The sequence below is a fragment of the Rhodococcus sp. MEB032 genome (genome assembly GCF_030208925.1).
In the GTDB taxonomy this organism is placed as follows: Bacteria; Actinomycetota; Actinomycetes; order Mycobacteriales; family Mycobacteriaceae; genus Rhodococcus_F; species Rhodococcus_F qingshengii.
In genome coordinates, this window is the sequence record NZ_JARVSY010000017.1 from 1 (window position 1) to 57,671 (window position 57,671).

The window sequence follows — 57,671 nt, forward strand, 5'->3', positions numbered from 1 at the left end:
CCACAAAATGCGCCATAAATGGCCGCCAGTGGGGAGCTTACGATGGCCGTCGACACCCTGAACATTGAACCTCGTAAACCTCTGTTGAACAATGTTTTAACGATCTTTCTCGATCGAAATTGGCGACCCTGACCAGAATGTGATCGTCCCGGCCGCGCCGCGACTTCCGATTCCTGCTTGCCTTTGCCCCGAACCCTCGGCGATTCGACCGCGTATGCGGCGTTCTATTTCAGAATCGGTCGATGCAGGCGACTAGACCGACAGCTCGCAGCGCCGACTGGAAGACGGATCCTCGGTGCCACGATTGGCTCTGCCTGGGTGAGGGTTTGGATTCCTACGCAGCTGAGATGTGACTGCGACGGGTATCGGCGATGACCATGCTCGCGCGACAGGCTGCGAGTACGCGAGCGGTGGCGGCACTTACGCCATCACCACAAGACATGCAATACATCGTCATGGTGGTGGTCGCCTCGTCGAGGGTCACCGTTAGGGGCTGGGCGCAGACTCGACACCAGCGATGGCGAGTGACTGGATTGATATGGATCGGGGAGGCGACGCAACTGTGAATCCACCGGCGGTGCACATGACATGTAAGCCGGTCGTCCGGCGACAACTGACCCAACTCTTCGGCCGTGTCTTCGAACGCGAGCCATTCCGCGAGTCGTGTGTCAGTGAGTTCGCGACGCCGGCCCCTGTCAAATTGGGGGATGGCTGTGAGAACCGACGGCACGGCTGTTCCCATCATCGCACCTCCACTAGGTCGAACTCATCGTGCAACTGTTGCCAGTTGGAGTGATGGCGTCCATCCGCTGTTTGATAGCCCCCGTCGGTATCGGGGTACCAGACGCGCATCAGACCGTCACGCACCGTGGGCGAATCGACAGGAGTTGGAGTGGAGCGCAAGCCGTCAACCAGCCATACTCGGTAAGGTGGCGTGGCCGACGTCGATATCACGCTGTCTTGAGCGGTGGGGCGGGGAGATTCCCAAGTAAGAAGCGTCTCTTGGGCCGCCGGTACACCAGCTTGAATCCAGAGATTCGAGATTTTTGTGCTGCCTATTTGTGTGCTGGTCTTAGTCATTTTGTTGCCTCGCCGAAAGCTGGCTGATCTGTTGAAGACAACCTTACGAGTGGCAAACACCACTGTCAGTGGTCATATTAACCACTGACAGATTCTTTCGGTGGGCAAAATGGCACCCTGGATCGCCGCTCGATCGACGGTGAGGAACCGCCGGGCAAGGTGCAGAGCGTCGCGCGCATCTGTCTTGACCCGATCTCCCGCTGGTCTCTGTAATTTCGACGGTGCGACCACTCCACACTCCGCCCCCGATCGAATCATAGATCGGCACAGGCCGAATCCGGACGGTCCAGCCTCGTAGATGACCTTCACCGGACGCGGCAACGAACGCAATCTGGCGAGGATCTCACCGGAGTCCGACATAATCGTTGCTTGAACACTTCACAGGTTTGACCGTCGATCGCGCATGGCACTACCGAGAGGGCATGCACGTCCAAACCAACACTCTTAGGCTGCAATATCATCGGGGCCTCCTGCAAATGTAGGCACTCCCGATCCAGGCTTCGACTACTCGGCAACCCACGGCAAACTTGCAAGCGAGGCCCCGGCCCGAAATGGGTCGACCTACATACCGTCTAACCTCAAATGCCGTGAACTATGCGTTGATGGGTATCCAGGCCTCGTTGCCCGGCGACTCCGTTGTATTCCCTGACGAACCGGTAGGCCGGCCACACAGGGCGTGAAGTGTTCCGTTCACGCACAAGGGAATTGGCGGCCCTCTCACATCTTCTTCAATGCGTCGGCGGATCTCATCAAGGGTTTTCTTTTTCGAAAAGTCTTGCAGCGCATGCTTGCCGGGACGCAATCGCACCTTCTATCCTGTGGGTGTAAAACTACAGGCATTCACAAATCTATTGCATTGGAGCGCCGAACAACACTGCGACGCGGCGCGTTACCCGCTGGGCGGGGAAGGCGCAATTCGTGTCCACTGACGCATCTGCGATGGATACACACCCATAGCGCGAGCGGCCTCGTCGGCGCTCCCATAGCCGCGCGCGGTGATCTGACCTCGAACCCATACTGCGAATCGTGATGGCACAGGCCAAATTTTCCCACCGAGCGACTGTTTCTTCGCGCAGTAAACACATCGCGGGGCCTAAAATGGCCCGATAACCTGTAGACCCTGCGAATGAACTGCAGAAAGCTCGACACTCTGTTGTTGTCCCATCGCGGAAACCGCAGAAATATGCGCGCTTCCATCGTCATCCGCCTCCATGCGGAAGGCTTGCTGTCAACACGCTGGACGACTTTCCCTGAGGGGTGCACTTGGTCGTCAAGAATCGAATATTTCGACTTTGTAGGGCGAACGAATGCGAATGGAACGATCTCAGAGTCAAACGAGCACCCCAAAATACTTAACCCCGCAGTGTTAGGGTCAGGCGTTTCGGTCCCGCCGGCTAGCGGAGTACCGCACATGTCCATGGCCTCTGCCCCGCGCTGCTGGTCATTGAGGGGCGCCTGCTCTTCGGCAGTGGACACTTGGGTTGAATCCGAGTAATCAGCCCTCAAGTAGCTGTAACTTTGCGAAGACTGGTAAATCCAGGCGATGAGTTGTACCTTTCCACGCGGCGACATCACTGGCGCCTTATACGTGCGGCAACGCCCACCCTTCGAAAGGTCCCACAGTGTTTGATTTCTTCGGTGCAATCTCCGGTTTCTTCGGCCTACTGTTCGGCACAGGCTCCTCAAGTGGCAGCGGTGGCGGCAGCAGCGACGGCATCCCGGTCTCCGGGACGGACACCGTCCTCTAGCTCAGGCTGCAGCTCGACTTGAGTTCTTGGAACGACGCCAGCTTTCCAGGCGGCGAATCGTGAGATGACAAGGCCCCTTGCCTCCCAAGGCTCGGGGCCTTCGTCTATCTGAGAGGTGTCGAGCGGGACTGGATTCTCGAATCGGGTCGTCCACCGGTGAGAGGGGTTCGCACAGCACTCACTGACGGTAGAGCGAACGTCGGCTACGACCTCGACGGTCCACCAATCGCGACATCGACTTCCTCTCACGACCTGTTCTGAGACTGCTCGGTTCTGCTGGTCGATTTGTCAGGGCATACACCTGATTGCATGGGCGTGCTTGCGCGTACCGGCGGAGGGTAGGTATTCCTCGCGGGTTGTGCGGCAAGGCATTGCGAACAGGTCGAGCACATCCGACAGAAGCCCGCGTTTCCAGGTGCCTTCGTTGCCGCCGACTCTGACGTCGCATTCAAGACCCTGCACCGCTTGCACCTCACTCGGCATCAAGTCAGAGTGATTTCGACTCACGACCACAACGCCGCACTGCATCTGGGATGCTGATCGAGTCGCTCGGAGGACGTCTGCTGTCTGCGGTGTGGATCGCAGATCAGCGCGCAGAATCTCGTGGATTCGCAGTGTGGGCACCCGCCGACACCGTCGCAGCACGGGACCTCATTCTCAACGCCTGCATACACGCCAGAATTGATCGGATGTACGCTTCGTCGTCATCGACGTCGACATCGAGATGGCCGTTCGCGAACAAACATCGTTAATCGTCGCGCCCGGTACCCCGGAAACGATCTCCGCAAGAATGCGCTCTTGCGTACCGCCGCAACAGAGATGGGGACACACCCAGTCAAGGGATTTGTCGCCGAAGGGTTGATTCGGTGAACTCCACCATGGTTGGACATTCCGTTGCCGTGCCCCAACTCCTCGCACTCGGCGCCATGGGTGTGGCTGTTGTCGCTGGCACTGCAAATCACTGTGGTGATTTCCGTCGGGCGACAATCCCTCGATTGTCGCCCGAGTCGTGGGGGCGGGGGTACTGCCGTCCTTCCGCCGGCGGTTCTCGCGGCCATTTTTCTCCGCTGAGCAGCATGTGACAGAGACCAAGGGACGTGCCATCTCTGCAGCGCGGACGCAACTTTCAGCAACCTCACGCACGGAGTTCGTGGGCGGGCAGCGATCCAAGGCTTCCGGATGCCGGTGTAATGCCTCGCTACCCGTCCGAACAGGCTCGCGTAAAGACCCCGAGGGTCCGTACCCGACCTTGTGCCCTCGCTGACTCCCGATCTACCTCAAGCCGATTTCAGACCCTCCCGATTCGGCGCATCGTGCACCTACCGACACAGCTTGCAGTGAGGTTGTTTGCCGCCAGAATCGGGAAGGAACTTTCGAAGACCTTCGCTGCCACACTGCAATCGACACGATTTGACGGTGCAGGATTTCCCCTTCGACGACCGCTTTCCCACGGGCACAGTCAGCTACGAGCTGTGGTGTCCGATGTGCCATTGGACCGATCTGATGGCAGGCCAACCGCGCCGAGCAACCTCAAAGACCGACGAAGACCAATGAACCGATATTGCAGGCGGCACCATGATTGTTCGCCATGGACCGGGCGACCGCGGATCCGCCACAGGGCGGCTACCTTGGCTTGCCTTGTTCTCAGGTTTCCATTACGAGCGTCCTTACCCCAGGTGTGTACCCAAATTCCCACTGACCATTCGGCAGAAGAACTATTCCGGGCTGACCTCGGGCAGTTGGCGGACTCCAACCCTCATCCGGGAAAGGGGATTGGGGTTGTGTAGACGGTGCCTGAACCTCGTGATCGAGGCGGAGGTCACCGCGATGGCTACCGCGTCTTGCGAGCGTTGGGCGGAAACTGCGGACTTCCTCGCTGGATCCAGTCGTTCACATCGTCTTCGAGGAATCGAAACCACTGACCCATTCGTCTCGGCTGGGCCTTCAGGGCACCGCTGTTCGCGGCTCCGCGGACCCAGTTCTCGCCGCGGCGCGAAACCTTCTGCACTTCAGTGACGGTCATCATCTTTGGCATCTCCATGGCTGGCAATATTAGTGGTGTCTGTCGTCGTCAATCTCCTTGCCCAGCAATACCGTCTGACCGGTCTGGCATGCATTGCTGGTGGGCGAGAAAACTCATGGTTGCACTCGGTGCCGGCGCCCTACTCCTAGCAATATGTGGGAGCGAGAAGGAAGTGGACGACAACCGTCCAGCGGCTCACACCACCTTCGCGAATATGTAGCGGAACTCGTTGGCCAGGGGCGCGGGGTCGACGGCAAGAAAGACCGTGACCCAGCGAAAGCTCAGGTCCGGATGAGGAGATGGTAGCCGTCGAGTCGATGGAATCCGCCGGTCGATCAGCCGCGGACAGCGGACTCGCATCGTGATCGATTCGCTCGCGACGGGGATCCCGACGACCACCTGAATCCTCACCAGCAAGATGCAGGCAGGCTCGCCAAACACGAATGCTGACAACGCACATTTCCGTGGGTCAACGAACTGCTCGAGAAGCCTTAAGATTCTTCAACATCCGAGAGCGCATGCATGGTGAACGAGTGCACTTGCACTGGTGGAATCAGGCTCCGTGACGGTTCGGATATTGATGTCATGCGTGCACAGTTTCGTTGTAGGAGAGGGTGAGCGGCGGTTTCTGCGTCCGACGGGCTGGACGCGGCTCGATCGTGAGTGCTCATCCCTGGCGAACCGTGCCGCTGCGCACGCGGGGTCTGAGGCGGTTATGAAGGAGCCGAGCTTTGCCTATGCTGCACCAACTCGCCACGCTCAAGCCAGTTGCGGTAGAGATGTTGTAGACCGGGTTTGAGCTTCTCTCATGCCTGGAAACTGGTCGGCATAATCTTAGGTATGCGCCGATTTCGCACGGGGGCTTATTGCGGTAGCTGGGGTTGGTGTTCTCGCAGTCGGGGAGCGATCGCCTTCCATGTCCTAGACGATCGCCGCGACCCCGCAGCGTTGCCGCTGGGTCGATCACGCGACATGTTTGGCATCGGAGGTCCTCGCGTCGGCGATCCCTGCACGGGTGCTGTTGTCGGATCTTCTGCCTCCAGCGGGCACGGTGCCTGCCAACTTCGAGCAACTTCCGTGATGGTGCGCCAATTCCCTGAATAAAGAAAACGATTCGAGCGGGGTAGTCCTTTCGCAGGCAACCAGAGTACGGGGCGCTCCGTTACGTGCCAATCGATGTCCCCCGGGTGGTATGAGAGCAAGTGCTCTGCCGTGCTCGCTGGTGTGGTGTTCCAACAGGCTCATGTCTGCGGTGTGTGGCCCGGAATCAGTCCTGGCGCTTGGATTCCGGCGGCGATTGCGTTGGCGAACCCTCGATCGCTATGGGTGGTGCACACGATGACTATGCTGGTGTGCCTCATAGCGACTGCATCACCGGTGGGATCCGGTACGCGCCGTTCTCGTCACGGCGTAGCCAGAACTGTTGGCTTTAGGATGGTTTTGTCATCGGGTTAGTTGTCGCGGTGGCCTCTCCCTGATCCGCAGTGACCACAACAGGGTCACCCTGGCCTGCGCCGATCCGGTGCACCGATATTGCAGTTCCCCGACAGTCCGTGGTTGTCGGAATCGGGGCGTGTCCCGTCTTCGTGAGGTGAATACCGCTTGTCAAGGAACGCGAGGTTCATTGCACGGTTCAGGCGCGAGTGCGGGCATGTCGGCCGCGACACGTCATTGTTGCTGTAAATGGAGCGATCTCGGGGTGAAAACGAACCATCGAATATTCAAGGGGCGCAGGCGTTGAACAGGCGTACGGTCTTACCGGCTGGTGGGGCACAGTTTTTGTGGACACTCTGGTCTGCGACGGGCTCAAGGGCTTGCCGGAAGTTGCACCAGCCGGAAGTTGCACCAGCAATGTGGCGAGCCTGCACGGTCTAGATGTGTGCAATCAGTCTTTTTGGCAACACTTTTCGACTGTCGGGATGGCGCGCATTGGGATGCGCTCAATCGTGATCGCAACCAGATCCTTCGCCGCCCTGATCTTGCCCGTAGTGTGGGCAGCGTTTGACGATCTCGTAGATCGCTGAGGGAAGCAGCGTCCAGCGATCGTCCGATCGGGGACCTGACAGGCGGGGACGAATTCTCGCCGAAGCTGCGGCACTCAGATGCCTCGGCCGGGTGACTCGTTCACCTGACCGGACAGGCGCGTGTCAGAGCGATGGGTAACGAGGTGGAAGCCTGCTCTGAATGCGTCTTCGATCAAGCTCGCTGACCGTGGCCGGTAGTTCGGAAGTCTGCTGATGTAAAATCGCCGAAACCCCGCGAGCCGGGTAGGCCCAACGAACGACCATGCCGGGCCGAGCACCTGGATGCTGTTGATCCAGACCCTGACCACCGGGTGAGCCCCGGCGCGGTGAGTTGAGATTGTATGCATCTCAACGTCGTTGATTCATCGAAGAGTAGGGGTGTTACAGACTTCTGAGGGTGCAGGGCTTCCCCGGTTGTCAGATCGAACAGGCGCGCACAGTTGAACGAGGGAGGGGTGCTGTCGTTGGAGGTTGAGGGTGAGTCATTGCTGATTTTCACGCGTGAGGTAAGTGACGGTGCGCCCGTATGGAGGGTGTCGGATAGGTGACATCGAATTGTGTTGTATCTGCTGGGTATCAGCGTCTTACGTGTTTTTCTCTGCGAGATACTAGTTGCCTTTTCTGGAAAGTACTGTGGCGGAGTGGAACTGAATGTCGGTCCGTTGCCTGTATGGCGTGTGCCGATTATCGCTCAGGTGAGGCGGACGTAGGACGGTGAATCAGCGGGTATCGCGTGGCAGTGATCGGAAGTTCGGAGTTTGGCGGCCATGTCGGTGATTAGGTTCAGTGAGGAGGCGGAGAGCGGTCCAGATCATCTGCTGCCTCGTATGTCTCGATGAGGTAGGTAGCCGCCAGTATGCAGATGCCGATCTTCAAGGTTGCTCACTAAACGTCGTCAACTGTTGATTTGGTAGGTGCGAACCGCTGAATTACATTCACCGGTTCGCACCTGTCCCCGGACTCGGCGTGCGGTCGACGAGCAGTGAGCTGGATGCTGCGATGAACGTACTCGCACAGGCTCGAGTGTTTCCCGCGACAGTCTCCGCGTCGAGCGGTACGTGTTATTCAGGCGGGGTGGCGCGTCTCGATGCGGTTTGGTTTCGCACTGAAGTAGGGTTGCGACGCGTGCGCGCGTCGGTGAAGGGATGCCCAGTACGTCGCGAGAATCGTTGCACTGATTCCGAAGACGAGCCACGTGAGTGCCGCGGTGACGACTCCAGTGACGAAGAACCCGAGAAGCAGTCCGGCTACCACGTTCGCGATGATCAGCACGGCAGAGCCGACAGATCCGAGGAAGGCACGAATCGGAGCGAATGCGATAGTTCGTGCGACTGCCTTCAACGGTCCAACGGCGACTGCCGACAAGACAGGCAGGGAAATCACGGCGACGAGTAGAGGCAGAATCGGGTTCAGAACTCCCGCGACGATCCCGCAGAGCACAGCGACTGTCACCGCCAGCAACAACCGCGGAGAAAATCGGGTGTCCGTGTACGCAGCGAAACCCATCGTCAGCCAGAGCATGAGGATCAACACCAACACCGAAGCCAGTACTCGGACGGAAAACCACCACGATATCGTCGGGACCGGATTGCCGAGAACCAACAGGGCTTGAAACACCGCACCCACCACGATGATCGGCACATGCGTGAGGAGAGCGCGCGTCAGGCTCTTCACGGCGCACCGACCGTCCCGTTGCGATCGAGGACGGATTGCACGTCTCCCGAGTAGACGGTCGCGGTGCCGACAACCAACTCGAACGTGCTCTCGTCCTCGGATGTCGACGTAGCCGTGATGGTCTCGCTGTTGACGGTTTCGCCGGTGCAACGCAGCTCGAGACCTTCCCCGGAACAGACCGGTGCCACCAGGATGTCGATGTCCTTCTCGAGCAGCACTTCGTTGGCCGCGTAGCGCATGTCCGCGATTGCGGCCCCACCCACTGGCGCGAGGGCGTCCACCTGGGAGCATCCGCCGAGCGCCACCACCAGTGCGAGTCCCGCGACGAGCCGCTTCACCGTGGTGCCCGTTGGTGATACGCGAGCAGGCGGGCATGCTCGTCGAGGTGCTGCCGTTCGAGCGATCCGTCCGTGACGGCTTCCATGTCGAAAGGTGCGGGCAAAAGGAGTTCGGTGTTGCGGTCCAAGGCCGATCCTCTTCTCATCAAGGGGTTCTCAGCCCAGTCGTTGGCGGCCAGTTCGCGACTCTGTGACGCAAGATCGAGGTAGCCGCCGGAGGAGCCCGGAGTGATCGGAGACGCATGATCGAGAACCGTGGTGAACAGCGACAGCGTTCCGTCGCGGTTGTCGACGATCTCGACAGTTTGCTGTTGTTGTGGAAAATCGATGCACGACGCGGTGGTTATCTCCCAGAATCCGCGGTCACCGTCTCGGTGCGCCAGGATTTGGTTCTGATGTGTGTGCCCGTTCAACCAACCGATCACTACCGGATACGCGAGCAGCAGATCGACGAATTCCTCAGCCCCGTACAGCTTCTTGTTCACACCTGGACGCTGAGCGCGGTTCTCCGAGGTCAGACTGTTGTGGTGGGTGAGGATCAGAACGAGCTTCTTCAGCGCCTGTGCTAGTTCCAATTGTTCTCGGAGCCAGTCGAACTGATCCTCGGGTACGGCGCCGTCGGCGCCGGCGACCGCGTTGCAGGTGTCGAGTCCGAACGCTCGAACATGTGGCGTCATGTCGGTCGACCACCAGGTTTCGCCCGAATCCAGGTTGTGTTGGGTGAATCCGTGTCCGATGGGGCCGGGCGTATCGGCGGTATCGAAGTGTTCAGCCATGAATTCGCGCTGTTCGAACAGATAGCGCTGTGGATCTGCTGTGACTCGCCGAAAGCCGGGTCTGGTTCCGGTTTGTACGCCTAGCGCGTCGATCATCCATTGCAGTGGGCTTGCCGTCGAGGCATAGCCGGCGAGCGCGGACGTCGCGGTCGCCTGCAAGGTGTAGGACTTCTCGGATCCGACTGCAAGCGAATGCAGTTGCGAAGACAATCCGAACGTGCCGAGCAGAAGGGTGTCGTGGTTGCCGTATACCGCGTACCACGGCACCGGCAGTCCTACCGATTCGACGGGCTTGGCGATGGCGTCGCTGAGCAGTCGGGGCAGCGCCGGAAATCCGTAATCCCCGAACGATCCTCCCGACGGATCGTCCGGCCTGTATGCCCAGTGCGCGTCCGGCCAAGCCTGGACACCCTCGAAGGCCGTCGGTGATCCACTGTTCGATGTGACCGGAACACCGTCGAGAACATCTATGTACCAGCGTAATTCGAGGTGCGAGTGCATGTCGGCGCTGTCGCCGGTTACCGTCGCAGCGCCGAGCAGCGCACCGGTGACGGGGCTGATGGTGTTGTCGGCGAACGCTTTGACCATCGCAGCGGTCACGTGAACGGTCAACGGATCTTGTGGGTGAAATGCAGAACCCCATGCCGAATGATCTTGGATGATCATCGGTTCGATTCGCGCCGGTGACTGCGAATCGATGACGTGCATGTCCGAGAGATGGCCGAGGTAGAGAATCGATCTCCGGGATTGCGTTCTGGCCTCGGCCGGAGCTCTGCGCAAAATGTCCAGGCGCGGAAGATGCTCCTCGCCCGGACCTGCCCTCAATGTCCGATACGAATGCGGGTCTCCCGCAGCACGAAGAATCGTTTCGGTCAGCGTCGACGAGGCAGCTCCAATCGGAGTATGCGCAAATGCCACGCGGTTGCCCAGCATGGCAGGCGCTACACCGCAGAGCGCAGCTGACGCGGCCGTCAAGCTCATGAACTGACGACGAGACAAACCGGACATTTAACTCCTCGATTTGGCTAGCCGAAGAATATAACAAGGTGTCAACGGATGATGTGACTGCCGTATCGACGGAGTGGAGCAGGCGTCGATGCTGATCAGTCGCCCTCCGCGCGTTTGTCAGACCAATTCAGCCTGTTCATGTGTCGTCTTACATTGAAAAGTATATTTCGACCAGAAAGTCGACGACCTGGGGGCCGCATGCCTGGTGAACGGCAGACTCACGTCAACCTCCAGGGGACAAATTCATTCTCCACGAAACAATTTCGCTGCTGCGTTACCAGCCGTCGATCTAGCTCGCCGCGAGCGCGTCCCGTGTGAAGAGCACGGCCCCGGCTGCAGTGGCGGGATCGGGGCCATTCTCCGAGCAGCTGAAGACGATCCGGGGGTGGCCGGGATCAAGGGATTCCTTGTCTTCCCGGGTGGGCTGATCAAGTCCGGTGTCATCGGTGCTTTCGATGCGTCCGTTGAAAGTCGTCCTGCATACGTGGTCACGGTGACTCGTGATCGACGAGGGGCATTGGTCGTCGTATGTCGAGGCTGGGTTCGTCGCCTTATCGCACGTCATCGCCGCGTGCCAATATGTGCTGGCGAGTCGCCGTCTGAACGCTTCGTCGGTGCATGTGGCCAGGCGTTGATATGTGTGAGTGACGATATGTGTGAGTAGTGACGCGAGCAGCTCGCAGCAGACACGGCGGCGCACAAGACGGATCGTCGCGCCACCATCGATGGGGATGACGGGCCGACAGTCGAGCAGTTGAGATCGTACGCCGGGAACGGTACGCACCTGTGCTTTCGGAAACCCGAAAGTAGGTTCGGCTTCTTCGAGGCCAGTCGCCGATATCTCAATCGACCATGACGATGATGAGCTGCGGAAGTGAAATCCTGTCATCGATGATGGCGCGGCGCGCAGTCTGAGTGGCTCACCGACCGGGCCGGTGATCAGTCCGTGTGTACTCGGCCGGTGGGCCGGGCGTACCGAGATCCGAGGCGTAAGCGGTACGTCGAACATGCTGCCCCGCCGACGGTTTGGGGACACCGTCGGCGGGGCGCGGGTGCCATCTCCTTCATTGGCGGAAACGGAGACCTCATGATGTCAATTCGATCACTAGGGGACGCGGTGAAAGTGATACCAGTCCTCGTCAAGTTACAGCGAATTGAGGCTTGAAGTACTGCCGATCAACTCCAGTGGCGGCCATCGAGGCGCACACTGGCGGCAATGATTAATCCGGTGATGACACAGAGGCCCACCATGAGTGCCGTGCTCCACCAACGAGTGGGGCTGTAACGCCTGGCCCGACGCCTGCTGGGCATAAAGAGTTGAGAGTTCATTTTCACTCCCGCATCGTTCCATTCGCATCGTTTATCCTAAATAGGTCGAAAGTCTCTAGGTCCCATGACCTTTCGACCCGATTAGGCGTGGAGCAGCGGGGAGGTGTCACGATGCCGCGACTGGACTGTTGGCGGGCAGAGGGCCAGATACTTTCGCCATGTAGCTAAGTGGATACTGTGTCGTGACGAAAACGGACTCGTGCAATCAGGAATGGTTCGATCGCTGGATCGGGGTGGCCTGCCGAGTCTTCAGTGCAGAAAGCTTGGCAGGCCCCTGTGCACCGAACAGCCATCACGTCCGTCTGGCGCACAGCCTGGGTGGTCCACCGGCGAACATGCGAGCGTCGCCCCGGTGGACCATGCATGCCGCCGACCGCCACGGAAAGCGGCATGCAGTTCATTGGTAGCCCGCCAGGTCGAGGTTAGGTGTTCAACCCGGCGGGCCGTGCATGCCACCGACTGTCACGAACAGTGGCACGCAGTTCGAGTGGCCTTAACCTGTTTGCTCGGCGGAATGATCCAAGGTAGGCGGTGTGCGGTGAGCCGACGAACCGCTGACGCACGGTACGAATAGTACTTCGCATGCTCGGAGCCGCGGCCGGCGCCCGGAAAATGCCAGGCAGGTGACCCTCTCGATGTTGTCACAGCAGGGGGAGCTCGCCGGCCACAGTGTTCGGAGACCGCGACCGGCGAGCGATGCACGCCGAAGGGACATGGAGGAATCTTCGGCGCGCAGTCTGAGCGTGGCGTACCGAGAACCGAGGCGGAAGCGGTACGCCGATTGTGGTGCCCCGCCGACGGTTTGGGGACACCGCCGGCGGGGTGCAGGCGCCATCTCCCTCGTTAGCGGAAACAAGGAAACTACGACGCCAATCGGAACAATAGGTGACACAAAGAAGCTGATACCAGTCTTCGCGAAGTTACAACTATTTGAAGGCTGCACTACCTCTACGACTTTCGATAGGATCTGCAAGAAATACGTATTCGGGAGGAGGTGCCGTGCCGTTGTTCGTTTTCAGTCTTGCGTCGATGGCGCTTTGGGTCTTCTGCCTGGTGGATGTTGTCACGCGGGATGTGAGGTGCATTCAGCATTTGCCGAAGTCGCTGTGGATGGTGGTGATCCTGTTCGTCCCGGTGTTCGGGTCGGTTTTGTGGCTGGTCGCCGGTCGCGGGCAGGGTGAGCTACCGGACTTAGCTGGGGTCGCTGCGCACGTCGATGCCGAAGGGGCGCGAACGATCGCAGCGTATGGCCCCGCAGCCGAGCAGGCGTTCCGGCAGGCGTGCCGTGAACGAGCCGAGCAACAACGACGCGTCGGTCGGCGACAACGCACCGACGGCGATCCGGGCCAAATCTGAGATTCCGAGCGCCACAGTGTCAAATACCTTGAAGCGTCGGCTCGACGCATAAGACTTTATGGTAGGACCCCATTTGATGAGCCACTCGCTATCAGAGAATCAATGCGTGTGAATACAGCTGGCAGCGTACTCATTCGGAGTTCGGTACGCCAGCGATGAATGACGGTGCCGGTTGTTGTAGTCCTCCTTCCAGTTCTCGGTGACCACTCGGGCTTCGAGGAGGCTGTGGAATTCGTTCATGTTCAGGCATTCGTCACGGACACGGTTGTTGAAGGACTCGATGTAGCCGTTTTTCCACGGCTGACCGGGTGGAACGTAGCCGATACCGATGTGATCCTCGCAGAACGTCCTGAGTGCTTCGGAGATGAACTCAGGCCCGTTGTCGCACCGCAGTACTTGCGGCGGGCCATCCCAGAGTGCGAACGACTTCTCCAAAGCTGCGACGAGATCCTCTGCCGGGATGGATCTCTCGACGATGTTGAGCACCGACTGACGCGTATGTTCGTCGACCATCGACGTGATCTTGAATTTCCTCCCGTCCGTCGTCGAATCGAATTGGAAGTCGATCGCCCACACGACTTTCGGTGCGTCTGCCTCGGTGATCGGAATGGTCGAGGCGCCTGCACGTTTACGGATTTTGCGCACCTTCACCCGCAATCCTTCCTCGCGCCAGAGACGTTGAACCTTCTTCTTGTTGATCACCCAGCCGGCGGCACGCAAGTCCGCCCACGCCCGGCGGAACCCTTTTCTTTGGTTGGCTTTGGCCCAGTCTCGCAACCACTTCCGCAGATCCGCGTCCGGATCGTCCGGGATGTTCTTCCTAAGCTCTTTCCGCTGAGTCGATCGTGGTTGCCCGACGACCTTGCAGGCGAACCGCTGCGAGAGTCCCATCGTCTCCTGAAGCATCGTCACGGCGTTTCGTTTGGCGGTCGGGCTCAGAATTTTCCCCGAGCGATTTCCTTGAGTGCCGCCTTTTCGAGTTCGGCTTCAGCGAGGAGCTCCTTGAGCAGCGCGTTCTCGTTCTTGAGTTCCTTGACTCTTTGGCGTCGTCGGCTTTCATACCGCCGTACTGCTTGCGCCAGTTGTAGAGCGTCGGCACGGAGACATCGAGTTGTCGGGCGATTTCCTCGATGTCGGTGCCTTTGGCGGCGAGTTCGTCGCCTTGGCGCAGTTTTCGGATGATCTGTTCGGGCGTGTGCCGTTTACGTCCAGCCATGAGTTGTAGCCTTTCATGCCCTTGATCAGGGCGGAAGGATTCTCATAACTTGCGGGTCACTTCATGGGGTCATGCCATTTAGAATTGCGTGAAGTGCGTTCTGGGGGAGTACTTTCTGCTTTGCCGCCGCACCCGATCGCATCGGGCGACCGGAAGGCGTTTTGCTCTCACTGCATACTTACCAGCGTTTACGGGAGATGCACGTTCGTGGATTTTGTCGTTCGACCGGTGTCGACCCTGCCGAAAGTCACAGGGGCGGTGGTGGAGTCGAACAATTGGCAACTTCACGAGGGGTATCCCGCTGTCGATTGGTTGGCCATCGCATACTTGAGTGCTGCAGTGGTTCAGGAGCGGGCGACCGGATGGGACTTCGAGACGTGGGTGTTGTACGGCGACGAGTGCGGGCTGTTCGGGCCCGACCTGTTTGCGTGGAGCGAGTTCCACTCCCGCCCGCTCGATATCGGAAGTGGAGGCACGTGGGTGGACGGTCGTCACCGTGCCGCATTGATCGCCGCATCGGGAGTGCAGCATATCGCCGTGGCTGATCCTCGATGGCGACCAACCTGGGCAGTACGCGTCTGACGTCAGCCCTTGGCGGTCAGTTCCCGCGACTCCAGGTACGACCACTTTCCAAGGACGCACCGAATTGACTGTATGGTGCTGGCTGGCTGCCATCTTTTCCGAAACAAACAGGGGGTCCTCACTATGGCCGAAATCTTCATCCGCACCTTCACCGATGACCTCGACGGAAAGCCGATCGATTCGGGCTTCGAGCAGCGTGTGACGTTCTCGTACCAAGGCGCCGACTACCAGATCGATCTACGGCCAACGAACGCCGATAAACTTGAAGCAGCATTGGCACCGTTCATTCAGTCCGCCCAAAAAGTTGGCACGGCCAAGAAGAACGGCGGGGCACAAGCTGCTACGAAGACCGTTACCCCTCATCGATCACCAGAACAGCTACAGGCAATCCGGGACTGGGCCAACAGCAACGGGTACGAGGTGTCGAGTCGCGGAAGGGTTAAGAAAGAAATTATCGAGGGGTTCGACGCCAGTCACTAGAAACACTTGGCTATCACGGTCGGGCTGTAGTTCAGGGAGTACGCGTCAGGGCAACGAGGCAAACTGACGGTCGCGCGCAGCAACGGGAGACAGGCTATGGAGCCTCTCTGGGCCTACGCGGTCGTTTCGGTACCTTGCGGACCTCGTCCGCGACTCGTCGGAGTCTTCCTTGAGGAGCCAGCGCAGGCTTGCTGCCCGCGATACTCCCGGGCTGCTGAAGGAAGGCCGCAACCGCTTCGCGCTCCGTATCATTGAGCTCATTCGCCCTGCCTTCGATCATTCGTGTGAGGGATTGCTCCAGTTCCGGCGAAAGATCTTCATCTACAACCTCGGCGTGCGAAATGAGCCATTGTTGCTTGGCGGCGTAGTCCTGCGCGAGTTTCAACTGCAACTGGGCGAGCATGAGGGCGCTTCGGGTGATCGGGATCGAAGGCTCCGCAACTTCCAGATCGGCGACGGGAGCGAAGCTTTCCTCGTCCGCAACGTCGACCTGCGCAGCGTCAGCGTCGGATGATGTCGTTTTAGCTTCAGCTCGTTCCAGCGCCCGAATACGCTGATGCGCCGCGAACTCACCCAGTTTCGCCTTGGCCGCGGGAGCTGCGACGTCTCTGATCAGCGGGACCAGGAACTCGCGTATCACGACACTACCCGCGTCGGCTATGACGTCGGCGAGTGCTTGTTGACTCGGAGTCAGTTCGCGTGGATAAGGGGCTGCGTGCGTAACGAAGATCGGAGGGCTCTGGTACCTCTCACGAAGTTCCTGTTCGTTGACCGGTCGGGACTCGGTCGGACCTGCAACATTCTTGGAGGTCTTGCTGCGAAGGAGATCGCTCTCGAAATCCTTGGACTTCGATGATTTCGACCTGTAGGTGTTCTTCTTCCGTCGAACGACGCGGATTTCTTCTATGTACTCGTCATCGTTACTCACAATCGCACCAAGCTCGACCAGGGGCGCCTCTTAGTATCTACGAAAACGGAAACAGAAGTCATGCTCGGATCCTACTGGCGCTTCGACAGTATCGAGGGTTGTTTCCGAACACAGCACTCCTGTTCAAAGACAGCCATTTTTACGTAGGCACTCATCCGCTCCGGTCGCGTGGCGATCGCAAAGAGTCCGCAACGCGGAACCTCCGAGTTTGTTCTTTCAATGAGGATTCGGCGTCCGCCACAACTCGGGCGCGTCGTCGCTGTTGTCGTTCGCAATGGCACGGATCCCGTCAGCGTCAACGCTGAGGATCTCAGCGAACTGCGCGCGCCCTGATTCCGCAAGTCCTTCCGGCAAGTTCGCACCGTCCTCGACGGAAGTACCTGCCATGTCCAGAAACCGGGCGATTCGAAGTAGAAGCGGACGCGGGACGGGCACGAGAAACGCACTGGCCTCTGCGGTGATCATCCCCAGGGTCGAGAGATGACTCAACCCTTCGCTGATGGCGATGGCCTTGAGGTTGGCGTGCGCTACCTTAAGCGCTTCCGCCAAAGCTGCGGTTGTCAGCCCCACCGCCGGGATGGACATCGAGATCGTTCGCTCGAACTCGACAAGGTTTGCACCCGGAGCTTCGTCCGAAATGGAGAGTGCTAGCGACCGGGCAAACCGGGCCAGGTGTTCATCACCAAAACTGCGCTGAGCTGTTTGACGGCTGACGCGCATCAGCGTCGCATACTCATTGACTTTGTCATCGAGAATTGTTTGCGCTTCGGTATCGGTGAGCGTCAGGCCGAGGTCGAGGAGGATAGCGCGCAGTTCTGTGGACCGGGTCGACAACCAGGTATTTCGCGGACTCATTGTTGACTCTCTCTGCGCGCACATTCTTTGCAGCCATGCCTTCAGGCCGATGTGTCGGACGTTATTATCGCATCAGTGTTCAAATGGCGAGAGGTGGCGCTGGAGCTGAGGCTGACAACCGTCCTAGTGAGTCCGATCAAGTTTTCTACAAAATCGAATCGATATCGACCTTGTAACGAGCGTACTTAAGGACGGACAGAACGGTGAAGGTCTTCCTCCGGCCAGGCTTCATGCTGACCACCGCAGCGCCACCGGTGCCGGCTATCGAGCCGTCTTCTGTGTAGCGGCTGAAGCGTCGACAGATCCATCCGCGCCCCTGGACGATGTGACGTCAGTTCGTTTCGGGGGCTTTGTTACGGATGACGTTGTTGATCAATTCGACCCACCCGTCGTCGATATCGCGACCGACTGCTTGGGTGGCGCGAGCTCGGATCTCCTCGCGCATTTCCTCTTCTGTCATGCGGCTGTCGGTTCCTCTTGCTGGCATAGCACTTGAATCGGCGTGGGGTACCTGTTGACGAGGGCGGTGGCGATGAGGAGCCTCTGGTGCGGGTTTGCTGTGGCGATGCCGTGAGTGTTCACTGGCCATTATTACCAGATCTAAGTATTTCTCTAGATTCCAGGCTCGTCGCTTGCGGCGTCGGTTTGAGCGGTGGCGAAGAGTTGGTCGACGAGCAGGTCTCGGAGTTCGTCGCGTTCATTGAGGGCGGCGTCGAGGGCGTCGAGGACGTCGACCATCGCTTCGTCACCGAAGGTCTGCGCGTTCTTGCGCAGGTGGGCACGTCCTTGTGGGCTGAGGTCCGTCACGTGGCGTTCTCCTGGTGTCGATTGCTTTACCATCCTATTACTTAACCTGTCCGTGTGGGCACACATCGAGAGCAAAGCGCCGAAACACGCATGCGGGCGGTCGATCTCGACACTGCCCGCATAACGCGCTCAGCGCACCAAGTGCTGACACCAAGTTCCCGGCTCAGCTCTACCGGATCACGTACGACGGTCATTGTTATCTCTTGTTAGTTCCAGTCGATTGGTTGCCCCTTTTGGTCGTTTCGGACTTCGGTTTCTACGCCGCTCGAAGGTGCATCCCCCCAGGATTGTTGTGCCGAAACCGAGGAGCCCGATTCTCTCGGCGGTCGGCGGTCGGCGGTCGGCGGTCGGCGGTCGGCTGGCGGTCAGCTTCTGCGCCGACAGTCCCGTCGCCGGTCTCGCGCACAAGTCTGGTGACAGACGGTGGCGCAGCTGTGAGTTCTGCGGTGAGAACTCTCGGTGTCGTGACCCGCGAATTGGACATACTTGCGACGCTTCCCGATTGGGACATGACCACATCCGTGGTCGCCATCGGTGGCGCGGCGCACCATTTATCGCGATCGCAACGACCTGACCCTCGCGACCATGTCCGCCGGTCGCGTCGCGTCCAGCGGTGGGGTCGGGGGGGGGGCAGTTTTCGTTCGTGGAATGACTGACAAGTAAGAGTGCGAGCGCGCGATCGGTGAGCCGTGCGCACTGAACCGTCGCCTTGAAAAGGCGGAATTGTCGGAGGCTCGCCGAATTTCTATCGCCGGGAGGTTCGGCAAGACGGTTGTCCGTCGACATGTTCCACCGTGTCGACGGACGGTGCGCGCCCCAAGATCCGACCAAGGATGAGGCACGCAGTTCGGGTGACCCGCCGCGTCGGAATAGGGGTCCAACGCGGCGGGTCTGTGCGCGCCGAAGCCGCCACCTCGCGGTACCCAGCACGCATTCGGGGTGGCCCACCGAAGTGAAAGGTGAGTGTCAGCATCCGGTGGGCCGTGCGCGCAAACGAGCCCTTGATTTCCCGTCGACGCGCAGTATTCGGTGCCTCACCGGAAGGAACGCGTGACTTGCGTGTCCGAAGGGGCACTGCTCCGCCGCAGCTCGGCTAAGTCCGGCGTCGCCTCTGCAGATTATGTGCACTCAGTGCCAGATACCAGACTTCGTGGAGTCACAGATACTTGAGTATTGAACTATCCCCAATTCATGCACAGCACATGGGGATAACTGATCCGGTCGCGTAACTCTCGGACTGTTTCGCTGTGCGAACATTCAAATATCGCATGGGAAAATGGCGCCTATGCCTTCAGGATTTGCGCGTTGGGTTCGAGATCAGATTGCCGCTCGTGGTCACCAGAGTGCTGAGGAGGCGGCCCGCGCGATGGGTGTTTATCCATCACTGATGCGCCAGTGGACGACGATCGCACGGTCCCCAACTCCGCCGGTACTGCGGCGAGTCGCAGCGTTGTTCGATACGCCAGTACCGGAGGTGCTGGTAGCGGCGGGGTACATGACCGAAGAAGAGAATGTGCCTCTGCCTGCAACGAGGACGATGCTGCAGCAGATGTCGAACAAGCAGATTCTCGACGAGATCCGACGCCGGACGGCAGGAGATGGGGGCGGGACGCCGATCCCGGTCCGTGTCAATGGCGTGCTGCACACCCCGGACGGTCTGCCCAACACCCCGGACGGTCTGCCCACAGTGCTCGTCAGTAGCACCGTGGGCAGGCCGTGCGCGTCGAACGGCCATCAGGTCCACCCGCCGCGCAGCCCAGGAGGCTCACCCGGGAGCTCGTCAGTAACCGCCAGGTGAGCCGTGCGTGCCACCCAAGTCCAACCCGGTTGCACGCAGATCATGTTGACCTACCAGGCGGGGATGTGTGTCCAACCTGGTAGGTCGATACGTGCCACCGACTGTCACGGAACGGCGGAACGCAGTAAAGGTGGCCCACCCGCCGGGTGGGCCGTGCGTGTCGAATGCCCGTCGCGGCACCCGGTACGCAGTCCAGGTGGCCTACCGAACCTTGCGGAGTTAGGACGGTAGGCCTAACGTGCCGGAACGGACAAGGAAACGACACGAGCTTGAGAGCTCGCCGCGAAAGTGTGTGACGACAGTGCCGACGAGCCGAGCGCCCCGACCTGGCAAGGAAAGCGCGCCTGAACATATTACTATCCCATTACTCGATCGGGGGTGGAGGTCACGAAAGCGAACAATCCAGCGCTCCTAAAATCACCCCCTCTGACGACACGTGACGAAGCGCCGACGCCGACTGTCGACCAGACTCGTGAACTGGTTCGCCGCCCTCGACAGCCGGGCCCGCCGCGTTCTCCTCACCGGCCCTCGCGCAGAAGTTCCGATCGAATACGTCGACGAGATACTCACCAAGGGGGCCAAGCTCGCCGGGCCGTGGTTTGCCGATTTCGAGGATGTCGAGCACTTTCATCTTTCCGACGCCGTGGCTGACTACGTTGACGGGGTACTGATCGAATTGCAGAGATGGTGGGCCGGATTGTCGGACGAGCAACGCCTGCGGTGGGCTGATGTCGAATCGAATCTCGTGCCCGAAGATCTCCAGACGTCCTATCCAGGGCTCTTCGCGTTTGTGGTCGGTGACGAGGAGGCTTATGCCGACCCGCAGGTTGTCGACTTCATCGCCTTCGCCGCGCGGCGTGATGAGTGAACCGTTCGATCCAACATCTCTTCATTGACCGTGATGTGGGTACTTGTCTCGTCGGCGCGCACGGTCAGGAGAGTGCTGTCGACCTCAAAGCCGATGGTCGCCGGTACCTCGGTTCGCTGCCTTTCTCCAGTGGTTGGAGCGTAACTACCGACCAATGGGGTTGGAAACTGTCCGCGCTCAGGCTCCGCGCAGCTTATCGGTTGAATATTGTAAAAAAGATCTGCTGTAGCGCACCCGGGCACCGAGGTCCACAACTCATGTAAGTGTGCAGGTCTTCTCACAATCACATCTGTGAAAGACCCAAGTCCGTCGAAATTCAACTTGAAGAAGCCTCAAGTACGTATTCTTCCTCAGCATCGGCCCAGTCAGTTCATTCGGTCCAGGATCGCCCGCTTACATTGCAGGTCCCAATTTCGATAGCAGGACCTCTGCCCTGTATGCAGTAGCGAATGCTGCCGGGCTCTAGACGGAGAGAGGAGGTGAATTGAAATGGATAATGTCCTCTTTGCTATCGTCAACGTGATCGCAGCGATGGCGAACGGCTCCACGATCCCCTTCTCAGTAGAAGGCGCAGGGCCACTAACCGACCCCGACTTGTAGAGAAGATCGGCCGACTGCATGTGGATGACAGTTTCAGCTCCGTCTGAAACCTGCATATCAGCAGATGTGTGGATCGTGCGGTGGTCACAAACACAAGCTCCCCTTCCGTGCAAGGACGGGGAGCTTGAATGTCCACAACCCCTGTCAGTCAACCGTTCCGTAGCAGCTAGTGCGGTGTTCTTGAAGTTTTCGATGGTCGGCTTTAGCGTCGCACTCGTGTGTTGACGACGGTTGAAAACTAGCCCAGAAACGACGGTCCAAAATGTAAGGACCGGACACATAGCTGACACTGCGTGCGCGGGACATCCCTGACACTCTCTCGAGGGTGCGAGCGATGAGCGTGAACGAACGATGGCTGGAAATCCTGCTGACCCCACTGCGCGACGGCATCACAGTCGCCGATACCTGCCGCCGCTACGGCGTCTCGCGACAGTCGTTCTACGACTATCGCCGCCGGCTGAACACCGAAGGCGCCAGTGCCCTGCAACCGAGGTCTCGTCGTCCTCACACCTCACCGCGGCAGACGGACCCCGTGGTCGAAGCTAGGATCGTGGCGATGCGGACGGAGAACCCGCGGTGGGGTGCCCGGACGATTCATACCCGGCTGATCAGGTCCGGCTTGACGCGTCCACCAGCCACGTCGACCATTCATTGGGTCCTGCAGCGCAATGGATTGGTGTCCGCTTCGCCGCGACGTTCGCCGCGGACGTGGCGTCGATTCGAGCGATACGCCCCGAATGATCTGTTGCAAATCGATGGAACCCAGGTCGAGCTTGCCGACGGTTCCAAAGCGTGGATCGTCGATCTCCTCGACGATCATGCTCGCTACGCTATCGGAGCTACGGCAACGCGGAGATTCACCGCGCGATCGGCGTGGCGGGCGATGGAGACCGCAATCGACGAGCATGGTGCGCCGCGGCAGTTGATCAGTGACAACGGCATGCAGTTCAAGTCGGGTAAGGGTGAGAAGCCGGTGTTCTTCCAAGAACGGCTCACAGCGCTGGGAATCACCCAACTCTCGTCCCGGCCGCGGCATCCGCAGACCTGCGGGAGGCTCGAGCGTTATCACCGCACGTTCAAAGAGTTCTACGCCGATCACGGGCCGGCAGTCGACGTCGATGAGCTACAGCGGTCGATGAGCTACAGCGACTGTGCGACGAGTTCCGCTGGCTCTACAACCACGAGCGCCCCCATCGTGCACTGAACCAGAGGACGCCAGCCGAGGCATATCGCGCTCTACCGAAAGTCGCAGCAGGAGAGGGACGTCCACGCAAAGTCAGGAACGAGCCCCGGGACTGTCTCTAAATCGGTGTTTCGGCCCGACTAGCTGAGTGAATGCTCGGCGAGGAGGTGTCGAGATGGCGACACTGGAGGATGTGACGAAGAAGAGGGCCGAGCCCTCCGCGGAAGCTGCGGCGGCTGCGGAGTTGGTCAGGTTGGCGAAGGAGCAAGGCCTGTCGCTGACCGGGCCGGACGGGTTGCTCAAGCAGTTCACCAAAACCGTTCTGGAAACCGCTCTGAACGAGGAGATGACCGAGCACCTCGGGCACGACGAAAACCAAGCCCCGCCCGATCGGGAGTCGACGAATATTCGTAACGGGACTCGCTCGAAAACGGTGTTGACCGAGGCGGCCGGTCATGTTCCGATCGAGGTCCCTCGTGATCGGGAGGGGACGTTCGAGCCGCAGATCGTCAAAAGGCGCCAACGGCGGTTGAACGGGGTCGATGAGATCGTGTTGTCGTTGTATGCCAAAGGATTAACGATCGGTGAGATCTCCGCGCGTTTCGCCGAAATCTACGGCGCCTCGGTCTCGAAAGAGACTATTTCTCGGATCACCGACAAGGTGCTCGATGAGATGCAGGACTGGGCTGCCCGGCCGCTTGACGAGGTATACGCTGCGATTTTCGTCGATGCGATCGTCGTCAAGGTCAGGGACGGGCAGGTCGCGAACCGGCCGATTTACGCCGCGATCGGCGTCAGTCTCGACGGGCACCGTGACGTGCTCGGTTTGTGGGCCGGCACCGGCGGTGAGGGCGCCAAATTTTGGATGTCGGTGCTGACGGATATTCGAAATCGGGGTACCCGGGACGTGTTCTTCCTGGTCTGCGACGGGCTTAAAGGCCTGCCGGAGGTCGTCGAGAACGTGTGGCCGGCCACGACGGTCCAAACATGCGTCGTGCATTTGATCCGTAACACCTTTCGGCTCTCAGGACGTCAACACTGGGACGCACTCAAACACGATCTCAGACCGATCTACGCGGCCCCGACCGAGGCTGCCGCTCACGCGGCGCCGGACGATCTCGCCGAGCACTGGGGTGAGAGGTATCCGGCGAGCATCCGTTTGTGGACCAACGCCTGGCAGGAATTCATCCCGTTTCTCGATTACGACATCGAGATACGGTGAGTGCTCTGCTCCACCAACGCGATTGAGTCCCTCAATGCCCGATACCGGCGGGCGGTGAAAGCTCGTGGCCATTTCCCTACCGAGGCTGCAGCGCTGAAATGCCTCTATCTGGTGACTCGGTCACTGGACCCGACAGGCAAAGGCCAGGCACGATGGATAACGAGGTGGAAGCCTGCTCTGAACGCGTTTGCGATCACGTTCGCCGATCGTTGGCCGGGATCGGAAACTTACTGATGGAAAACCCGCCGAAACACCGTTAGCGAGATAGACCCGGTCTCGGACGTCAGCGCCGCGCCACGGCCCTGTCGTGTGGAGTGCTACCGCCCCAAACCCCGTGTAACTCACCATATTGGACGGCGTGGCCTCGGCATTCGGCGAGGACCGGGCATGAGAGGCAGATGCTTTTCGCGGTGCGTTCGCGGCGTATCCGCTCCCCATAGGTCTCACCGTCCGCATCGAAGAACAGGCTCGCGCCGAACCATCGACATGCACCGTGGTGTCTCCCGTCCCATCTGTTTCCGTCGGGTTGTCGCCGTACAGTAGATCGCCAGCGTAGCTCTGCCGGAACTGCTGTGTGGGATTCGTTGCGTGGCGGTGTCTTTCGGCAAGTGTCCACGTTGCCGCGTGGCAGCTCGGCGTGACTACTGTTCATGTCGTGCGCCGTGGTCGTTTCCACTGGGAGAGGCCAATGCGGGATCCCGCGATGGCTGAACTTCTGTGGGTACGACTCCTCGGGAATGAGCGAACACTGCGACGACTGTCGCTCCGATGAACAGCAGCACCCCCAGCGCAAGGAATCCTGAGGAGTAGTTCCATTCTTTAGGGAGAGTGTCCGGGGAAACTCCTGAAGACACGAACATCGCCATCAGGGCCGTGCCGAGCGCCCCGCCGATGTTGCGCAGGTTCACGTTCATGCCGCTTGCGACAGATGTCTGTGAACGAGGCGCCGCCGCGACCACCATGTTTGACATCGACGTGAACGCCAGACTGAAGCCGACTCCCACGACACCGAGCGTGACGACAAATTTCCATACAGAATCCCCACCGGTTGCCAGTGAGAAGAAACCTAATGCACAAATGAGGGAACCTGTAGCGAGAAGCCTACTCGCTCCATACTTCGCAGTGAGACGGCCCGCGAACAGCCCGACTACAAACATTGACGCAGTTTGCGAAAGCAACAGAAGTCCCGCCTCGCTCGGGGAAAGCCCCAGCCCGTATCCGGCCGTCGACGGCGTCTGGACTAATGCTGGCAGGAAGGCCATCGCCCCGAACATCCCGGCGCCAAAAAGAAGTGACGCAAGGTTGGCAACCCAAATTTCCCTGATCCGCATAACTCGTATGTCGACGAGGGGGTTTTCGGACTGCAGTTCGAAGACAATCCAGACAGCTGCGAATACTGAGGACGCCGCCAGTAGAGTCACTATGGATGGGGACCTCCATCCCCAGCTCGACAACTTGGTCGCGCCAACGAGAAGGGGGAGTAACCACGCGGACATCAGGATTGAGGAAAGGATGTTCAGTCGACCGCCGTACGACCTTGTGGACCGTGGTATGAACGCCAGCGTTGCAGCTATTGAAACGACAAGGAGAATTGTGGGGACCCAGAAGAGCCATCGATATCCGAGATGCTCGACGAGTGGTCCACCAAGGACAACACCGAGGCCGGCCCAAACCGCAGAGATAGAGGCGATGAGGCCGATTGAACCCGGGACAGCATCATCGGGGAAATGCGCCCGAATGATTCCGAAGGAGATTGGTAGGACACCGCCTCCGATGCCCTGTATCGCTCGGCCGATTATCATCAAAGGTAATGATGCTGCAAGGCTGGATAACAGCGCACCCACGGCTATTGCCGTGAGGCAGAAGATGAGCAGTCTTCTTCGACCCCACAGGTCTCCGGCGCGTCCGATGATGGGTGTGCAAACCGCTGCGGACAGCAGATACACGATGACGATCCAGGTTGAATCTGCTTGAGATGCGCCCAACTCTGCCTGCAATGTTGGTAGGACGGGTGCGACCATGGACTGCAGAAGAGTGAAGCTACCCACCCCGACTGTCAGGACTGCCAGAATCGCCGGGGTCTTCGAAACGCTCACGGTTCGCTCTTTCTATCTAGGTCAGCTGCTGAATACGACTGCAAATCCAAGGCCCGCACGAGGGCGGATTTCAGCAGGTTGAAACCGATGTGCAGACAGCGGTTTCGTCCTTTGCGTTCCGAGCGCACAACAAGGGGACCATTCACAGGAAATCTCATGTTTGGGCGGATTCACGAAATGTGTGGTCTGACGGCAGTGTCGACCGCCCGTCGTACCTCCGAGATGTCGAGACCGATACCGACTACGTTCCAGTCGCCGTTCGACGATTCGTATGACTCGATATCGACACCGCCAGGAACATCCGAGTCGACGGCCTGGAAACTTACCTCTTCGTCCCACCGATCGAGAACGATCACTCCGTCCGATATCCGGACCCTTCGCTCAAACGTCACCGTGCGTGGGCTGTGGGAATCACGGACAACAAGTTCACGAACACTGGAGCCAGGAAGAGATTTCGAGAATCTCCGGGCCTGTTCGGCATCCCGGAACAATTCGTAAGTACCCGAACTGTTGCGCTCAACAAGGTGAACTTTCGGATCTTCGAAAACAGACGAACTCATAACAGTTGACTACCTGACTTATCATGATGTGGGCCAAGCGATCTCATCGCCCGACCCAGGAGTGGCTTTGAATTGAGCGCCTGGCATCTGTGATCAGAAGCGCTCGGTTCCAAGTCCGTAAAGCGGGTGCCGACGAGGAGTACGCATCGATTTCGGGTTACGTAACCGCCGCTGCACGCTTAGGTGTACCGAGGCCGCTGATGTCGAACACCGATCCGGTAATCGTCGCCGACTCTTGGGGCGCAGCAAGCAGAACGTAGGTGTCGACGTAGTCCACGGGCCGAGGAGCTACATCGAGTGCCGAGTAGTCCTTCAAGCTGTCCGGTGACGGCAGGACATCGGACAACGACTGATCGCCGAGTCCCATGGCTTGCGGGCCGCGCAGGTTTGTCGCCATCCCTCCTGGGGCAACTGCGTTCACCCGGATATGTGGTGCAAGCTCGTAGGCTAACTGACTCACGATGCCGACGCCGGCGTGTTTGGAGGCCGTGTACAGGACCCCGCCGCCGCGGGGGTAAAGAGCGGCGTTCGACAATGTGAAGATCATCGAGCCTCGTCTCTCGGCCAGATGTTCGGCGACTGCTCGCGCACCCAGGAGATAGCCTTTGACATTGACGTCGAACAGTTCCCGGTAACCATTCTCGACTTCCTCCGTCGTCATCTCGAGAATCGTTCGATTGAAGTCCCAGATTCCGGCGTTTCCGACAAAGACGTCAACACTGCCGTAGGCGCTCACAGCAGAATTCACCGCTGCGACGTTGTCCGCCGCCGATGTCACGTCGCCTGCAACAATGTTCAGCGTTTTGCGAGTGGCACTGTCAAGTTCTGCCAGACTCTCAGGAGTTCTGTCGAGAACCGTGACACGTGCGCCTTCGTCCAGGAACCTCGTCACGAGCGCTCTCCCAAGTCCTGAGCCTCCACCCGTCACGAGAATCGACAAATCGGCAAGTCGCCGGGCGCGTTGTGAACTACTCCCACATACGGGGTCTCCTGGCTGTCCTGCGGTCATCAGTGTGCCTCCAGGAAGTGGGAGACCAACCCATTGAACTCGCGTGCATGCTCGAGCTGGGCCCAATGTCCGCAGCGGTTGAGAAGCACTAGACGAGAGTTCGGGATTGTCGCGAGGGCTCGCAGGCTCGACTCGAAGTGGACTGTGCGATCGTCTCTTCCGTGGATGACGAGTGCAGGAATCTCGGATGCCGGCATTTTTGCCGCAGCTTCGAGAAATCCGGTCCCGCCGATGCCGGCGTTCATGATGTCGAGCCAGTTGGTCAGATGCTCGGGGTTGCGCAGTGCTGCGCGTGACCTCTCCTCCGCGAGTTCGATTGTGGCGAAGGCAGGGTCGTAGCACATGACTTCGACGAGTCGCAGAAAGTTCTCGGGGGAGGGGTCTTTATACGTGTCGAAAATTGTCTTCATGCCGTCGGACAAGGCTGCGGGTGTCAACACATTCACGCCGTAGATTCCGGCGCCCATGGTGATCAGATGGGACACGCGGCTCGGGTACTGGGCTGCCATGATCATCCCGATGCCCCCGCCCATCGAGTTGCCGACGAAGGCTGCCCGGTCTATACCCATGGCATCCATGAGTTGGAGCATTGCGCGTCCCTGGTCGCGGCCGGTCTGGAGTGACTGCGGGCTCGAATCGCCCCATCCAGGCATGGTCACTGCGATGCAGTGAAACGACGATGACAGTTCGCGGATGCTCGCTTCGAAGTTCGACCATCCGGTAGCCCCTGGTCCGGTGCCATGAATCATGAAGATGGGGTGACCGGTGCCGGCCTCGTTCACCTGAATCTGGTAGTCAGGGGTGTCGATCAGACGGTAGGTCGATTCAAAGGTAATTGACTCATTCATGTTTGCTCCCAGCAGTTTCGAATCAAGAATCTGCGCCGCGGGTGGCCACTCAGCCATCCGTCTCCACAGATGATCACTGTGCATCTCGCTGCGGCTCTCGAGGCCGCTATTCCAGTACCGGGCGTCAGGTCACGCTCCGGCTGCTTTTGATGCTGCGGCGTAAGTCCACGTCCCGATCACGCAATTCCTCGGGGCTCACCGGTAGCTTCTGGCTGATCATTCGTTTCAGCACGGCAATCTCGCGGGACGCTCCGAGGCCCGCTGCTGCGCCGATGCGCCCGTCTCTGATCCAGTATCCGAGGAATTGAGCCGGGTTGGCTCCGTCACGGAGAACAAATTGATCTGTGGGATGGACGCGACCCACGATTTGGAGCGTCGAACCGTACTGATCCGACCACGCATAGATGGGTTCGCTGACGGTGGTGGGACTCCCGGCGATCGTCGCCCCGACCGCACTGCCGTGGCGCACTGAGGAATCCCAATGCTCGATCCGGCTCGGTCGTAACAGGTCGGAATGTTCTCGAACTGCTACATCTCCGGCGGCGAATACGTTCGGAATGTTGGTCTGTCCAAGGTGGTCGACGACGATTCCTGTCGGATCGGTATGGACACCGGCGTTGCGTGCCAGTTCGAGATTGGGCTCGGCGCCGACCCCGACGACGATGGCGGAGGCATCGAGCCCCTGACCGTCCGAGAGCCACACTTGCTCTGCTGCATGTGCAGTGCCGGTCAGCTCGGTGACGGTTGCGCCGAGTACAAATTTCACTCCCTGTTCGCGGTGAAGATCAATCAGAAAGCTCGCAACCACTGGCCCAACAGAATGGGACAACGGATATGGTGACGCCTCGACGACAGTGACATCAACTCCGTGTTCCCTTGCTACAGAGGCCATTTCGAGACCAATGAACCCAGCCCCGACGATCACAAGGGGTCCGCCAGACTTCACGAACAAGCTCAGAGCCTGAGCATCTGCCGCATCCCGAAGCGTGAGAACATTCGGAGCGACAGATCCCGCCACATCAAGGCGTCTGGCAGCCAGCCCGGTCGCGAGAACGACTATGTCGGAGGGAATTACCTCTCCGTCGCCGGTTCGCACTCGCCGGTTCGCAATGTCGAGCTCTAGTGCTCGTTGTCCGACGCGGAGATCGATTCCGAGATCCGAGTATGTTTCGGTTGGATAGATCGGTACCAGTTCCTGTCCAGCCGAACCGAATAGTGTCTTCGACAGCGGAGGGCGCTCGTACGGCAGGTGAGGATCGCTGTCGACAATCACGACAGAACCGGTGAACCCTCCGCGGCGCATCTCGATGGCGGCAGAAACACCTGCGGCGCTGGCTCCGACGATTGTGCAGCTTGGCTCGCGAGGAATCATGTCGCACCGCTGGCGGACTGTGCCCGGTCACGGATGGCAACCATCACATCCTCGCCGTCGATTCGTACCTTGTGGGTACACAGTGGAATCGACGCAGGTGGAGTGAGCACGGCGCCCGACTTGATGTCGAACTTGGCGAAATGCCAGGCGCATTCGACTTGATCACCGTCGACGTATCCATCGGCGAGCGATGATTGGCCGTGGGTGCAGGTGTCGTCGAGTGCGTAGTACTCGCCGTCGACCTTGAAGATAGCGACTGGAGGAACTGTTGAAAGCTGTAGTGCATCACCGTCGTCGAGTTCGTCAACGGAGCACGCACGAATCCAATGCATTGCGACACATCTTTCGTTCGAGATCTGATTTAGAAGAAGTTGCTCAGGTTCGCAGACTGCAGAATCGTCTGATCAAGGTAGATGAAGCGGCGTGCCACCTTGAGGTCTCCGTCGACGCGACGAAGAGTGTCTTCCCGCCGTCCCACCCATTCGTCGACGGCCGACTTGAGGCGGGTTCGATACAGGTAGAAGTTGCTGTGGACAACGAGTTCGGATGCGTCAGTGTCCTCGACTCGGACATTGGTGATGAGGTGACGCGTCCGCGACGGAGGGTCTTCAGCCCACGCGGTGCCCGTCGACAGCTTCTCTACGCGCGTTCGCAAGAGTTCCTTGTCATCATCGAAGAACGCCATTTCGCCAGGCTTGGTGAATTCGCGACCGAGCTGGCGCCTGGTCATGGTCCGTCGGATGGGCATGAAGTAGTGCACGTCGTCGGTGAAGAGCTCGATCCATTCGTCGTAACGATGCTCGTCGAGGAGAGCGGACTCGTAGTAGTAGAACTGCTCGATCTCGTGCTGCCGCAGCACTTTGGCGAGGTCCACCGTTGTCTCAGTGGAGGTCGTTGTAATCGTCACTTCCGGTTCCTTCCTTTGTCAGATGTAGTCGCCGGGGGTGGTCCGCGCCCGGAGCTCGTCCCACGATGGATTCCGCAGCCATTCCCTCCACGAGTGGTATGTCCACAGCTGGGCATGCTCGTTGATCGGGGCCTCGATCACGGCGAGCCCGTCGTCCTTGAAGATCTTCGATGTCTGCAGGCCCATTTTGAGGAGTTGCGGAACCTCACGGCTTGCGTCGCCACGCGTTTGAAGGGTGCTCTGCTCCCAGTTCTCGCCGTCCTCCTGCTCGAGCAAACCGGCCGGACCGAAATAGTGGATGTGACTGCGTAGCTCTGCTGTCTGCTGTTCCTTGGATGCGTTGCGATCACGGAAGGAGAACCACCAGATCTCGGTGACACCAGGGCTGCGTGGCACCCGCAAGCTCAACTGAGCTCCCGCCGTGAGCCAGGTGGTCGGGAAGATGTGTGGGTGGCCGGCCACTCGACTGCCGAGGCGGCCGAGCTTTTTCTGCGTCTCGGGGTTGTAGCGCCATTCGAAGGGTTCCCGGCCGGAAGTCACTTCCAGCGCATCTTGTTCGGGCCCAGAGATGGCATGTCCGTACTCACCGAGCATCACGATGTTGTGCAGATCGGTTGGCAGGAAGGGAACTTCGAGCCGGTTTCCTTCGGTGGTGAGGGCGCCGCCTTCGACGAATTCATCTGGTGGCGCGGGGATCGCGCCTACAGCGAATGCCGACATGTGTGTGATCTGAGGGTGGTAGTAGTCGAAGACGTTGTCGACGGTGAACTTCCAGTTCGATTTGACGACGAACTTCTGAATGCCTGGAATGACTTCCATGTCGCCACGTTCTGCGAGAAGGTCCAGGCTCAGGCGACCAGTGGGCCCGAGGAACTCTTCCAGTGCGGGCGCCGTCTTGTCGAATGTCGCGAAGACGAAACCCCGGTAGGACTCGAGTTGAGCGACTTTTCGCAGCGGGTGCTGCGAGAAGTCGAGCCTGTCTTTGTAGAAGATCGATTTGCCGGGTACGCCAACCAGTTCACCGTCGAGGCCGAATGTCCAGCCGTGGTAGGTGCACATGAAGTTCTTGACGTTGCCCTCTTCTGCTCGGCACACCGCGTTTCCACGGTGGGAGCACGTGTTGAGGAACGCTTTGATGCTGCCGTCTTTCTGACGGACTGCAAGGACGTTGTCGCGTCCCATCGGTGCTTCGAAAAAGTCGCCGCGCTTGGGGATTTGGGACTCGTGACAGAGAAACAGCCACGCTCGACCGAAGATGTGCTTCATCTCGAGGTCGAATATTTCCTCGTCGCTGAAGATTCGCCGGTCGATCTCCCCCCTCTCGAGAGACACCAGATCGTCAAGCTGGTTCGCGATGCTTTCGGTTTGGCTCATTCGGGTTCTCCTTGGTCGTGTGGTGCTGCAAGGTGTGCTCTGGAATCAGAGCGCGCTTTCGTCCTGTTCCGGGGCTGCGCCAGAGGAAATGGAGGCGGCGTGACTTCGGTCGTGTCCCCAGTACTGTGCGGCGTCCCAGTTGGAGACAGTCCAGGTCGAGTCGTCGATGAGTTTTCCCGACGTGCCGTATTCGATTCCGATTCCGGACGGCGATTTGACGTAGAACGAGAGCATTTCGTCGTTGGTGTGACGTCCGAGATCGGCGATGAGGGGTAATCCGTGAGAGCGAACGTATTCCAGAGCGCGGCCCACCCCGTCAACTTCATTGACTTCGAGCATGATGTGGTCGAGGTAGGCGGAACGCCGTCCTTCGGGGGCGGGGCCGAAGGCCAATGAATGATGTCGCGGATTGACGTGTGTGAAGGTGAGCGAGATTTCCGAGAAGCTGATGTAGTCGCTTACCTTGAATCCGAGAATGTTGAGGTAGAAGTCGACGACCTCGTCCATGTTCGGTGCGACGAGCACGATGTGCCCGACTCCCAGATCTGTACCGTCGGGGCCCTTGGTGACGAAGCTGACGTTCGTGGGGGAGATGAACTGTGTGCTGGATGCCGCGGGTCCGTAGTAGATCTCGGTTTGAAATCCCGCGGGGTCATCGAACAGAAGAAGTCGCTTGACCCCTCGGAGTGCGGCCAGGTCAGGCTCTTCCGTGACGTCCACACCGGCGTGTTTGAGTGCCTCGGACTGCAATTCGAAGTCATTTTCGGTCGCAACCTCCCAGCCCACGTAGCTGAGGACGTCCTCTCCCTGCCGCACGGCTATCCGGTGGTGGCGCTGATCCATCCGCAAGAAGAGGGTGTCGGCACCCTCGCTATCCTTCTGCCGAATTGTCTGGAGCCCGAGCATATCTGATGCGAATGTCTGCCATTCGTCGATGCTTTTCGCTCCGATTCCGATGTAGCCCAATGCGCTGATGTATGCCATGTGATTCCTTCGGTGGACATGTTTCGACACCGCCCGTCTGATGCAGGTCGATCGCTGTGTATGGGTTCTTACGAGGTGTGCTTGGCGCGGTTAAGTAGTTTGTGTGGGAAAGCGTTTTTCTTTAGATATGGGTTTCACGGTCTCGTTGGTGCCGGTACCGTCTGTACGCTCCGGGCCGCAGGACGGGGTGGCACGGGGTTTGTGTCGGCGGGAACGCCTGGTTGAGCGCGGAGTGCAGTAGAGAGCTGTTCGGCAGTCCGCACCAGTGCAGCTTTGTGGCGAACGGGATGTGTTCCGCTCACCGATCCAACAATCGAAATTGCGGCAACAGCGGAACCCGAAGCGGGATCCATCACGGGCGCGGCGATGCATGTAATGCCCAGGAAGGATTCCTCGTTGTCGATTGCGATGCCGGAATCCCGGATTCGCGATATGGACTGCCTCATGCCGATGGAATTGGAGATCGTGTAGGCCGTCAGTCGCGGCAGGTGTCCACTCATCGAAATTCTCGCATCCTCTTCTCCAAATGCTATGAGGGCCTTGCCTACAGCCGTCGCGTGCGCCGGACGTCGACTGCCGGCGCGAGTCGGGATATGCGGGTGGGCGCTCAGGCCGCTCAACTTCTCCAGGTACAGCACCTCCGTTCCACTGAGGACGGCCAGATGAATCGTTTGCCGTGTCGCGGTGAAGAGGTCCGCGATGTACGGACTCGCGGTTGCCCGCAAATCACGGATTCGTCCGACTTGTGCGCGGCTACCGAGCTCGAAGGTGCGTTCGGCAAGGCGATAGTGAATTCCGGACTTCGCGACGTAGCCGTGGGCGACCATAGCTGCCAGTAGGCGATGCACGGTTGACTTGGGCATCCCCGTGCGCTCCGAGACTTGGGCTATGCGCAGCGGTCCGCTGGTGTTGCCCGAGGTGAACGCATCGAAGATGGCGAGTGTTCGGTCAATCGAGGAATTGTGTAAACGCTTGTCGGTGAGTCCAACATCCACTGGACTAGCCCCTTTCGTCGAACGCACCGACTCTCTGCGAGTACTGAAGACTGCTAAGTCGGAGTGAACTCTCATTTAGAGACTAGACTACGGTGACTGCTATCACAACCGTCGATTCACAGGGGAAAATTTCGATGCCCGAGAAAACTGCACACGCGCAACCTCGACGCGATGGTCTGCGCGCAGATGCACGCCGCAGCATCGAACGCATCGTCAGCGCCGCTGTGGAACTAACTGCCGCGCAGGGGCCTGAAGTCACCCTCGAAGAAATCGCCAAGGCGGCCCGGGTAGCGCCGGCCACGCTCTACAGACACTTTCCCAGCCGCATGCATCTGTTCGAGTACATCTACCGCGGTCGGACGGAAGAGCTCGCAGATCGTGCGGCGACCTTGTTATCGACCCTCGGGCCGCTCGATGCACTGATCCAGTGGTTGCGAGAGTTTATCGATCTAGGCATTGAATCGGACATCGTCCTCTCTTCGCTTCTGGGGCAGGGGCTCAGGGAGAGTGACCCTGACGCCAATCAACGATGGGGATACGACAAGCTGGCTACCGCAGTGGAAGACCTTCTCGGAGCCGCGCAACGCGCGAAGGATGTCGGCCCGGATATCAAAGCAAGCGAGTTACTCTTTCTCTCAACAGGGCTGGTGAGAGCGGTCGAACTGTCAGCGTCGTGGGACGGCGCCGCTTCCCCCGGCGACCTGCGTGACAGGTACATCACACTCATGCTCGATGGCCTCCGAATTCGCCCATGAGCCCGCCGCCTTCTTAGTTCAGTGCATCCCCTAAGGAATCGCTCCGTTTATCGAACTGTCGCCAGTACCGCCATGTCTCGAACGTAGATTGTTCGCGCACCCGACGGCGGATTCCATCTCCACGTCGGTGTGGGCAGCGCGAGCCTTGAATGCAGGTGTTCATCGACCGGATCGGCACTCTCAGAACGTGATTAACCTGAAAATGTGGTTGGTGGCACGGCTTATGTCGATCTGCGCCGACCAATTTGATGAGCGTTCCCCCAGGCGGAACCAAACCCTCGCACACATGGTGACCGCGGTCACATAATTCTCCGGCGGCTCGGGGATCGCAGAGCCGCGTAGTCGGACGCGCTGCGTCGGTTCTTGCCACCGCTTACTGGCAGTGGCCATCACACGTTAGGAACACCATGTCGGAAAGTGCTTTGCGCGATGAGGCGATATCGCCATTCGTAGGACGCTCGCGCCCCTTGATTTCTGTCGCTGCGGTCATGGCGTTTACCGCCGGGGCTGTTTCCTTTCTCTTGGCGCCGATGTTGCCCGCCATACAGCGCGAGTTCGAAATCTCCGTTGGTGACGCTGCATGGGTGTTCACGCTGCTCCTTATCGGCAGCGGCGTGAGTGTGGTTATGCTTCCTCGACTTTCGGATGCACTCGGTGATCGCATTGCCTCGACGATCGGAGCGGGTGCCCTGGCGATCGGCGCATCCATTCCCGGTATTCACACCTCGTTCCCGGCGCTCCTCGCGGGAGTGATGACTATGGGGCTGGGAGCCGCGACAGGCCAGCTCGGCGTGGGAGTGCTCCGACGGCACCTCCCCGGGGGATCGATACGGACCGCGGTCACGGTCACTCAGGTCTCTGCGGGCCTCGGTTCAGGCGCGGGACTGCTGGTCGGGGGATTCGCTCTGCAGGAGGTGACGATCAAGGCCTTCTTCCTCTCGGTTGCGGCGCTCTTCGTCATCGTCGCCGCATCAGCTTGGCTGATCATCCCAGCCAGCGAGCGCGTGGCTGCGGCTCAGTTCGGAATCATCGACCTGGCTGGTCTCGTGCTGTGGGTGGTGCCCCTCCTCTACGGCATCAAGGAAGCCGCAGCCAGCGGATTCCATCTTGATACGATCACGTCCATCGTCGTGGGTACGGTCGGCGCGGCTGTATGGATTCAGCTGGAACGTCGGTCGAGTGCCCCAGTGCTGAAGCTGAGTCTGTTGAAAACACCTCTCGTCGCCAAGACAGTTATCGCCGGATTCACACTGGGGCTGGCCATCCAGGCCGTGGCATTCCTCATCCCGTTCTTCGTGCAGGCATCTCCCGATATCGCTGGCTATGGTTTCGGATACAGCGTCCTGCGGTCAGGGCTGATCCTTCTCCCGTATTCATTGGTCGGCGCCGTCTTCGGAGCCATCGGCGGCTATTACGTCGGCCGTGGCCGAGCCCTGACAGTTACCGGCGTGGGAGCGGCATGTCATGCAATCGCGGGCACGTTCCTTATGCTCAATCTCGCTCATTCGAGCGCCTTTATCGTGGCCGCGATTATTTACGGCATTGGCAGTGGACTCGCTGGCGTCGGTCTGATCGGCGCAATGCAAACAGCGGTACCCGCTGAGCTGACCGGAATGGGCGTCAGCATGGTTGGTTTCATCATGATGATCTCAGGTGCACTGGGCTCGGCCGTCTACTCCGGGATCCTTCAATCAAAGAGTGTGGCAGGGATGCCGGGAGTGCCCGCGCAGGATCGCTTCGTTCTGTGCTTCGTGATCGCCTGTATCTGTGATGTCCTGGTTGCCGGCCTCTGCCTGTGGAGTCGACACGCGAAGTCGTCGTCCGCAACGCCGAGCGAGGTGGCCCCATCGGACACCTCCGCACAAGGTGGAGTGAAACATGATGTGTAACAGTGTATTTTCCGAAAGAAGTGCGAGCGGACATCGGCAATCAGAAGTATTTCTTCGGAGGGGCTTTCATCCGCGAGTGCATAGTGCCACTGCTACGGCATCCCATTCCGCCACTTGTCCGATCGCTATACGCCAAGTGTCCATACTGGGCGTTGCTATCCCGGTCCTACGCAACCGGGTATTCGAGACAGGTTAGAACATGAGATCCTCCGAATCTGATATGGCCCTGGGGAGCGAGGTGGCAACGGTTGCAGGACTTGCAGTAGGCGTCCTCGTAGCGATCGGCACGATAGCAGGCTTGATCGGCTATTTATATGCTGGCGTGCCGAAGTAGAGCTAGAACAATCCGCAGAAATAGAAGGTCGGCTGAGGTTTCGAGTACTCAGTCGGCCTTCGTCACATCCAGGGAGGATCTCTTCGAAGCGGTCTGTGAGACCAGAACTGCGTGGAATAGAAGCCCTTCGAATCGAGATCCCACCATAGGAAGGGGCGCCTGATGTTCGTGGGCGCCGCCAGGCTTTGAATCAGATTGCAGGCTAGGTAGTTTCGGAAGAACACAATCTCGAAGATGCCTGAGCGTCCATCGCCCGAGCCACGTGTGTAGCGACTGAACGGTGCCTCGAGCACGAAGCGAGAAGAAACGGATCGGGTGGGATAGTCGACACTAGGTTCATCAAGAAAATCGAGGACAGTAAAAACGCCTCTAGGGCCCCTCACCGGGCCCTAGAGGCGAGAACAGAGATGTAATTTTAGTTTGTCGGTTGACCTCCGTCCCGGCATTCGCCGGGATTACGGTCTGACCAGTTGGTCATACTCAACTATCGCCGCACCGTCTCTCGATGATCGAGTCCATCGCATACCCACCAGGACGGACACGGCGATTCTTCGAGTTAACGGAGCGCGACGCGGAGGAAATCATCGATGAGGAGTTCAGTCGTCGCGGTGGTCTCGGGAAGCGCTGCGCCATGACATTGAGGTAGTTGGCACACGGTTACCTTGACCCCATCGTCGACCAGGCGCCGTGCATACGCAAGACCTTCGTCGCGGAGAACCTCGTACTCGCCGACGATCACCAGTGTCGCTGGTAGACCGTCGAGCCGAGAAGCATGCGACGGCGAGGCGTATGGGTTGTAGGCGTCGCTCGGCGTTGACAGGTACATGTCCCACGCCTCTGTGGCGTGCCGGTAGGTCATGACGTACCCCTCGGCGAATCGGTGCATCGAGGGAGTATTGCAACGACTGTCGAGAACCGGGATGTGCAGCATCTGCCCTCGAAGCTCCGGACCGTTCCGGTCACGACTCATCAGCGCAACAGCAGCTGCGAGGTTGCCACCAGCGCTCCCACCGCCTACTGCGATCCGGGTCGGATCAATACCTAATTCCCTGGCATTGGCGGATACCCACCGGAGTGCTGCGTATCCATCTTCGGCCGGAAGTGGAAACTTATGCTCTGGCGCTAACCGATAATCGACGTCGATGACAACGATTCCTAGCTCGCGAGCCCGTGCAGCATGGGCCGCGCCACTCGCACGCAGTACATCGACTCCGCCATTAATCCACCAACCACCTCCATGCAAGTAAACGTACGCGGCCGCTTCAGAAACGCCGGACGGTCGATATACCACTGCCGCAATCGATCCCGGCGCGCACTGGGCGCAACCCTTCCACCCACACGATCCGACAACCGGGATACGAATCTCGTTGATCTCGACACCACCGACTGACTCGGCGGGCGGTAACATCTCCAACAGGCGTTTGTGCTGACCGGCCCGCAGCTGTGCAACGCCGGCGAACCAATCCTCTCGCGCAGCAGATTCAATGGGGTGATGCTTAATAGCAGGGGCGGGCGAGGCATCCACCAGCGGCGTAATCTCTGAGATGAGTTGACGCAGTCGTGGGTCAGTCACTAGATCCATGGACGCAACGTACTGCGAAACCAGCCACTGTTCACGCACTTCATTCCTTCAGGCGGAACGATAGCTCGCCGGGCTTGCTGTCGCTCATACCCCTCGTCGTGCATCTAAACCGTTTCGAGGATAGTTTCTGGATCTGGCTTGCGGCGTTGTTCGCCATCGGGTCGAGCTTGTCGTCTTCATCTTCTACTTTCCTTGGGTGGCGCTCTCTGCGACGACTCAGTGCGAGTTGGAAGGCGCACTGAGTTACTGAAGCCCTGGTAGATATGACGAAGCCGCCGGCACCTGCAGGTGTCCAGCGGCTTCACAGGGTCGGTGCCCGTCTTGTGCCTCTCGGCAACTGGCCGCTCGAAGCGGCACTTCTTTCGGTGGCACCCGAGGCAAAGAACGACTCCAGGAGCGGTGAATGTTGGCGATGAAGACAATCTGCGAGAGGTGCTGTACCTGTCTCGACAACGCTTCCGTCGCATCACTATGCAGCTACGAATGCACCTTCTGCGTCGACTGTTCGGCGGCGGTGGGCAACGAGTGCCCGAACTGTGGCGGCGAGTCGACCGCGCGTCCTGCTCGTGTGGCGCAAGCCCGAGTAATTCGTCTGGGGTGGTCATGTCGGATCGGTAGGTAGCTACTTCGCCCCGCGCAAGAGTTCCGGCGTCCTCGATGTTTTATGATCCGAACGGCGCGAGGAGTGGATCGAGAGAATCGACTGCCCCGGTGCCGACGTGGGCGAGCGGGGTTGCGCCGCGCAAGACGAGTAGTGGTGGCAAGGCGCCGCCGTTCGCTTCCGATCCGCTGATCAGGTCACCTCCCGGGGTGAAGGCGATGGCCTCACCTTGTGGCTGGCTGGGTAACGGGACACGTACCGGGGCGGTCGTGGTGAGCGCGGATGCGATGTCTCCGTCCGGGGCCGAGTAGAGGTAGACGTCCGAGTATGTACGTAGTGCCGCTACGGTTCCGTCGGCGCTGACGGCACCGCCTGTCACGGCCTTGCTGCCCTCCGTACCTTTGTACCCCCCGGGCGTCGCCGTGGGTGCGATGGTCACGGACCCGATTTTCCGCAGTGGAGTGACCACTGTGGTGCTGAGTTCGGAAACGGTGGCAAGGGCTGCCGGAGTGTAGATTCCGGCGGTTCCGGAGAAGTCTTTGGTCACGATGATCGGCGTTCTGGCCCGCGTCAGCAGGAGTGCCTCGGCGTTGTGGGCGCCGTCCGGATAGGACAGTCGACGTGCGCCGGTGGTGACACCGTCGGGTGTCATCGGAATCAAGGCGACAGCCGAGCGCTTGGCCTTGTTGTCACCGATGTCGGCGAGCCAGAGAGTTCCATCGCTGGAAGCCGCCAGGTCCTCGACGTCGACACGCGGCACAGAGACCGGTATCCACCGCGTTAGGCGGCAGTGTGAGTCCAGTTCGGCGACACGGTCGTCGGAATTGCTGTCACCGATGGCGTACATACTTCCGCCGGTGACAGTCAGGCCCGACAATTCCTCGAGTCCCTTGTCGGTCGGAGTGCACAAGGCCCTCCACGAGGAAGCGTCGACGACGGTGCGCTGCGGGCTCGGCGTAGCTTCGGCCGTTGAAATGAGGGCGAGGGTGCTCAGCGTCGTTGCTGCTGCGAGCGCGAGCGCTACCGGCATCGATTTCACGAACAGTGTTCCTTTGCTGCGGAAGTGGGTCAGCTCTGGCTGAGTTTGCCGAAGATGGATTCGAAGAACGATCCGAGATCTGCAGATCCGGTGCTCGGATTGGTTGTGCCGGGTTCCGTCGTGCCGGGTTCGGTTGTGCCGGGGTCGACGATCGGTACTTCGGCTACCGAGACGGGAATATTCGTCTTGAACTTCTTGCCCGGAATGGTCTCGCACTCCGATTTCACGACGTAGTCGCCGACCGCGAGCGGGCCGAAAGAGATGGGGCCGACATCGATCCCCTCTTTGACGTACTTGATCTTCTTTTCGTCGACGGTCTTGTCTGCAGAGTTCTTGATCTTGAACTCGCATTCCTTCAAGCCGTTCTCGTCGGCGACCGGGTTCACGGTGATAGTGAGGTCGGTGTTGGCGGTGACGGTGACGACGGGGTCGGCCGAGGCCAATGCCGGGGCCAGAAGCAGAAGTGGCACGGTCAAGCTGGCCAGAGCGGCGGTACGTATGGCGGTGTGCTTCATGTTCGGTTGCTTCTTTCGTTCGGCGCTGCAAACCGGAGACACGGGTGCTCGGTGGATCCGTGAGCGCGAAAATGTTTGATACTGTGCGGAATACCGCATCTCGATACGCGGCTGTGCTGGACGATAACACCGAAGGTTCCCGAGATGGGGAGCTACGTCGGTTCCTTCAGTACAGCGAAACCACCTGGAACGTACGGAGATATCTGTGCCTTCACGTCACCTCAATGAGTGATCGATCAGAGTAAATCGTAGCTCAACTACAACCAATGAATCTCTGCTATCTTTCGATCTGATTCTCCCGGACGTGTACTGTGTCGCGCGCGGAGACCATCAACTGAACTGTCCCACTTGGCTTTCACTCCAGATATGAGGATTCATGAACCGAACCCTGTTCCGCGCATCTGTTGTCTCAGCGCTCGCCGCACCGGTTGTTCTACTGTCGAGCGGTATCGCAGCTGCAGCGCCGACCGTCGGTGTCGTCGGAAACGACGATCTGACCATCACCGTTACGCCGACTGCCGATTCAAACGGATTGCGCGAGTGCGAATTCAAGATCTACGACTCGTCCGAGACACGGGTGGCGAAGAAGGAAGCGAAGTACAAGGACGGTGCTGCCGTCGAGTCGATCACCTTCGGCCCGTACGCAGCAGGTCTCTATTCCGTGTCGTGGGAGTGCAAGGACAACAACAAGACGAAGTTCGAAAACACCGTTTCTGTACGGGTGGGTGAAACCAGTGTCGTCTCGAGTGTCGAAGATCTGCTGGGTCCGCTGCGTGCGCTACTCGGTGGTTTGAGTCTGAGCTGATCATCTCTGATTGGGGGGGAATGCTGCCTGTGGCGAATTCTGTGTGAGTGATCTTGATGCATGGTTTCGGTGGCGTGGGTGTATGCAGCGGCGCTGTTGTTCGGGGTCCGCGGGGCCTCAGCGTGGCCGGGGACCGTGACGTTGAGCGAAGCGGCAGCTCTTGTTGATCCGCTACCTCCTGTTCGAACCAGAATGCTGCGAACCTGTAGCTCGATGGTATTGAGGGATTGCGAGCCTGCGTCGCTTACTCTGACATCGCATCTGCTGTCCGGTCGGTGGTGACGTGTTCGGTGGTTAGGTACTCTGTCGGGGCAGTCGACCGAATCGCCCGTCACGCGGGTTTCTATGTGGGGCCATTTCTACGCGTGAGGAACACGCGACCGGTGTGATGCCCGCTTGTGAGGCAGGACCGGTCGTTCACCCAGAAGCACCGATCCTGCCGTGGGATAGTAAATCAGGATATGGATGCAGCAGGCACAGCCCGGGCCAATAATTTCCTCACACCGTTGCAACGGGCGGCGTTGCGAAAAGAATTGCACCCTTGAACATTCCGTAAGAAACATCGCAGCGGAGCTGGGGGTGGTGCGCGACGCTGACGAAACCTCACGCCGTGGCGCCCCGACGAGCACAAAGTCATTGATACTTTCGAGCATTGGCCCAGCTGAGTGAGGGTGCACGAGCGTCGGCCCGGCACATTCTTACTGGTTCGGAGTGTGCCGCCCTTCGGCGGCGTGCTCTCATGCTCTTCGTCGTTGTGTTCGTAGCGTCAGGGGCCGGATGCTGCGGGAACATTTTCGTAGGCGTTGGATGATATCGGCGCGAGAGGATTTGGTGATGCGAGCGCGGTAACACTTGATCCAGGCAGCCGGGCAGTAGGTCGATCACCCGCTCTCGCAGCTCGGCCGTCTTCCATGGTGGACGGTTCTGTGATGACCTCACGTGCACGAACAGACCAGGAGTGCTCGATTGATCGGGGAATTCCGGACATCAACCCGTCGTGATTATCGTCGTCGTCCGGAGGTGGTGTCGAGGTAGCTGGTGACGGCTTCGGTGGCGTTCGAAATGTATTGCGCCTCTGAGCTAGTGAGTAGGGTTCCGGTGAGAGATTCGAGGAGCAGGGTGTTGATACGGGACGGCCGAGGCTGTCAGTCCGGCTCGGGGCATCAGAGCCGCCTTTCTCCTCAACGAATGTGGGGTGTCGCGCCTCACTCGACCTTTGGGTGAGAACAATGCCATGCCCGGGGCCGATTGGTCGGCATTCTCCCTATCCCCCTGGGTGGTCAGGCACGTGGTTGATCGGGATTTCGGGGCATCTGCCGAGCAGCTGCAACCCTGAGTGGCGCTGCGCGGAGCGTGGCTGCGGCGGTTTTCTGGTGCGCGACTGTGTCGGTGTGTGGTTCGGTGGCCATAGCAGCGAGGCGAGACATGACAGCGATCCATTCTGGTGGTTCTCGTGGTCTTGCCGGCGTGCGATCTGTGAGCCGTCCGAGAGGAGGAGGTACCGGCGGAATGGTGCGGCAGTGTTCGCCGTCCTGTAGCCCAGCCGTCGGCCCGAGTGGTCTTCGGATTCTTCTCTATTGTATTGCGCTGCAGAGTCTTCGAAGTCTCTGCGTTGGGGGGATGTGACTTGGCTGGGGTCTTCGCTGAACTTGTCTCATGTCGAGCAGAGAAGTCTACGATGCTTGCTGCTCTGACACCACGAGGTACGCCTCTGTGCGGCGTCTGCAGGATGCGCGCGATGCATCCTCGTGTTTTTCACAATTCTGCCAGCATCGGCAGGAGTGCAGCGCCGGTGGAGATGGTGATCCCGGCGGTACCGGCGACGATGCCGAGTAAGGCTCGTAGTGATGCTGCTTCACTGTCGGCAACGGTGGACCGGGAGATGGCGACGGCGCCGCAGATCACCGCGGTGACCCCCAGCACGAAGCTGAGTTCGACCAGCCAGAACGCCGAAATGGACAGTGCCCCTAAGATGATCGACGCGGTGGGTAGTCGTGAGGGTTGTTGCGGGTGCGCTTCGGTGCGATCGACGGAGGGGCGCATGGGGTTTGCGGTACGGGGGTTGTGGGGGATGGCGGCGGTCATGTTCCTCCTTCGTGGTTGAGGTGTGGCTGATGTCGTGACGAGGACATGGTCGGTATTTCGCGTCTGAGGTTCGACCAACCCTGTGGCTGTGACTCAGGTCGGGCGTCTCCCCTTATGTGACACGGACCTCAGTCAAGTTAGCGCTCTATTGATCCGAGTGCTAACTGATTACGTGAAGTAAACGTAGATGAACTGCTATTGGGTGAGATGCCCGATCGTCAGTCCGCCGGCCGTGTGCAGTCATTCATCACAGTTGCTGGGCGGGAAGATGTGATCAGGAGCTGAGCCGATGCGGTGCACGCGTGGGACGGATCGAGTTGATCTTCGTTATCGAGTCCGGCCCCGGCGTGAATGTACTCGAAAAAAGTGATGCCTGTCGGGGCCGGGAAGCGAGCGCGTCGCTGGCAGGATTGCTCGTAGTGGTCGAGAGGTTCGGCCAGGAAACGGGAAGGAAGATCAGGTTATGGCGCGCGGCACCGTGAAGTGGTTCAACGGGGAAAAGGGGTTCGGGTTCATCTCTCCTGACGATGGCAGTGGGGATGTCTTCGTGCACTATTCGGGTATTGCCGGGTCGGGGTACAAGTCTCTCGAAGAGGGGCAGTTCGTGGAGTTCGAGATCGGGGACGGTGTGAAGGGGCCTCAGGCTGTCGACGTTCAGGCCCTGTGAGGTAGGTGGCCGGGGCGGGGGAGTGTCCGGCTCCCGCCTGCCCGGGGCCGAGGTGCGTTGTGGTGACACTGGACCGGTGACCAAGCGCGGAAACTGCAGCGAGAACGCGAGGTATCCGCCACTGGTTCCGCGTGCGATTCCCGCCGTCTTGCTGCCTGACATTGCGGTTCGGGTGTGGATGCACGGAATGCTCCTATCAGGACTGAGGTCCTCAGCTCTCTTGTGCTTGGGGCGCAGGTGGTTCGGGCGTGTGTGTTTGCTCGTCGTGCATCTGCCTACGGAGTGGACGCGTGTGTGTAATCGGTCGGCGGAGGGTGAGATGAACCGCATCCTCGATGACGGGGTGAGGTCAGCTCCGCTGGGTGGATGCCCTGCAAGGCCTGATCGTCGAGATCCTCGACGGCGGCGACGAGCTCGTCAACGTCGTTCCGCTGCTGTCGCAGGCGAATTCGGGGTATGCGATGGTGTATCCCTGTATGCAGGTTGTCCTGTTCTGGGCGGGTAGCGTGATCGGTGGTGAGCGCATGCCCCGCGATCGTGTCGCCGAGTTCACGGCGACCGGGACGGTCGCGGATCTTCACACGGTGCTCGGCGCCGTCGTCGCCCGATTGCCGGTCTGGGTCGAGGTCACGGTTACCGACGGTGTCCCGGATCGGGCCGCGGTTGGATCGTCTTGCGCCGCGGCGTTCGCGACTGCGTGAGCCCGTCGCGTGATCCGGGCAGCGCCCCGGCGGGCGCAGGGTCGTAAGAGCGCTCAACCATTGGACGGTGCCCTCAACATGGCGGCACAAGTCCGAGCTTCCCCGACCTCACCAGATCGCTTCTGACCTGGTTGTGGACGCGAAGCCGTCTCCAAGTTGCCGCTGGATTCCTTGCTGATATCGAAGAGCTTGCTGTTCGCGCTGTTCGGCGTCCACAGAGTCGAAGGGGTTGCGGCATAGCCAAGTGTGTATTCGATGGTCGCTTCTACTGGCGTGGCACATCGCGGAGGGAGTGCGCAAGGTCGTCTGCGGTGGGTAGCGACGGGCGGATGTCGTCGGGTAGTTGCCGGTAGGTGGTGTAGGTGATCATCGCCAGTGGTGACTCGACTCCCCGTAGTGCGTATTCGACGACGATGTCGTCTCGGGTGGCTGCGAGCAGGTTGCCGATGGTTGCGCTGTCCCCGTTTTCGGGTTTGCGGAGTTGATCGTCGACGACGTTGACGTAGCAGTGCAGCTTGCCGATGTGTTCGGGTTCGGCTTGGCCGACTTTGAGTTCGAAGACCACGAATCGGCGCAGCCCGAGGTGGAAAAACAGAAGGTCCAGGAAGTAGTCGTGTTCACCGGCGGTGATCTTGTACTGGCGTCCGGCGAACGCGAAGCCGACTCCGAGTTCGCTGAGTAAATGGGTCAGGCGTCCGATCAGTGCGTCTTCGAGTTCGCGTTCGCTGTGTTCGGAGTCGAGGTTGAGGAAGTCGAGGTTGTACGGGTCCTGGAGAATGCTGTGGGCCAGGTCGGATTCGTGCGTGGCGAGTGTGCTGGGGAAGTTGTTCGGTGCATTTCCGACTCGCAGGTGTCGTCGGTTGCTGATGTGGTGAGTCAAGGTGGCTCGCGACCAGCCGTGCTGGGCGGCTTGTTCGGCGTACCAAGCGCGCACTGCGGTGTCGGAGAGCCGATCGAGTAGCACGGTGAAGTGCCCCCAGGGCAATTGTGCAACAGGTTGTTGCACAATTGGCTTGGGGAACTCGTCCGCGAAAGTTCGCGTGTAGACGAGGTTGCGCTCAGCCGTGGGCGGGCGATCAGAAAACTCGACGATTCTTCACAGCACATCGAGGGCGGTCTTCGTGCGTGCGCGGAAGGCTGCGACGAGCGGTATCTGTCGTTGTTTCTGGACTGTGCCGGTACGCGGGCAGTCAGGGAGTCGCGGCCGTCGAGAAGTTCTCGACCTCATGCGCGAACGGATGGGCGACGTGGGCGATCCGCCGACTACTGGTGACGGTGATCGGCGGATCGTGCACATCCGCCGTTGCTCGCGTGGACATGCAATGGCTCCTATCGGCTCGGTGCTGACTGTTCAGAAGCCATATCGAGACCCGTCACGTGTGCAGCGTGCCGCCGTTGTCCTGGGTACCCGTCAGTGGCGTGGTGAAACTGCAAATGTGTCCTCGACAACGAAACATACTGTCTTATAGACTGGTTCGCGGAAACTTGGTGTCCGTAGCAGACGGCGGCTCGTCGTGGAGATCCGGCGAAGCTTATGTGTGATCCGCCGAAGCGCACCCTGGGTCAACGCGACGAACATCCCGCTCGCGAACGGTGAGGCATGCCGAACGGTTCACGGATGAGCAATGTTTTCAGCGTTTGTCCCGCGGGTTGCTGGTGGCCCCCGGCTCCGGAGGTGAAGTCGGGGGCGGTTGGTTCGTCATCGGCACCGAGCACACAGCGCCGATGACCCTCTTTCCGTGTGGGTTCGCGTGTGACGCGTGACCCGACTCCACCATAAACAGACATCTCGGTCTTTTGTGAGATTGGTGGGTAAGGGTGGGTATGGTTCCCGGCTTGGGCTTGGATTTCGCCGAGGTGAGCGCTGGCAGCAGTACGCGTCAGGAAATGACGTTCTTTGTTGGGAGTTCCATTTGAGGCCATCGGTAGGCTTTGGAGATTTCGGGTCGGGTTCCGTTGACGTAGCGCACTTCTCGGGTGACGGTGAATCTCTTCGACGAGGCGGATAGATTCAGGCGAGCTCTAGGCCACCCTCAGCAGCGAGCACCAGGCGGCCGTCGTCGAGGGTGATCGCCTGGTGCACTAATCTTCGCTCGAATGGGTTCCGTCGTTGCGGGGTGTTTTCGCGGGTGTCAGAAGCCGGCAGCTGACGGTCGACAGCGCGAGCTTGCGCCTAGACAGCTCGGATAGAGCGGCCAAATTGAGGAGACAGGAGGCGAGGTAGTTTGTCCACCGAAGTGCTGCGCGAAGATGTCGTTCTTCGGGTGTCCCTTGGCGCGTTGCATCAGTTCGCCGTGAACTGTTGAACGAGAGGATATTCCACGGGAATGGGTCGAATGTCAGCGGGGCGCGGCGCGCATCCAGGTAGATGCCTGGTTCGCGAGTCGTCCGCCATGTGGGGCCGATCTCTGCAGGTGGAGATCATTCGATCGTAAAGTTTAGAGGACGGGGCCGCCGCCGGTGACGATGTTGACGAGTCCGATGACGATGAACGCGGCGACGTACAGGGGACCGCGGATCGGGTCGCCGGCGCTTGCGCCTTCGTGTAGCCAGGTCATTATCTCGATGGAACCCATTTTTTGCTCCTGAGGTGATGTGGACGGCATCTAGGGCCTCTATCGGGGTTCGGGCTACCAGTGTTTCACCGGGATGGCTGCGGGAACTTCCCTGTGGTCCGGGCAGGGAATATCGGAAGGGCCAGAGTTGTTGGTGCACTTGCGTTTTTAATCGCAGGTTACGGTGATCTGTGCGGGAGCGGCGACTGAGCGGTACTGGCACAACTATGTGTTCGGTGCCTCAAAACGTGAGCTGGCGAGAGCGTAGAACGCGGCCAAGTTGTAGCCGGGTCAGTGGCCACTCCCCGGGCTGTCGTCTGACGCCGATCGCGTAAGGCGGCGCGCAAAGTGAGATTCTAAAGCTTGAGTAAGGCCGTGTCGTCGCAGTCGAGCTTTCCTGCCGTGAGGCCGGCGGCCACTGCGAGCGCGAGGATCATCAAGTTCGGGTCAGGGAGTCCGCCTGCTGTTCGCTTTGTTCACTGTTTCACAATCGCGCGGCTCGACACGGGTACCGAAGATGGCGAGGCCTATTCCCAGGCAGGGTGGAGTTCAGCCTCCTCGATCGCTGCAAACACTCCCTCTGGAGGTGTGATCACATCGAGTAAGGCGCTCGTCCGGCGCCCAGCACACCGGGGTTCCGTGGGTCGTCGCGTTCAGTGGCGAGGTTAGGGCGCTGGGTTGCCACTAGCTGTCGGTCTCTCCTTGACCTCCTCTCGAACTGCGGAGGGAGGAGCGGGTTCGTCAGTAGATGCGGCGATGCCCGTACGGCACGCCGAAAGGCTGAGCTGAGACCAGTGAACCGAGTGAACGGGTAACAAAGGCGACGAAGAGGGCTCCTGCGGTCAGATACAGCGCGATCCGTTTCACGACATTTCCGTTTCGAGGTCAGTGGGATACTCCGACTTCCCCGCCGCAGATGATTGCCGAAAGTAACTAGGTTCAGCATTTTTCGTTCTGCAACAGGGTAGCCCTGGCGGCCACATAGGATAGGGGACCGTCAGGGCTGGTAAACGAACAACATCAGTGCTGTACGTTTACATTGCGACCATACCTGCAACGGTAGCCGCATCGTAACTTCGGGGCTCGCCATTTCCAGCTTCACCCACTCCCGGCTGATAGGCGAGGTGTGTGATTGGTGAGTTCGTGGTGGCAATCTGAGATGACGTCGAGAGGGGCGCTCGGATCGAAATGATATCCGCAGTGCAGGATTTGCGGTGATCTTGCTGTAGTTGCAGTCGTTCCGTCGGCAAGATCCACGGCCCGTCGTACACCACGCTGCTGCAGCGTCGGCATTGCGTGCGGTATGCACCGTTTCTCATCGGCTTCTGCAACTCTCACAGTCTGGGCCCCGACCCGATGTAAAGGTTAGTCGGTCTAGTCGGCGCAAACACTCACCCTGCTGTGTTGACTGCCGATGCCGCTGTGGAGGGACAAACGATGATCCTATCCGGGGTCGTTCTGCTGCCAGACGGAGCGCGGATGGCGATAGCGCCGTCCCGAGTCGAGTGCTCCGGGCTGAGTGATGGGAAGCGCTACGGGCATTCTGCATCGGCAGCGCGGAACGTCACGGAGAGCGTCGAGGCTCTTCCGTTGGCCGGGCCAGAATGAACCGAAGACCTGGGCGCTGGGTCTTCGGGTGTCGTGTTGGAGCTGTAGGGCCCGTGCAGCCTCGATCACGGCATGGGCGGGTTTCGCTGACGTGGGCGGCATTGAGCGGCGGTGCCCGTTGCTCCTCTCGCTCCAGCCGGCGGGAACCTCGATCGGCGAAGGGGCCGGTCCATCGCCGCACGGGGAGGGGCCGGCCCGATGTGCCGTCAGCTTTCGCCTTCTCTCTCGCCGGCGGTGGGTGGCGAGAACGTGGCTGCGGATGCCGCTCGAACCGTTGACATCGCGTGATCGAGAAGTGTTGCTGGCCATGGCAACCGGGCTGTCCAATACCGAGATCGTGGACCTAACCGGGTGCATGCGGTGATCTTCGCGTACGAAGTGGGCCTGGTGGGTTGGCACAGTCCAATTGGGTAGGAATTCAGCGCGGGACGACTTGGGTAGTGGGTGGCCCCGCGCGCGGGGTTCTGCCAGCGGCGCGCCGAGCACTACCGCCGGGGCGGGGGTGAAGTGACGTCGAGAGAATGTACTCACGTCTGATGTGTCAGTGTCGGTGTCAGCTCGGTCGTTCGAATCCATATGGGCATGCGTGTGGCCCTGCCAAGCGAGGGTGAGTGTAATTCCCGGGCCGGGCGGGCGATTTCCGTATCCGCTGCAGTTCCGCACGCATTCGTGTACCCGACACCTCACTGCTCGGATACGAAGAGGCCCCGCTCTCGTCAGTAGAGCGGGGCCTCGAATGCGACGATACCCAACGTAGGTCTTGGCGTGAGATGGCCCTTCCGCACGTGCGGGAGTCAGACAGGCGGATCTTGTCCTTGGGTCGAATGGTCGCGGATCCGATCTTGGTGCGTGGCGGGTTCGTGAGGAAGCGGGTGTTATTTTCTGCCGGCGCTCCATTTCAGGCCCCATCGGTAGGCTTTGGAGATTTCGGATTGGGTTCCGTTGATGTAGCGGACTTCTCGGGTGACGGTGAGTTCGTTTTTCTCGTTTTTGAGTAGGGCGATGGCGCAGGTGCGTGCGCGGTTGTTGTGGGAGTCCAGTCGAACTTCCACTTCGGGTCCGGTGGGTGGGTACAGGGTCACTACTGCGTCGGCCGCTGACCAGTTGGGGATTCCGTCGTAGATGTAGGCGAAGATCAGGATGCGTGTGAATTCGCTCAGGTGGGCGAGGTTGACGTGAAGGTTTTCGCCGCCGGTGGTGTTGCCGGAGCGGTCGTCACCGTCGAGTTTGATGTAAGGCGGGTAGTTGAGGTTGCCGAATGATCTGCCGAGGGCTTGCACGACGCCTTTGGATCCGTCTTTGAGTTGGTAGAGGCAGGCGAGGTCGAGGTCGACTGCACCGCCTCCGCCGAAGAGGCCGCGTCGTCCGCGGGTCCAGTTCATGTTGATCCGCATCGTCCCGGTTTGACCGTTCTTGGCGAGGGAGACGGTGGAGCTGGTTTTCGTGAGGGTGATCTTGCTGAGTTGGACGCGTTGCGGCGGAACGGGCGGGGCGGCGGGTGGCGGTGAAACAATCGCAGGCGGAACGGGTGTGGTCGGGGGAGTGGGAGGATGGTTCGGGGTATCGTCCACAGCGACACCGTGTTCGGTGACAAGACCTTTGAGGCCGCTGTCCCATCCGGCCGAGACGTTGCGGATTTTCCACTGGTCACCGCGCCGGTAGATTTCGGCCAGGATCACGGCGCGTTCGGTAGTCAGGCCCAGTGCTGGTGCCGAGATCTGGCCGAGTGCGGCGCCGAGGCCGCGAATACCGGCAAGGGTGCCCGGTGTCGAATCGTCCATGCTCACGGCAAAGCGCAGGGAGTTGATGTTGGCGGGCACTCTGGTGACGTCGACGGTGACCGTGCTCGGGCCGGTGAGCCGGACTGCCCCTTCGGGAGAGGCAGGTTGGTTGAAGAAGATGAAGTCGTGGTCGTTTCGTACTTGTCCGGTCGTTGTCACTTGGAAGACCATGAGGTCGACGGTGCCGGGGGTGACGCCGGTGACGTCGACGGTGAGCTGCGGTGAGGTCAGTGGTGTGTTCTGGCCGCGGGTAAGTGAAGTCATGTTCTCTCCTGAGTAGTCGCTTTTGTTTGGCGTCGCTGGTGGTGTTTCACTGTGCGTCGGTGACTGGATGTTGCGGCGTCACACGATGTCTGGGCTCGCCGAAGCTTCTAACGACGAACCTCATCAGTCGAGAAAGTAGGCGAGGACCTTCTCGTCGGAATCCAAGACCTCTTCCGATGCCACCCCGAGATCGAGTGCGAGCTCTACGGATCCGAGGAGGGCGACCTCCAGGTCAGGTGAGAAGGCTCGTTCGAGCAACCCGAGGTAGTCGGACATTCTCGCATCGAGCTTGTCGATGAGCTCCTGGTACTCAGCGGCGAGTTGCTCGTCGAGCGCCCGCTGTTCGCTGAGGTATTGCGCGATCAGCGAAGCCTCCCTCTGGGAGAGGGAGGAGGAGACGGTCTTGTACATGATGATGCCGACGGTGTTGCCGATCACGGCGCCGAGGACGGGCACTGGGATGAGAGCCTGCCCGACGCAGGAGGACAGGGCGCTGACGGCGGTCTCGAGGCAGACGAGCTCCGCGTTCTCGATGAACTCGAGCTCGTCGATCTCGCCACGACGAAGCTTGTTCGCCTGCTCCGCGACGCCGAAGGCCGCGGTGACGATCGAGCTGGCGACAGCGGCGGAGGTGGCGGTGAAGTTCGTAAGCCAGTAGATGCTGAACCCTCGGACACCGCCTTTGGCGACGCCGAAACCGCCTTCGCCTGCGATGTCGGCCCAGTCCCCGCCAGTGAAATCTCTGAGATGCTTGCCCGCACGGCGTTTCTCGACCACGGCCAGCGCCAAGGCGGTCCCGCCCTCGATCGCGGCGGCCGCAAGGGTGGCCTTCGTGCCCTCGCGCAGGGTCGGGCGGCTTTCCTGGTAGGCATCGCCGCGCAGGGACTGGTCGGTGGAGCGGAGGGAACCCTCCTCTGTCTCCAGCGTTGCGCTGTAAGCGCCCTTCTGCACTTCGGAGTACTCCAGGTGCGAGGGTTCGAGGGACTCGATGCCGACAGAGCCTTCGTCGAAGAATGCGTGGATCCGGTTCCAGTCCTTGAGCGAGGGGCCGTCGCCGCCGAGTGTCAGGAGCTTGCCAGCATCCTCGCGTGGCATGGCGTGCAGCTTCCGGATCACCTCGAAGTGGTCGCGGGGGATCTGGTATTTTCCACCGTTTTCGACGAAGTCGGGATACTTCTCGAGGTGTTCGGCGATCGCGCCGAGGCCGAAGCGGCCGCCGGCCGCGACGAACTTCTGCTGAATCTCCACGCCGCCGCGCATCAGGTCCACGGGGCCGTTGTCATTGACCCACTGATAGACAGGGCCGTTACCGAGGATCTGGCTGCGCGCGTTGCCGAGGCCCACCTCTGCGACCTCGGCGATGAAGCCGTGCATGCCCTTGACTCCGCCGCGATTAGCGGCAACCACCTCGAGGTCTATTCTCCGCATCGCGTCGTGGAGGCTGGCGAGCGCGTCCAGGAGGTTCACGTCCTGCCGGTTGAGGGCGCTCAGCAGGTTTTCCAGTCGGAGCTGGTTGAGGTAGTTCACCCAGGCAGCGACAGCCTGTTCCTGGTTGCTCTTGCCTAGTGTTGCAGCGTCACTCGTCAGTGTTGCCGCGTCACTCGTCATCGGGGTCCTGCTCGATTCGCTTGCCCAGCAGGGCCGCGCCTGCTTTTGTGTTGTTCACCAGCGCGGCGAGCTGGGACTGCTGCGGCGCGGGCAGCGCGCGGAAGTCGGCGCCGAAGTATCCCAGCGCGTCGCCGTAGCTCTGCAGGAGCAGCTCACGAAGGGAGGTGGTGCGCCGGAGGAGGTCGTCGATCTGAGCGTCCATGCCCTTGACGAGCACGGTGTTCTGCTTCACCGCGGTCAGCGCCTCCTGTTTCGCTGCGCGGTTCTCGAACTTGTTCTTCGCGAACAGCCCGATTGATGCGAGGAGGGTTGCCCCCGCGACTGTCCAGCCGACGGGGCCGGCGAGAGCGAGCAAGGCGCCACCTGCCGCAGTGCCTCCGCCTCCGGCCGCGATGGCTCCTCCTCCGAGCCAGGCCAGAGCAGCCTTGGTCGCGACGGCTCCGGAGAGAGTGGAGATCGCGGTGCCGGTCGATGCGGTGCCGAAGGTGGTGGCGACCCACAATGCAGCTGTCGGAGCCATGCTCGCGACCGCGGCGCCCGCGGTGAACCCAGCGCCTGCGCCGGCAGCCGACTTTCGCGCGGCTTCGAGGTCCTTGCGTGCGAACTCCTCCGCCTCCAGGAAGTCGGTCTTGTGGACGTGGATCTCGTCGAAGTCGGTCTCGAACGTCTTGGGGGTGTGAGCGACGCTGTTCACGAGCACCTCGACGAGCTCGATCAGATCCGTCGAGCGTTCGCGCTGGCGTAGGAGAGAAAGGCCCTTGTCGTTCATCGAAGTGAACGCGCCGTTGTACTGGGCTATGGCCTCCTCGTAGGGGTCTGGCTTCTTCGTGGTCAGCTTCCCGCCGTTGCCTACGGCGACGTCCTCGAGGTCGCTGGTCTGCTCGATCAGCTGCTTTGAGCTATTCCGCGCGAACTTGCCGAATCCGCCGACAGCCTTGTCCAAGCTGCCGACGGCTTTGTCGAAGCCTTGCTTGGCCTTGTCCATCCTGAGCGGTTCAACCATCGAGATCTCCGAACTCCGTCGCTGTGTCCTGGCGACAGGACAATATCGGACACGGCCGCCAAAGTGGACGCACCGGTTGGTTTCGAAGTGGCTGGCTTCGTCATGATTCCCCCAACTACGGCGATCCCCCGACGCTGTTTCGGGCGACCACGGTGAAGAGCTCGTCCGAATTTGTAAGGGGGAAAGCAAGCTTCGCAGAGATCCTTTGGAGATGTAGGAAACTGGTGTGCACGGTGACCGGGCGGCGCCCGATAGAGATCCTCAAAGGCTGCCCACCTTCGTCCATTCGCGAAGCATGGGGCTCACGAACTGACAGACAGCGGAAACGCTCCCCTCACACATCCAACCCGGCACGGTACGAACCTTCATCGAGATCCCACGACGGTGGGTCAATTGCAACCGCCAAGACCGTTGGCGGTAGAACCATGGAACTCACGCCGCCGACGTCGATGTCGAAGGTGGGCGAGGCGCTCTCGTCAAGGACTCATGCAGCTCCACCGATCTCGATCGACGACCTTGCCGTGATTGTCGTACGCGTTGGCGGCCGAAAGTCATTCGTCGAGGGTCAACTGCAAACTCGATCGCAGAATTCGTATCCGCGCGGCACTGCGCCAGCAAGGGCACGCCTCACAACTGGTGGCCGCCCGGCGCCACTCGGTCGCGTTGCGGCCGTCCATGTCCCACGATCGCGCCCTTCCCGAGCCCAGACCCTTACCCTATTCGGCGCACCGACTACTGGAATCACGCCGCGAGCTTGCAGCTCCCTCCGGACAGCCCCCAAAGTCAGGTGCACGGCACACTCGCCACTCGGCGGTGAACACGAATCCGCACCGAGCGCACCTGCCCACACGATCTTCGTGATGGACACCCGCGATCCGACGAAGATCGATTGTCACGTAATGAATCGACTGAACGAGGTGGGAACGACCGCCGTCCCGGAACAGCACCGCCCCCATCGAGTTACGCGACAAACCCGGAAATGTTCCAACCGCCACTCGCTCCGGAATGTAAGGTGGCGACATTCGCATTCTGCGGCCGTAATTGCGTGCGTGCAACCAATGCAAACGTCTCGGCAAGCGGAGATCGATCGACCTTGAACTTGATCGACCGTGTAGTGGTGAGTATGGAAAACATTTGAAAAGGACGTTTGGTGTTGTATTTATCGAAAACGAAAAAAGCTATTGCCCTTTCGATTTCCGTATTCTTGTTGCTCGGCGCGATCATGTGCGCCTTCACTTCGGAGCCCGACTACGGCGCGGCGCTCGGCTATTTCGCGCTCACCCTCGTACCGATCTTGTATCTGTCGGTTGCGCGCAGGCGAGCGATCAAACGGATCCTTGCAACGACCGGTGGCGGCGCCGCCCAGACCGACGGAACGGGGGGGCGACCCAGCGAAGACACCATCCCTGTCTCCAGGGCGTAATTGGCTGCCCGTGGGAATTCCACTGGTAATCGCACTCCTCATCGCAGCGGGAGTGCTTTCGGACGCAGTAACACTGGACCCGAACGCTATCGTCCCCAGCGTTGTAGGGATGCGGTTGGACGATGCCAAGAAAGAACTCAGATCAATTGCGCTGAAGGTCGAAACGATCGACAGTAGCGGGGACGACCGCAAGGTGTTCGCTGTTGGAAACTGGACTGTCACGGAACAAAACATTGCAGCGAATACACAGGTGGGACAGAACAAGACCATCACGCTTGGTGTGCTGAAACATGACGAGATCGGCGCGGAGGCCTCAACCACAGATTCAACTCTTCCCGCAATCGCGTCAACCGCCGTGCCATCGTCGCCGATACCCACGACAACAATGACACCCCTCCCTTCAACGCCGCAAACGTCAACCACTGTGTCCCGGCACCCCCTGCCGTACCACCACATGACGCCTGCAACTTGATCGACATCGAAGTGTTGAAGGCCGCAGGTTTCGTGACTCGAACCGATTCATCCACCGACATCCCCACCGCTGGCGGACGATTCACCGACCCTGAAGAAATCGCGACCTGGGCATGCGCCAACGCCGAACTCGACTGGCATTGGAGGTCACACTTTTCACCACGCCCGAACGTGCTCGTTCCGCTGCCGAATACAACACCAGCGCCGATCAGAATTTCCTGACCGACGGAGGCATCCGGACACCGTTCGACGCTTCGATGGGCGGCGTAAAGATCATCAACACCGAACTCGGGATCTCCCGAACCACATGGTCACGTGGCCCCTACGCGATGTTGTTGGAAGTGAACTTCATCGGCGAGGTCAAGGGTCTACCTGCCTACGGTATGCCCGCATGGAAGGTGGAGCGCGTCATCGATGACACAGTCACATCAGCTGAGTTCGGATTGGCAAATGCTTGGTGAGCGAGACTTCGGCCATCGTGACGTGCCTGTCGGCGAGGTGGTAGCCCACCCTGAAGCCCCCGACTGCAGAAGAGTAGTGAAACCGCACAGCTTCAGCTGGATACCTACCCGCCAGCCAGTGCCACCGATTGCGGAGTTGGTAAGTCGAGTACATCGTCGTGATGTCGACGATGTACTCGACAGTCGAGATCGTCCGCTATGTAATCGCGTATATCCAGGGCGGTCAGTCGATCTGGTCTTCGGCTTCGACGGTGAGGGTGGTAGCGAAGGCCGCGCGGTACTGCTCAGTATCGAGCGTCGGCCAGACGAGCGTGCCGGAGTTATTGGTGGTGTTTGTCAGCACCAGCGGCTACGACGGCAGAACCTACCGCCTCCGCTTCCGCCGCCGCTGTTGGTGTAGGTGGGGGTGTCGATGTAGATGTTTCCGTTGTCGTCGAACTTGTATGTCGTGCGATCGTCGTCGCTGGTGTAGAGGACGCCGTCGGGGCCGGCCCGGAGTCGGTCGAGCTCGGTTTTCTGTTCTGCTTTGATGATCGCGGTATCGTCGTCGGCTCGGCATTGTGCTTGCAATCCGATGTGGTTGTCCCATGCGTTCTGGTACGCGGTGAACAGTGCCGGCCACTGTAGCGAGTTCGGGGCTGCGTTGTTGGATTGGCGGGCTGCCGTGAGCTGTTGATCGAGTGATGTGGTGGACAGGACGGACAGGTTGATGCCGGGCATGTCCAGGGTGCCCAGTCCTTCGGCGAGAAGTGCTTCGTTGAGCAGGATTTCGGTACCGGTGGAGGTGTTCGCCGTGGAGGGGGCGCCGGTTGTGGTGGCCGATCCCGAGGTCTTTTCTGTTGTAGTCGTTGTGGTGTCGGCCGATGCCGTTGTCGATGCAGTTGTTGACTCGGCCGTGGTGGCCGGTTCCGTTGCAGTTGCGGTGATGGTGGTGTCGGCTGGTCCTGCGATGTACACGTATCCGCCAGGTGTGAGGGGCATGGAACGCACGACCCGTACGGCGGTGCCGATCGGTGCAAGTTCGGTCAACCGCTGCCGCACCACCGCGCGATTCGAGTCGGAGGCGGTGTAGCCGCCGCAGGTCACTGCGCCGACGTGGTTGATGTCGACGCGGGTTCGTTCTCCGTCGACGTCGATGTAGAGGCCTGCGCCGGATCCGGCTGCGTCGTAGTCGAGGACCGTGCCTTCCCATTCGACTCGCTTTCGTACCGGGATCGGTACCGCAGAGGTTGTCGTGGGTGAGGTTTGAGTGGAGGTCGTGGGCGCTGCGATCGAGTTGGTCGATGGACCGTCGTCGTTGATGCAACTTCGGAACATCGCCAGCACCAACACAGTGCCTAGTCCCCAACCGAGTTTCTGCTTCGTCGTTGCCATGAACCTCACCACCGCTGCGGTGCCGGTCACCGAAGCCCGGGGAGTCATAGACGACTCGGCAAGCGACCTCCGGCAGTGCTGTCAGGTTGCTGCCGCGGCGCGAGTCGGGT

General features: G+C 60.0%; 49 protein-coding genes and 4 pseudogenes. 18 read left to right on the top strand and 35 right to left on the bottom strand.

The features are described 5' to 3' along the window. Positions 1-741 precede the first annotated feature (741 nt). Entirely contained in the window at positions 742-1,080 is a 339-nt protein-coding gene (locus tag QRN54_RS19090; protein ID WP_285182807.1) for a hypothetical protein, read from the bottom strand. A gap of 150 nt (positions 1,081-1,230) precedes the next feature. Next, positions 1,231-1,541 (bottom strand): annotated as a pseudogene (locus tag QRN54_RS19095) (IS110 family RNA-guided transposase); the annotation flags it as partial. Positions 1,542-2,702: 1,161 nt separating this feature from the next. On the opposite strand from QRN54_RS19095, the gene QRN54_RS19100 reads away from it, so the two are divergent. After that, positions 2,703-2,828: a hypothetical protein gene (locus QRN54_RS19100; protein WP_285182808.1), complete on the top strand. Its 126-nt coding sequence runs from the start codon at positions 2,703-2,705 to the stop codon at positions 2,826-2,828. 1,831 nt (positions 2,829-4,659) lie between these two features. Here the strand turns inward: QRN54_RS19100 and QRN54_RS19105 are convergent. The 4 genes from QRN54_RS19105 to QRN54_RS19125 all read right to left on the bottom strand — a co-directional run bounded on the left by QRN54_RS19105 (position 4,660) and on the right by QRN54_RS19125 (position 10,671). After that, positions 4,660-4,854 (bottom strand): helix-turn-helix domain-containing protein, encoded by a 195-nt coding sequence (locus QRN54_RS19105; RefSeq protein WP_285182809.1) that lies wholly within the window; start codon positions 4,852-4,854, stop codon positions 4,660-4,662. Between the two features lie 3,086 nt (positions 4,855-7,940). Next, a complete protein-coding gene (locus QRN54_RS19115) occupies positions 7,941-8,549 on the bottom strand; it encodes a hypothetical protein (protein ID WP_032399727.1) in 609 nt (202 codons plus the stop codon). After that, positions 8,546-8,887: a hypothetical protein gene (locus QRN54_RS19120; RefSeq protein WP_032399728.1), complete on the bottom strand. Its 342-nt coding sequence runs from the start codon at positions 8,885-8,887 to the stop codon at positions 8,546-8,548. Before QRN54_RS19120 ends, QRN54_RS19115 begins: the two co-directional genes overlap by 4 nt. Further along, complete coding sequence (locus tag QRN54_RS19125; protein ID WP_285182810.1) at positions 8,884-10,671, bottom strand: TIGR03767 family metallophosphoesterase; 1,788 nt, start codon at positions 10,669-10,671, stop codon at positions 8,884-8,886. The genes QRN54_RS19120 and QRN54_RS19125 overlap by 4 nt, the downstream gene beginning before the upstream one ends. Positions 10,672-12,999: 2,328 nt before the next feature. Between QRN54_RS19125 and QRN54_RS19130 the strand changes: the two genes are divergently transcribed. Next, positions 13,000-13,356 (top strand): PLD nuclease N-terminal domain-containing protein, encoded by a 357-nt coding sequence (locus tag QRN54_RS19130; protein ID WP_285182811.1) that lies wholly within the window; start codon positions 13,000-13,002, stop codon positions 13,354-13,356. 99 nt (positions 13,357-13,455) lie between these two features. Here the strand turns inward: QRN54_RS19130 and QRN54_RS19135 are convergent. Next, positions 13,456-14,572, bottom strand: a pseudogene (locus QRN54_RS19135) (IS3 family transposase). 207 nt (positions 14,573-14,779) lie between these two features. Here QRN54_RS19135 and QRN54_RS19140 point away from each other — a divergent pair. Together QRN54_RS19140 and QRN54_RS19145 are read left to right on the top strand one after the other, a co-directional pair. Beyond that, positions 14,780-15,154, top strand: a complete 375-nt coding sequence (locus QRN54_RS19140; RefSeq protein WP_285182812.1) for a hypothetical protein — start codon at positions 14,780-14,782, stop codon at positions 15,152-15,154. 123 nt (positions 15,155-15,277) lie between these two features. Beyond that, positions 15,278-15,634 carry a histone-like nucleoid-structuring protein Lsr2 gene (locus tag QRN54_RS19145; RefSeq protein ID WP_285182813.1) on the top strand — a complete coding sequence of 119 codons (357 nt, stop codon included), beginning with the start codon at positions 15,278-15,280 and terminating at the stop codon, positions 15,632-15,634. A gap of 94 nt (positions 15,635-15,728) precedes the next feature. On the opposite strand, the gene QRN54_RS19150 is transcribed toward QRN54_RS19145, so the two are convergent. The 4 genes from QRN54_RS19150 to QRN54_RS19165 form a co-directional block, all read right to left on the bottom strand. Then, complete coding sequence (locus tag QRN54_RS19150; protein WP_285182814.1) at positions 15,729-16,562, bottom strand: hypothetical protein; 834 nt, start codon at positions 16,560-16,562, stop codon at positions 15,729-15,731. Positions 16,563-16,778: 216 nt separating this feature from the next. Further along, positions 16,779-17,417 (bottom strand): hypothetical protein, encoded by a 639-nt coding sequence (locus tag QRN54_RS19155; protein ID WP_285182815.1) that lies wholly within the window; start codon positions 17,415-17,417, stop codon positions 16,779-16,781. A gap of 331 nt (positions 17,418-17,748) precedes the next feature. After that, positions 17,749-17,877 (bottom strand): hypothetical protein, encoded by a 129-nt coding sequence (locus QRN54_RS19160; RefSeq protein ID WP_285182816.1) that lies wholly within the window; start codon positions 17,875-17,877, stop codon positions 17,749-17,751. A gap of 152 nt (positions 17,878-18,029) precedes the next feature. Then, positions 18,030-18,224 (bottom strand): hypothetical protein, encoded by a 195-nt coding sequence (locus tag QRN54_RS19165; protein WP_285182817.1) that lies wholly within the window; start codon positions 18,222-18,224, stop codon positions 18,030-18,032. 1,285 nt (positions 18,225-19,509) lie between these two features. On the opposite strand from QRN54_RS19165, the gene QRN54_RS19170 reads away from it, so the two are divergent. From QRN54_RS19170 to QRN54_RS19185, 5 genes and pseudogenes are all read left to right on the top strand, one after another. Further along, positions 19,510-20,022 carry an XRE family transcriptional regulator gene (locus tag QRN54_RS19170; RefSeq protein ID WP_285182818.1) on the top strand — a complete coding sequence of 171 codons (513 nt, stop codon included), beginning with the start codon at positions 19,510-19,512 and terminating at the stop codon, positions 20,020-20,022. Between the two features lie 436 nt (positions 20,023-20,458). Beyond that, entirely contained in the window at positions 20,459-20,890 is a 432-nt protein-coding gene (locus tag QRN54_RS19175; RefSeq protein WP_285182819.1) for a hypothetical protein, read from the top strand. Between the two features lie 934 nt (positions 20,891-21,824). Next, a complete protein-coding gene (locus QRN54_RS19180) occupies positions 21,825-22,694 on the top strand; it encodes a DDE-type integrase/transposase/recombinase (protein WP_285182820.1) in 870 nt (289 codons plus the stop codon). Next, on the top strand, positions 22,640-22,795 hold the full coding sequence (locus tag QRN54_RS33635; protein WP_350318884.1) for an integrase core domain-containing protein: 156 nt from the start codon (positions 22,640-22,642) through the stop codon (positions 22,793-22,795). The genes QRN54_RS19180 and QRN54_RS33635 overlap by 55 nt, the downstream gene beginning before the upstream one ends. A gap of 53 nt (positions 22,796-22,848) precedes the next feature. After that, positions 22,849-24,129: pseudogene (locus QRN54_RS19185) on the top strand (IS256 family transposase). Positions 24,130-24,178: 49 nt separating this feature from the next. On the opposite strand, the gene QRN54_RS19190 reads toward QRN54_RS19185, so the two are convergent. From QRN54_RS19190 to QRN54_RS19240, 11 genes are all read right to left on the bottom strand, one after another. Further along, the gene (locus tag QRN54_RS19190) at positions 24,179-24,547 is read right to left on the bottom strand and encodes a WhiB family transcriptional regulator (protein ID WP_285182821.1); all 369 of its coding nucleotides are present in this window, start codon (positions 24,545-24,547) and stop codon (positions 24,179-24,181) included. Beyond that, positions 24,537-25,991, bottom strand: a complete 1,455-nt coding sequence (locus QRN54_RS19195; RefSeq protein ID WP_285182822.1) for an MFS transporter — start codon at positions 25,989-25,991, stop codon at positions 24,537-24,539. The genes QRN54_RS19190 and QRN54_RS19195 overlap by 11 nt, the downstream gene beginning before the upstream one ends. Before the next feature lie 170 nt (positions 25,992-26,161). Continuing rightward, a complete protein-coding gene (locus QRN54_RS19200; RefSeq protein WP_285182823.1) occupies positions 26,162-26,551 on the bottom strand; it encodes a hypothetical protein in 390 nt (129 codons plus the stop codon). A gap of 157 nt (positions 26,552-26,708) precedes the next feature. Then, positions 26,709-27,560, bottom strand: a complete 852-nt coding sequence (locus tag QRN54_RS19205) for an SDR family NAD(P)-dependent oxidoreductase (protein ID WP_502944063.1) — start codon at positions 27,558-27,560, stop codon at positions 26,709-26,711. After that, positions 27,560-28,408: an alpha/beta fold hydrolase gene (locus QRN54_RS19210; protein ID WP_285182824.1), complete on the bottom strand. Its 849-nt coding sequence runs from the start codon at positions 28,406-28,408 to the stop codon at positions 27,560-27,562. Before QRN54_RS19210 ends, QRN54_RS19205 begins: the two co-directional genes overlap by 1 nt. A 124-nt stretch (positions 28,409-28,532) precedes the next feature. Further along, on the bottom strand, positions 28,533-29,780 hold the full coding sequence (locus tag QRN54_RS19215; RefSeq protein WP_285182825.1) for an NAD(P)/FAD-dependent oxidoreductase: 1,248 nt from the start codon (positions 29,778-29,780) through the stop codon (positions 28,533-28,535). Further along, positions 29,777-30,112 (bottom strand): bifunctional 3-phenylpropionate/cinnamic acid dioxygenase ferredoxin subunit, encoded by a 336-nt coding sequence (locus tag QRN54_RS19220; RefSeq protein ID WP_285182826.1) that lies wholly within the window; start codon positions 30,110-30,112, stop codon positions 29,777-29,779. Before QRN54_RS19220 ends, QRN54_RS19215 begins: the two co-directional genes overlap by 4 nt. Before the next feature lie 29 nt (positions 30,113-30,141). Beyond that, complete coding sequence (locus QRN54_RS19225; RefSeq protein WP_285182827.1) at positions 30,142-30,687, bottom strand: 3-phenylpropionate/cinnamic acid dioxygenase subunit beta; 546 nt, start codon at positions 30,685-30,687, stop codon at positions 30,142-30,144. Positions 30,688-30,705: 18 nt separating this feature from the next. After that, a complete protein-coding gene (locus QRN54_RS19230; protein ID WP_285182828.1) occupies positions 30,706-32,061 on the bottom strand; it encodes an aromatic ring-hydroxylating oxygenase subunit alpha in 1,356 nt (451 codons plus the stop codon). A gap of 45 nt (positions 32,062-32,106) precedes the next feature. Further along, positions 32,107-33,045 (bottom strand): VOC family protein, encoded by a 939-nt coding sequence (locus tag QRN54_RS19235; protein ID WP_285182829.1) that lies wholly within the window; start codon positions 33,043-33,045, stop codon positions 32,107-32,109. A gap of 134 nt (positions 33,046-33,179) precedes the next feature. Next, positions 33,180-34,040: an IclR family transcriptional regulator gene (locus QRN54_RS19240; protein ID WP_285182830.1), complete on the bottom strand. Its 861-nt coding sequence runs from the start codon at positions 34,038-34,040 to the stop codon at positions 33,180-33,182. Between the two features lie 134 nt (positions 34,041-34,174). On the opposite strand from QRN54_RS19240, the gene QRN54_RS19245 reads away from it, so the two are divergent. Then, complete coding sequence (locus tag QRN54_RS19245; RefSeq protein WP_285182831.1) at positions 34,175-34,795, top strand: TetR/AcrR family transcriptional regulator; 621 nt, start codon at positions 34,175-34,177, stop codon at positions 34,793-34,795. Between the two features lie 467 nt (positions 34,796-35,262). Further along, a complete protein-coding gene (locus QRN54_RS19250; protein ID WP_285182832.1) occupies positions 35,263-36,684 on the top strand; it encodes an MFS transporter in 1,422 nt (473 codons plus the stop codon). Between the two features lie 890 nt (positions 36,685-37,574). Here QRN54_RS19250 and QRN54_RS19255 read toward each other — a convergent pair. Beyond that, positions 37,575-38,600: an alpha/beta hydrolase gene (locus tag QRN54_RS19255; RefSeq protein ID WP_333837890.1), complete on the bottom strand. Its 1,026-nt coding sequence runs from the start codon at positions 38,598-38,600 to the stop codon at positions 37,575-37,577. A gap of 412 nt (positions 38,601-39,012) precedes the next feature. Between QRN54_RS19255 and QRN54_RS19260 the strand changes: the two genes are divergently transcribed. Further along, positions 39,013-39,222 carry a DUF1272 domain-containing protein gene (locus tag QRN54_RS19260; RefSeq protein ID WP_285182904.1) on the top strand — a complete coding sequence of 70 codons (210 nt, stop codon included), beginning with the start codon at positions 39,013-39,015 and terminating at the stop codon, positions 39,220-39,222. A 40-nt stretch (positions 39,223-39,262) separates the two neighbouring features. On the opposite strand, the gene QRN54_RS19265 is transcribed toward QRN54_RS19260, so the two are convergent. Further along, positions 39,263-40,231, bottom strand: coding sequence for a hypothetical protein (locus QRN54_RS19265; RefSeq protein ID WP_285182905.1), 969 nt, complete (start codon positions 40,229-40,231; stop codon positions 39,263-39,265). A 38-nt stretch (positions 40,232-40,269) separates the two neighbouring features. Further along, positions 40,270-40,755 carry a hypothetical protein gene (locus QRN54_RS19270; RefSeq protein WP_276117562.1) on the bottom strand — a complete coding sequence of 162 codons (486 nt, stop codon included), beginning with the start codon at positions 40,753-40,755 and terminating at the stop codon, positions 40,270-40,272. A 376-nt stretch (positions 40,756-41,131) separates the two neighbouring features. On the opposite strand from QRN54_RS19270, the gene QRN54_RS19275 reads away from it, so the two are divergent. After that, positions 41,132-41,560 carry a hypothetical protein gene (locus QRN54_RS19275; protein ID WP_276117561.1) on the top strand — a complete coding sequence of 143 codons (429 nt, stop codon included), beginning with the start codon at positions 41,132-41,134 and terminating at the stop codon, positions 41,558-41,560. Between the two features lie 1,755 nt (positions 41,561-43,315). Here the strand turns inward: QRN54_RS19275 and QRN54_RS19280 are convergent. Next, complete coding sequence (locus tag QRN54_RS19280; protein WP_285182833.1) at positions 43,316-43,645, bottom strand: hypothetical protein; 330 nt, start codon at positions 43,643-43,645, stop codon at positions 43,316-43,318. A 463-nt stretch (positions 43,646-44,108) separates the two neighbouring features. Here QRN54_RS19280 and QRN54_RS19285 point away from each other — a divergent pair, with 463 nt between their 5' ends. Beyond that, entirely contained in the window at positions 44,109-44,312 is a 204-nt protein-coding gene (locus tag QRN54_RS19285; protein WP_285182834.1) for a cold-shock protein, read from the top strand. A 362-nt stretch (positions 44,313-44,674) separates the two neighbouring features. Continuing rightward, positions 44,675-45,013: a hypothetical protein gene (locus QRN54_RS19290; RefSeq protein ID WP_285182835.1), complete on the top strand. Its 339-nt coding sequence runs from the start codon at positions 44,675-44,677 to the stop codon at positions 45,011-45,013. Positions 45,014-45,278: 265 nt separating this feature from the next. Here the strand turns inward: QRN54_RS19290 and QRN54_RS19295 are convergent, their stop codons facing one another. The 8 genes and pseudogenes from QRN54_RS19295 to QRN54_RS19330 all read right to left on the bottom strand — a co-directional run bounded on the left by QRN54_RS19295 (position 45,279) and on the right by QRN54_RS19330 (position 53,832). Further along, entirely contained in the window at positions 45,279-46,106 is an 828-nt protein-coding gene (locus QRN54_RS19295; protein WP_285182906.1) for a PDDEXK nuclease domain-containing protein, read from the bottom strand. Between the two features lie 97 nt (positions 46,107-46,203). Further along, entirely contained in the window at positions 46,204-46,332 is a 129-nt protein-coding gene (locus tag QRN54_RS19300; RefSeq protein ID WP_285182836.1) for a hypothetical protein, read from the bottom strand. A gap of 1,119 nt (positions 46,333-47,451) precedes the next feature. Beyond that, positions 47,452-47,589: a hypothetical protein gene (locus QRN54_RS19305; protein ID WP_285182837.1), complete on the bottom strand. Its 138-nt coding sequence runs from the start codon at positions 47,587-47,589 to the stop codon at positions 47,452-47,454. Between the two features lie 720 nt (positions 47,590-48,309). Beyond that, complete coding sequence (locus tag QRN54_RS19310; RefSeq protein WP_285182838.1) at positions 48,310-48,435, bottom strand: hypothetical protein; 126 nt, start codon at positions 48,433-48,435, stop codon at positions 48,310-48,312. Positions 48,436-50,051: 1,616 nt separating this feature from the next. Continuing rightward, positions 50,052-50,690 (bottom strand): TerD family protein, encoded by a 639-nt coding sequence (locus tag QRN54_RS19315; RefSeq protein ID WP_285182907.1) that lies wholly within the window; start codon positions 50,688-50,690, stop codon positions 50,052-50,054. Positions 50,691-50,771: 81 nt separating this feature from the next. Beyond that, positions 50,772-51,221, bottom strand: a pseudogene (locus tag QRN54_RS19320) (TerD family protein); the annotation flags it as partial. Between the two features lie 123 nt (positions 51,222-51,344). Beyond that, positions 51,345-52,829 (bottom strand): hypothetical protein, encoded by a 1,485-nt coding sequence (locus tag QRN54_RS19325; RefSeq protein ID WP_285182839.1) that lies wholly within the window; start codon positions 52,827-52,829, stop codon positions 51,345-51,347. Further along, a complete protein-coding gene (locus QRN54_RS19330) occupies positions 52,819-53,832 on the bottom strand; it encodes a hypothetical protein (RefSeq protein ID WP_285182840.1) in 1,014 nt (337 codons plus the stop codon). The genes QRN54_RS19325 and QRN54_RS19330 overlap by 11 nt, the downstream gene beginning before the upstream one ends. A 1,222-nt stretch (positions 53,833-55,054) precedes the next feature. On the opposite strand from QRN54_RS19330, the gene QRN54_RS19335 reads away from it, so the two are divergent. From QRN54_RS19335 to QRN54_RS19345, 3 genes are all read left to right on the top strand, one after another. Continuing rightward, positions 55,055-55,255, top strand: a complete 201-nt coding sequence (locus QRN54_RS19335) for a hypothetical protein (protein WP_285182841.1) — start codon at positions 55,055-55,057, stop codon at positions 55,253-55,255. A 52-nt stretch (positions 55,256-55,307) separates the two neighbouring features. Further along, the gene (locus tag QRN54_RS19340) at positions 55,308-55,727 is read left to right on the top strand and encodes a PASTA domain-containing protein (protein ID WP_285182908.1); all 420 of its coding nucleotides are present in this window, start codon (positions 55,308-55,310) and stop codon (positions 55,725-55,727) included. A gap of 112 nt (positions 55,728-55,839) precedes the next feature. Continuing rightward, positions 55,840-56,187, top strand: coding sequence for a hypothetical protein (locus tag QRN54_RS19345; RefSeq protein ID WP_285182842.1), 348 nt, complete (start codon positions 55,840-55,842; stop codon positions 56,185-56,187). A gap of 336 nt (positions 56,188-56,523) precedes the next feature. Here the strand turns inward: QRN54_RS19345 and QRN54_RS19350 are convergent, their stop codons facing one another. After that, entirely contained in the window at positions 56,524-57,561 is a 1,038-nt protein-coding gene (locus QRN54_RS19350; protein ID WP_285182843.1) for a hypothetical protein, read from the bottom strand. Positions 57,562-57,671 lie beyond the last annotated feature (110 nt).

Coding starts and splice junctions, on each gene's coding strand:
- QRN54_RS19200 (WP_285182823.1), bottom strand. CDS start 26,551: ATGAGTTCGTCTGTTTTCGAAGATCCGAAAGTTCACCTTGTTGAGCGC.
- QRN54_RS19105 (WP_285182809.1), bottom strand. CDS start 4,854: ATGATGACCGTCACTGAAGTGCAGAAGGTTTCGCGCCGCGGCGAGAAC.
- QRN54_RS19145 (WP_285182813.1), top strand. CDS start 15,278: ATGGCCGAAATCTTCATCCGCACCTTCACCGATGACCTCGACGGAAAG.
- QRN54_RS19205 (WP_502944063.1), bottom strand. CDS start 27,560: ATGACCGCAGGACAGCCAGGAGACCCCGTATGTGGGAGTAGTTCACAA.
- QRN54_RS19215 (WP_285182825.1), bottom strand. CDS start 29,780: ATGATTCCTCGCGAGCCAAGCTGCACAATCGTCGGAGCCAGCGCCGCA.
- QRN54_RS19285 (WP_285182834.1), top strand. CDS start 44,109: ATGGCGCGCGGCACCGTGAAGTGGTTCAACGGGGAAAAGGGGTTCGGG.
- QRN54_RS19345 (WP_285182842.1), top strand. CDS start 55,840: ATGCGCCAACGCCGAACTCGACTGGCATTGGAGGTCACACTTTTCACC.
- QRN54_RS19335 (WP_285182841.1), top strand. CDS start 55,055: ATGTGCGCCTTCACTTCGGAGCCCGACTACGGCGCGGCGCTCGGCTAT.
- QRN54_RS19305 (WP_285182837.1), bottom strand. CDS start 47,589: ATGGGTTCCATCGAGATAATGACCTGGCTACACGAAGGCGCAAGCGCC.
- QRN54_RS19275 (WP_276117561.1), top strand. CDS start 41,132: ATGAACCGAACCCTGTTCCGCGCATCTGTTGTCTCAGCGCTCGCCGCA.
- QRN54_RS19210 (WP_285182824.1), bottom strand. CDS start 28,408: ATGAATGAGTCAATTACCTTTGAATCGACCTACCGTCTGATCGACACC.
- QRN54_RS19350 (WP_285182843.1), bottom strand. CDS start 57,561: ATGGCAACGACGAAGCAGAAACTCGGTTGGGGACTAGGCACTGTGTTG.
- QRN54_RS19180 (WP_285182820.1), top strand. CDS start 21,825: ATGAGCGTGAACGAACGATGGCTGGAAATCCTGCTGACCCCACTGCGC.
- QRN54_RS19170 (WP_285182818.1), top strand. CDS start 19,510: ATGCCTTCAGGATTTGCGCGTTGGGTTCGAGATCAGATTGCCGCTCGT.
- QRN54_RS19160 (WP_285182816.1), bottom strand. CDS start 17,877: ATGACAGAAGAGGAAATGCGCGAGGAGATCCGAGCTCGCGCCACCCAA.
- QRN54_RS19125 (WP_285182810.1), bottom strand. CDS start 10,671: ATGTCCGGTTTGTCTCGTCGTCAGTTCATGAGCTTGACGGCCGCGTCA.
- QRN54_RS19330 (WP_285182840.1), bottom strand. CDS start 53,832: ATGGTTGAACCGCTCAGGATGGACAAGGCCAAGCAAGGCTTCGACAAA.
- QRN54_RS19260 (WP_285182904.1), top strand. CDS start 39,013: ATGAAGACAATCTGCGAGAGGTGCTGTACCTGTCTCGACAACGCTTCC.
- QRN54_RS19235 (WP_285182829.1), bottom strand. CDS start 33,045: ATGGCATACATCAGCGCATTGGGCTACATCGGAATCGGAGCGAAAAGC.
- QRN54_RS19255 (WP_333837890.1), bottom strand. CDS start 38,600: ATGGATCTAGTGACTGACCCACGACTGCGTCAACTCATCTCAGAGATT.
- QRN54_RS19245 (WP_285182831.1), top strand. CDS start 34,175: ATGCCCGAGAAAACTGCACACGCGCAACCTCGACGCGATGGTCTGCGC.
- QRN54_RS19220 (WP_285182826.1), bottom strand. CDS start 30,112: ATGCATTGGATTCGTGCGTGCTCCGTTGACGAACTCGACGACGGTGAT.
- QRN54_RS19230 (WP_285182828.1), bottom strand. CDS start 32,061: ATGAGCCAAACCGAAAGCATCGCGAACCAGCTTGACGATCTGGTGTCT.
- QRN54_RS19280 (WP_285182833.1), bottom strand. CDS start 43,645: ATGACCGCCGCCATCCCCCACAACCCCCGTACCGCAAACCCCATGCGC.
- QRN54_RS19300 (WP_285182836.1), bottom strand. CDS start 46,332: ATGTCCACGCGAGCAACGGCGGATGTGCACGATCCGCCGATCACCGTC.
- QRN54_RS19325 (WP_285182839.1), bottom strand. CDS start 52,829: ATGACGAGTGACGCGGCAACACTGACGAGTGACGCTGCAACACTAGGC.
- QRN54_RS19155 (WP_285182815.1), bottom strand. CDS start 17,417: ATGAGTCCGCGAAATACCTGGTTGTCGACCCGGTCCACAGAACTGCGC.
- QRN54_RS19190 (WP_285182821.1), bottom strand. CDS start 24,547: ATGAACAGTAGTCACGCCGAGCTGCCACGCGGCAACGTGGACACTTGC.
- QRN54_RS19265 (WP_285182905.1), bottom strand. CDS start 40,231: ATGCCGGTAGCGCTCGCGCTCGCAGCAGCAACGACGCTGAGCACCCTC.
- QRN54_RS19270 (WP_276117562.1), bottom strand. CDS start 40,755: ATGAAGCACACCGCCATACGTACCGCCGCTCTGGCCAGCTTGACCGTG.
- QRN54_RS19090 (WP_285182807.1), bottom strand. CDS start 1,080: ATGACTAAGACCAGCACACAAATAGGCAGCACAAAAATCTCGAATCTC.